The organism is Nocardiopsis alborubida (genome assembly GCF_012396365.1).
GTDB classification, from domain to species: domain Bacteria; phylum Actinomycetota; class Actinomycetes; order Streptosporangiales; family Streptosporangiaceae; genus Nocardiopsis; species Nocardiopsis alborubida.
Window position 1 is genome coordinate 1 of sequence record NZ_JAAXPG010000043.1, and the last position, 48406, is coordinate 48406.

At 70.6% G+C, this 48406-nt stretch carries 39 protein-coding genes and 1 pseudogene; 19 read left to right on the forward strand and 21 right to left on the reverse strand.

Going from position 1 to position 48406, the window contains the following annotated elements; all coding sequences use genetic code 11:
- Nucleotides 1-132: 132 nt before the first annotated feature.
- The 5 genes from HGB44_RS29390 (at nucleotide 133) to HGB44_RS29410 (ending at nucleotide 5554) form a co-directional block, all read left to right on the forward strand.
- Nucleotides 133-348, forward strand: coding sequence for a hypothetical protein (locus HGB44_RS29390; protein WP_061082268.1), 216 nt, complete (start codon nucleotides 133-135; stop codon nucleotides 346-348).
- A 55-nt stretch (nucleotides 349-403) separates the two neighbouring features.
- Nucleotides 404-1453, forward strand: a complete 1050-nt coding sequence (locus tag HGB44_RS29395; protein ID WP_082768513.1) for an OmpA family protein — start codon at nucleotides 404-406, stop codon at nucleotides 1451-1453.
- Nucleotides 1454-1462: 9 nt separating this feature from the next.
- On the forward strand, nucleotides 1463-1990 hold the full coding sequence (locus HGB44_RS32235) for a hypothetical protein (protein WP_231972553.1): 528 nt from the start codon (nucleotides 1463-1465) through the stop codon (nucleotides 1988-1990).
- Between the two features lie 36 nt (nucleotides 1991-2026).
- The gene (locus tag HGB44_RS29405) at nucleotides 2027-2698 is read left to right on the forward strand and encodes an aggregation-promoting factor C-terminal-like domain-containing protein (protein WP_061082269.1); all 672 of its coding nucleotides are present in this window, start codon (nucleotides 2027-2029) and stop codon (nucleotides 2696-2698) included.
- 426 nt (nucleotides 2699-3124) lie between these two features.
- Nucleotides 3125-5554: a glycosyltransferase family 4 protein gene (locus HGB44_RS29410; protein WP_061082270.1), complete on the forward strand. Its 2430-nt coding sequence runs from the start codon at nucleotides 3125-3127 to the stop codon at nucleotides 5552-5554.
- A gap of 11 nt (nucleotides 5555-5565) precedes the next feature.
- On the opposite strand, the gene HGB44_RS29415 is transcribed toward HGB44_RS29410, so the two are convergent.
- Nucleotides 5566-6537: a hypothetical protein gene (locus HGB44_RS29415; RefSeq protein WP_168444200.1), complete on the reverse strand. Its 972-nt coding sequence runs from the start codon at nucleotides 6535-6537 to the stop codon at nucleotides 5566-5568.
- Nucleotides 6538-6958: 421 nt separating this feature from the next.
- On the opposite strand from HGB44_RS29415, the gene HGB44_RS29420 reads away from it, so the two are divergent.
- Together HGB44_RS29420 and HGB44_RS29425 are read left to right on the forward strand one after the other, a co-directional pair.
- On the forward strand, nucleotides 6959-8059 hold the full coding sequence (locus HGB44_RS29420) for a pilus assembly protein TadG-related protein (protein ID WP_061082272.1): 1101 nt from the start codon (nucleotides 6959-6961) through the stop codon (nucleotides 8057-8059).
- An 87-nt stretch (nucleotides 8060-8146) separates the two neighbouring features.
- Complete coding sequence (locus HGB44_RS29425; protein WP_061082273.1) at nucleotides 8147-9022, forward strand: hypothetical protein; 876 nt, start codon at nucleotides 8147-8149, stop codon at nucleotides 9020-9022.
- Here the strand turns inward: HGB44_RS29425 and HGB44_RS29430 are convergent.
- On the reverse strand, nucleotides 9019-9486 hold the full coding sequence (locus tag HGB44_RS29430; RefSeq protein ID WP_061082274.1) for a hypothetical protein: 468 nt from the start codon (nucleotides 9484-9486) through the stop codon (nucleotides 9019-9021). The genes HGB44_RS29425 and HGB44_RS29430 overlap by 4 nt on opposite strands.
- A 346-nt stretch (nucleotides 9487-9832) precedes the next feature.
- Between HGB44_RS29430 and HGB44_RS29435 the strand changes: the two genes are divergently transcribed.
- Nucleotides 9833-10729 carry a hypothetical protein gene (locus HGB44_RS29435; protein ID WP_061082275.1) on the forward strand — a complete coding sequence of 299 codons (897 nt, stop codon included), beginning with the start codon at nucleotides 9833-9835 and terminating at the stop codon, nucleotides 10727-10729.
- On the opposite strand, the gene HGB44_RS29440 is transcribed toward HGB44_RS29435, so the two are convergent.
- The 5 genes from HGB44_RS29440 to HGB44_RS29460 form a co-directional block, all read right to left on the reverse strand.
- Entirely contained in the window at nucleotides 10722-11789 is a 1068-nt protein-coding gene (locus HGB44_RS29440; protein ID WP_061082276.1) for a pectate lyase family protein, read from the reverse strand. The two genes, HGB44_RS29435 and HGB44_RS29440, sit on opposite strands and share 8 nt — an antisense overlap.
- Before the next feature lie 455 nt (nucleotides 11790-12244).
- Nucleotides 12245-13945: an ABC transporter family substrate-binding protein gene (locus HGB44_RS29445; protein WP_061082277.1), complete on the reverse strand. Its 1701-nt coding sequence runs from the start codon at nucleotides 13943-13945 to the stop codon at nucleotides 12245-12247.
- Between the two features lie 85 nt (nucleotides 13946-14030).
- The gene (locus HGB44_RS29450; RefSeq protein WP_061082278.1) at nucleotides 14031-16217 is read right to left on the reverse strand and encodes an ABC transporter ATP-binding protein; all 2187 of its coding nucleotides are present in this window, start codon (nucleotides 16215-16217) and stop codon (nucleotides 14031-14033) included.
- A gap of 14 nt (nucleotides 16218-16231) precedes the next feature.
- The gene (locus HGB44_RS29455) at nucleotides 16232-17140 is read right to left on the reverse strand and encodes an ABC transporter permease (RefSeq protein WP_061082279.1); all 909 of its coding nucleotides are present in this window, start codon (nucleotides 17138-17140) and stop codon (nucleotides 16232-16234) included.
- A 70-nt stretch (nucleotides 17141-17210) separates the two neighbouring features.
- Nucleotides 17211-18191 carry an ABC transporter permease gene (locus tag HGB44_RS29460; protein ID WP_061082280.1) on the reverse strand — a complete coding sequence of 327 codons (981 nt, stop codon included), beginning with the start codon at nucleotides 18189-18191 and terminating at the stop codon, nucleotides 17211-17213.
- A gap of 1407 nt (nucleotides 18192-19598) precedes the next feature.
- Between HGB44_RS29460 and HGB44_RS29465 the strand changes: the two genes are divergently transcribed.
- Complete coding sequence (locus HGB44_RS29465; RefSeq protein WP_061082281.1) at nucleotides 19599-20081, forward strand: ATP-binding protein; 483 nt, start codon at nucleotides 19599-19601, stop codon at nucleotides 20079-20081.
- A 133-nt stretch (nucleotides 20082-20214) separates the two neighbouring features.
- Here the strand turns inward: HGB44_RS29465 and HGB44_RS29470 are convergent, their stop codons facing one another.
- From HGB44_RS29470 to cmtR, 4 genes are all read right to left on the reverse strand, one after another.
- Nucleotides 20215-20385: a hypothetical protein gene (locus HGB44_RS29470; RefSeq protein WP_168444201.1), complete on the reverse strand. Its 171-nt coding sequence runs from the start codon at nucleotides 20383-20385 to the stop codon at nucleotides 20215-20217.
- Nucleotides 20386-20561: 176 nt separating this feature from the next.
- On the reverse strand, nucleotides 20562-21344 hold the full coding sequence (locus HGB44_RS29475; RefSeq protein ID WP_394354066.1) for a SigB/SigF/SigG family RNA polymerase sigma factor: 783 nt from the start codon (nucleotides 21342-21344) through the stop codon (nucleotides 20562-20564).
- Nucleotides 21345-21914: 570 nt separating this feature from the next.
- The gene (locus HGB44_RS29480; RefSeq protein ID WP_061081664.1) at nucleotides 21915-25118 is read right to left on the reverse strand and encodes an efflux RND transporter permease subunit; all 3204 of its coding nucleotides are present in this window, start codon (nucleotides 25116-25118) and stop codon (nucleotides 21915-21917) included.
- A gap of 609 nt (nucleotides 25119-25727) precedes the next feature.
- The gene (gene cmtR / locus HGB44_RS29485; RefSeq protein ID WP_061081665.1) at nucleotides 25728-26057 is read right to left on the reverse strand and encodes a Cd(II)/Pb(II)-sensing metalloregulatory transcriptional regulator CmtR; all 330 of its coding nucleotides are present in this window, start codon (nucleotides 26055-26057) and stop codon (nucleotides 25728-25730) included.
- A gap of 117 nt (nucleotides 26058-26174) precedes the next feature.
- Between cmtR and HGB44_RS29490 the strand changes: the two genes are divergently transcribed.
- The 5 genes from HGB44_RS29490 to HGB44_RS29510 all read left to right on the forward strand — a co-directional run bounded on the left by HGB44_RS29490 (nucleotide 26175) and on the right by HGB44_RS29510 (nucleotide 31352).
- Nucleotides 26175-27095 (forward strand): cation diffusion facilitator family transporter, encoded by a 921-nt coding sequence (locus HGB44_RS29490; protein ID WP_061081666.1) that lies wholly within the window; start codon nucleotides 26175-26177, stop codon nucleotides 27093-27095.
- Between the two features lie 242 nt (nucleotides 27096-27337).
- Complete coding sequence (locus tag HGB44_RS29495; RefSeq protein ID WP_061081667.1) at nucleotides 27338-28789, forward strand: TrkH family potassium uptake protein; 1452 nt, start codon at nucleotides 27338-27340, stop codon at nucleotides 28787-28789.
- Nucleotides 28790-28818: 29 nt separating this feature from the next.
- A complete protein-coding gene (locus HGB44_RS29500; protein ID WP_061081668.1) occupies nucleotides 28819-29490 on the forward strand; it encodes a potassium channel family protein in 672 nt (223 codons plus the stop codon).
- Between the two features lie 212 nt (nucleotides 29491-29702).
- Nucleotides 29703-30731 (forward strand): metal ABC transporter substrate-binding protein, encoded by a 1029-nt coding sequence (locus tag HGB44_RS29505; protein WP_210752339.1) that lies wholly within the window; start codon nucleotides 29703-29705, stop codon nucleotides 30729-30731.
- Nucleotides 30732-31118: 387 nt separating this feature from the next.
- On the forward strand, nucleotides 31119-31352 hold the full coding sequence (locus HGB44_RS29510; RefSeq protein WP_061081670.1) for a DUF397 domain-containing protein: 234 nt from the start codon (nucleotides 31119-31121) through the stop codon (nucleotides 31350-31352).
- Nucleotides 31353-31591: 239 nt separating this feature from the next.
- Here the strand turns inward: HGB44_RS29510 and HGB44_RS29515 are convergent, their stop codons facing one another.
- Both HGB44_RS29515 and HGB44_RS29520 read right to left on the reverse strand, forming a co-directional pair.
- Nucleotides 31592-32440, reverse strand: coding sequence for a helix-turn-helix domain-containing protein (locus tag HGB44_RS29515; RefSeq protein WP_168444203.1), 849 nt, complete (start codon nucleotides 32438-32440; stop codon nucleotides 31592-31594).
- 267 nt (nucleotides 32441-32707) lie between these two features.
- Nucleotides 32708-33205 (reverse strand): ATP-binding protein, encoded by a 498-nt coding sequence (locus HGB44_RS29520; RefSeq protein WP_026114864.1) that lies wholly within the window; start codon nucleotides 33203-33205, stop codon nucleotides 32708-32710.
- A gap of 340 nt (nucleotides 33206-33545) precedes the next feature.
- Between HGB44_RS29520 and fabG the strand changes: the two genes are divergently transcribed.
- Nucleotides 33546-34286: a 3-oxoacyl-ACP reductase FabG gene (gene fabG / locus HGB44_RS29525; protein WP_231972512.1), complete on the forward strand. Its 741-nt coding sequence runs from the start codon at nucleotides 33546-33548 to the stop codon at nucleotides 34284-34286.
- Between the two features lie 83 nt (nucleotides 34287-34369).
- Here the strand turns inward: fabG and HGB44_RS29530 are convergent, their stop codons facing one another.
- From HGB44_RS29530 to HGB44_RS29550, 5 genes and pseudogenes are all read right to left on the reverse strand, one after another.
- Nucleotides 34370-35350 carry a serine hydrolase gene (locus HGB44_RS29530; RefSeq protein ID WP_061081672.1) on the reverse strand — a complete coding sequence of 327 codons (981 nt, stop codon included), beginning with the start codon at nucleotides 35348-35350 and terminating at the stop codon, nucleotides 34370-34372.
- A 133-nt stretch (nucleotides 35351-35483) separates the two neighbouring features.
- A complete protein-coding gene (locus HGB44_RS29535; RefSeq protein ID WP_061081673.1) occupies nucleotides 35484-36098 on the reverse strand; it encodes an energy-coupling factor transporter transmembrane component T family protein in 615 nt (204 codons plus the stop codon).
- A complete protein-coding gene (locus HGB44_RS29540) occupies nucleotides 36095-36775 on the reverse strand; it encodes an energy-coupling factor ABC transporter ATP-binding protein (RefSeq protein ID WP_061081674.1) in 681 nt (226 codons plus the stop codon). Before HGB44_RS29540 ends, HGB44_RS29535 begins: the two co-directional genes overlap by 4 nt.
- A complete protein-coding gene (locus HGB44_RS29545) occupies nucleotides 36775-37407 on the reverse strand; it encodes a biotin transporter BioY (RefSeq protein ID WP_061081675.1) in 633 nt (210 codons plus the stop codon). The genes HGB44_RS29540 and HGB44_RS29545 overlap by 1 nt, the downstream gene beginning before the upstream one ends.
- A gap of 231 nt (nucleotides 37408-37638) precedes the next feature.
- Nucleotides 37639-37746 (reverse strand): annotated as a pseudogene (locus HGB44_RS29550) (DUF397 domain-containing protein); the annotation flags it as partial.
- Nucleotides 37747-38167: 421 nt separating this feature from the next.
- On the opposite strand from HGB44_RS29550, the gene HGB44_RS29555 reads away from it, so the two are divergent.
- Entirely contained in the window at nucleotides 38168-38386 is a 219-nt protein-coding gene (locus HGB44_RS29555) for a hypothetical protein (protein WP_061081691.1), read from the forward strand.
- Nucleotides 38383-38712 carry a hypothetical protein gene (locus tag HGB44_RS29560; RefSeq protein WP_231972513.1) on the forward strand — a complete coding sequence of 110 codons (330 nt, stop codon included), beginning with the start codon at nucleotides 38383-38385 and terminating at the stop codon, nucleotides 38710-38712. The genes HGB44_RS29555 and HGB44_RS29560 overlap by 4 nt, the downstream gene beginning before the upstream one ends.
- A gap of 98 nt (nucleotides 38713-38810) precedes the next feature.
- On the opposite strand, the gene HGB44_RS29565 is transcribed toward HGB44_RS29560, so the two are convergent.
- Entirely contained in the window at nucleotides 38811-39884 is a 1074-nt protein-coding gene (locus tag HGB44_RS29565; RefSeq protein ID WP_061081692.1) for a lactonase family protein, read from the reverse strand.
- A gap of 325 nt (nucleotides 39885-40209) precedes the next feature.
- Between HGB44_RS29565 and HGB44_RS29570 the strand changes: the two genes are divergently transcribed.
- Together HGB44_RS29570 and HGB44_RS29575 are read left to right on the forward strand one after the other, a co-directional pair.
- Entirely contained in the window at nucleotides 40210-40482 is a 273-nt protein-coding gene (locus HGB44_RS29570) for a type II toxin-antitoxin system TacA family antitoxin (protein WP_061081676.1), read from the forward strand.
- A 7-nt stretch (nucleotides 40483-40489) separates the two neighbouring features.
- A complete protein-coding gene (locus tag HGB44_RS29575; protein WP_061081677.1) occupies nucleotides 40490-40981 on the forward strand; it encodes a GNAT family N-acetyltransferase in 492 nt (163 codons plus the stop codon).
- Nucleotides 40982-41057: 76 nt separating this feature from the next.
- Here the strand turns inward: HGB44_RS29575 and hrpA are convergent, their stop codons facing one another.
- Together hrpA and HGB44_RS29585 are read right to left on the reverse strand one after the other, a co-directional pair.
- A complete protein-coding gene (hrpA, locus tag HGB44_RS29580) occupies nucleotides 41058-45008 on the reverse strand; it encodes an ATP-dependent RNA helicase HrpA (protein ID WP_061081678.1) in 3951 nt (1316 codons plus the stop codon).
- A gap of 352 nt (nucleotides 45009-45360) precedes the next feature.
- A partial coding sequence (locus HGB44_RS29585) for a type I polyketide synthase (protein ID WP_168444204.1) occupies nucleotides 45361-48406 on the reverse strand: 3046 nt, incomplete at its 5' end.

Sequence of the window (48406 nt, forward strand, 5' to 3'; positions counted from 1 at the left end):
GCACCGCCTCGCGTCGCTGGCGTTCTGCGGCGGTCAGCCCGCCGCCGGTGGAATACCTCATACCTTCGGGATACTCCGGCGGGGCTGCTTGTCAAGAACGGTAACCCCACAAATTAAAGTTCAGTAAGCCCCGTGAACAGCCTGACCAAACTCTGGGTGACGCTGAGCACCTTCCTTGTGCCGACCTCCGAGGAGAAGGACAAGGGCGCCGGGATCGTCGAGTACGCAGCGATCCTTATTCTCGTTGCCGCCATCGCGGTTGGCATCTGGGCCTTGGGCATTCCTGACCAGATCAGGCAGGCCATAGGGTCCTCCGTTGACCAAATCCTCCAAGGACCGGCGGAATAAGGTTAACCACACCAATCAGAGACTTTTGGGTTCCCATCAGAAAATCCGGAAATAGATGCATCAGGGAAAATCCTCCCCCCAGGAAAGAGAAACTAGAAGCTTGCTCCCTTTAGGGGCTGCACTGACTTCACTGTCCTTACTCACCTCTGGCTGCGTAATTGATCCAGGAACCCCTCCTCAAAGCAACCAGAAGAACGAAAATCCAAACAACCCAAGCCCTCCACCCTCCGATGAAGAAGAAAAGGCAGGACAGGCGATTGCCAGCAGTGTCAGCAGCTCCTCTGACATAGGGTCCGACCTCCAGATTGACGTCTATGCCCTCGAAAGGATTGGAGATAGCCTACTCAGACTTCGCCTGGGAATCACAAACAAATCTAGCCAAGAGTACTATCTTTACGCCGGACTGGCTGATTCAGAGAATCCTTACACAGCCAGCCGAGTCACTCTCGTTGACGCAGAAAACCAAACTCGACACTTAAGCCACAACCAGAGCGACGGTTCATGCTTCTGCCTTCCCTTTGAAGGCTCCATTGACAGTGGGGAAACCGTGGAAACTTGGGTTGTTTACCCTGAACCCCCACCCGAAGTTGAAAGAATGACCGTAGTCACCCCCCTGACTCCACCGTTTCTGGACGTCCCCATAAGCACTTCACCAGAAACCATAGATAGCCAAGGGATTTCAGAGCCAGAAATCCGCGATCTCACCATGATTTCCGATAACACCGAGGATCAAACAGGACGCACCGAAAGCAGCGATGAAGTCAGCATCATCCTGTCTTCTGACGTACTTTTCGAGACAAACAGTGCAGACCTCAGCCCCGATGCAGAGGAAATCATACAGCAGGTCGCCAGTGAAATTGATGACGCAAGCTCCTCCACAGTGAGAATTGATGGACACGCAGACAACACCGGCAACGAATCCATCAACCTTCCACTCTCACAAAGGCGCGCAGAAACTGTCGAATCAGTTCTTACGGATTTGGTCACCAGAAGTGGGATCAATTTCGAGGTAGAGGGCCACGGGGCCAGCGAACCCATCGCCAACAACGATACCGAAGAGGGTCGCGAGCGCAACCGACGAGTCAGCGTCACCTTCGAAAAATAGGAGGCATCGATGCGAAAGGCTGCAAGAAAACTCGGCCTCATCACGACCATCTCAATAACAGCGCTCGTTTTCTCTGTAGGCACAAGCACCTCAGCAGCACCCACTCAAAATGATTTCGAAGCACTCGGCACAGCCCCTGGAAACGAAACAAGCTCCTCTTCCCTGACCGCAGAGGTGAATGTCGCAGAGGAAAACGAATCCGGAAACCTACTGGCAGTGACATGGAGTATAGAAAACTCTGGAAGTGAACCAGTAGTTCTCACATGGCTCACCGATCTGTCATATACATACAGTGGCGGAGCCTATTTCTCCGGAGTCACCGCCTTTTCTCCAGAAAACGGAACCCGCTATCATCCAATCATGGACGGCGAAGGGGAATGCCTGTGCGCGGGAAATGTTTCGAACGATTTTGAGCAGCGTGTCGACTCCGAGGAAAAAATGACATACTGGTCCATGTACTCGGTCCCGAGCGACCTTGAGACCATATCCGTGGAGATCCCCGGTTTCGACCCCATCGAGGACATCCCCATCTCCTGACGTCCCCCCACCATCCAGATCGCCTAGGAGGCGGCGTTGCCCACCCCCCACCGCCCCGAACTCGGGGACACCCGACGGCCCTCCCCCACCGGACCGCCCGGGCGTTCCGGCGAACGCAACGGGCCGCCGAGGAGGCACCGGGGCGGCCGGTTCCTGCAACGGTTCCGCCCTGCCCGGAGAGCGGGGGGCGACCGGGGCGCGGCGTTCGTCGAACTGGCGGCGGTCACCGTGCTGGCCGCGGCGATCGTGGTCGCGGTCTACCAACTCGGACTCAGCCAGACCTTCAACAGCGGGGTCCGGCAGATGGTGTGCCTGGTCGAGGGCCCCGGCTGCGGTGACGAGACCTGGGTGGACGCCGACCGGCCGGAGGAACCCGAGGAGTACGAGTGGGGCCAGGGCAACTCCAACGCCCTGGAGAACGAGACGCTCGCGATGGGCATGGCCGCGGACCGCGGCTGGACCGAGAACGAGTGGGAGTGCCTGAGCAACCTGTGGAGCGTCGTCTCCCACTGGGACCACACGTTCATCAACACCGAGACCGGTGACCACGGCATCTCGGGGTTCAACCCGGCCAGGCACGGCTCCATGCCCGAGGGCTTCCGCGAGAGCCCGTCGGCGCAGATCTCCTGGGGGATGAGCCACATCGACGACGCCTACGGGTCGCCCTGCGCCGCCTGGACGTACTGGGAGAACACCGGCACCTACTGAGGGCCTTCCCCCTTCCCCACCCGTCTGCCCTGCCGTCCTGCCGTCCTGCCGCCCGCACACCTGGCTGCTCCCCCCGCGCACTCCTGCCCGCGCTCCCCTGTGGGACGGCACGCCTCCGCACGGGGGCTCCGCTCTTCCTCACACCCGCGTCTCCCTGCACTCGCGATCCCTCGCACCCGCGTTCCCTTACACGAGCACCGCTCACGGAATCGGGTGCGGCATCTTCGCGGCATGTGAAGGTTCCGCAAAACACCCACAGAAATTGGTAAATACCAGGGTCTTATCAGACATAAAGGGCATTTCCCTCTGCGGAACGTTCGTACCCTGAACGTTCCCACGCCGCCCCGCCGGGGGCTCTGGTGTGGAAGACGGGCACCGCTGCCGTCTCGTGGGGGCACGGGTCGGCACTGACCACACGGGGGTTCGGTGAAGATCGCCTATCTGATCAACGACATGTACGGCATCGGCGGAACCGTCCGCACCGTCGCCAACCAGGCGGCGGCGCTGTCCGCACGGCACGAGGTCGAGATCGTCTCGGTGTTCCGGCACCGCGCGGAGCCCGTTCTGCCCGTACCCGCGCAGGTGAGCCTGCGCCCGCTCGTGGACGTCCGCGGGTACGACGGCGCCGACGGTACGGGGACCGACGGCCGCCCGCTGTACGAGGGATCGGAACGGGCCGGTGTACCGCCGCTGCTCTTCCCCCCGGAGGACGCGCGCGGCCCCACGCACAGCCGCCTGACCGACGACCGGCTGGAGGAGTACCTGGCCACCACCGACGCCGACGTGGTGGTGGGCACCCGGCCGGGACTGAACGTGGTGATCGCCCGGGCCGCTCCGAGCCGGGTGGTCAAGATCGGCCAGGAGCACCTGACCTACGACCAGCACTCCGAGCCGCTGCGCCGGGTGATGGAGGACGCCTATCCCCACCTGGACGCCTTCGTGACCGTGACCGAGGCCGACGCGCGCACGTACCGTGACCGGATGCCGATGCCTCGGGTGCGCGTGCTGTCCATCCCGAACTCGGTGCCCGCGCCCGCGTTCACCGCCAACGGGCACAACAGCCGCACGATCGTGTCCGCCGGGCGGCTGGCCCCCAGCAAGCGGCACGACCTCCTGGTGCAGGCCTTCTCCATGGTCAGCGAGGAATTCCCCGAGTGGACGCTGCGGATCTACGGGCGCGGCAACCGGCGTGCGGCACTGGCCCGGCTGGTGAACTCGCTCGGGCTCCAGGACCGTGTGTGGCTGATGGGCGCGCACCCCCGCGTCGAGGAGGCCTGGGCCCAGGGTTCGTTCGCGGCGGTGACCTCCAGCGAGGAGCCGTTCGGGATGACGATCGTGGAGGCCATGCGTTCGGGACTGCCGGTGGTGAGCACCGACTGCCCGCACGGTCCGGCGTCGATCATCCGCGACCGCGAGGACGGGCTGCTGGTGCCCAACCGGTCCGCCCCGGGGATCGCCGACGGGCTGGCCCAGCTGATGGCCGACGACGAGCTGCGCCGGCGGATGTCGTCCGCCGCGCTGACCGGCTCCGAGCGCTTCGACCCCGCCAACGTCATGCTGATGCACGAGGAGCTGTTCTCCGGCCTCTCCGGCCACGAACTGCCTCCGCCGCGGGTGTCGGTGCCCGCGCCGCGCCCCGAACCTGCCGCCGCCTGCCGGGTGCGCGTGGCCGGGGACGGAGTCGCGGTGCTGTCGTTCGCCGATCCGCCCGACCGGGTGGTGCTGACCCTGGAGGGGAAGCGGGTGGAGCTGGAGCCGGACGGCACCGGCGACGTGGTCGTGGACGCCGCACGCACCCGGCTGGCCGCGCGCACGTGGGAGGTGCTGCGGCTCGACGGCGACCGGGAGACCCCGGTCCACGACGTGGAGATCCGCCAGCACGGCTTCCCGTTGGATCCGGAACGGGTCGGGCGCCTGGCCCTGGTGCTGCCCTCCCGTTCGGCGAAGGGCCGTCTGGTTCTGCACGTGAGGCGCTCGGCGCACCACGCCGAGGTGGAGCACGTGGAGTCGGCCGACGGGCTGATCACCGTGCAGGGCCGGGTGCTGGGCCGCGCCACCCCGGACGCCCACGCGCGCCTGGCGGTGCGGCTGCGCACTTCGCCCGGGGCCCTGCGGGAGTTCTCCGCGCCGGTGGCCGGTGACGGCCGCTTCACGGCGGTGGTGGACCCCGAGGTCGTGGTACACGGCCGGTACGGCGAGTCGGAGAAGTGGGAGCTGCGCCTGGTGCTCTCCGACGGGACCGAGTGCACCGTGGGACGGCACCTGTCCGGTGTGGCGGGCTACCAGAAGATCATCCGGTACCCGGACCAGAAGGTGGAGCGTGGCGAGGGGGCCGGCTCGCGGGTACGCCCCTACTACACGGTCAACGACCGGCTGGGGCTCGTGACGTCGCCGCTGGCGCCCACCCTGGAGGTGGACCGCGTGCGGGCGGTCCCGGCGGGGCGCCGCGGCAGCCGTCTGCGGTTCGAGGTGCGTCTGGCCTCCCCACTCCCGGAGGGCGCGGAGTACGCAGTGGAGGTGGTGCGCGGCACCGACGTGGGCCGGCGCTTCCCGCTCCGCGCCGAGGGCGGTTCCGCCTCCGGCAGCCGTCTGGTGGGCTCCCTGCCGCTGCTGGCGCGGACGGAGTACGGCGGGCCCGGAGCGATCCGGGCCACGTGGCGGCTGCGACTGCTGGCGGGGCCGTCGGGGGCTCTGGGACGTCTGGGCGCCACAGCGGTCCCGGACAGCACCTCGCGCCGTTGGAGCCACGGCCCGTACGTGCGCTCGGCGACCGTGACGCCCCTGGGCTCCGGTGACCTCCAGGTCACCGTCGCCGACGTCCACGCGCGGGAGGCCGTCCGGCGACGGATGCCCTGACCCGGGGCGCCTCAGGCCTGCCCGGTGCGGATCATGCGCTGGGCGAGGCTGAGCCGGTCCAGCAGCCAGTCGGGCAGGTGGTCGGCGCCGCGAGGAAAGTGCTGGATGTCCTGGTGGAAGTCGCGGGGGTCGGGTTCGAAGTCGAACTCGGGCGGGGCGTCGTGGTCGAAGTGCGCCCCGATCTCCCGCGACTCCTGCACGGTGAACCGGGCCGTGAACCACGTGCCCTTGCCCGGCTGGTACATCCCGGTGCGCAACCGGTCCAGCAGCCGCCCGACCTCGGGGAGGAGCAGGTCCCACTCCGTGCCGCCGTCCGGTCTGCGCACTCTCACCCGTGACGAGGAGACCCCGAACAGGCCCCGGTAGTCGACGACGACCTCCTTCCAGGGGCCGTGGAGCGAGTCGAGGGTACGGTCCACGATCTCCTGGACGGTGTCCATCATCTCCTCGGGGGTCATGTCCCCCGGGGACATCCGCGTCCGCGGGTCGGGGCGCGAGGCGATGAGCAGGCTCCAGGGCGACCCGCCGTCCTGCGCCTCGGGCACGCGGTCGCCCTGGAGCCGGTCCCGCAGCCAGACGGGGACGTGCTCGTCGTCGCGCGGGAAGTGCTCCAGGTCGAGCAGGTAACTGGCGTCGTCCCGCGGCTCGTCGAAGTGCGGCTCGTTCTCGTAGTCGTAGCGGATCCGGTAGCTCGCGGGCCGGTCGACCTCGTAGTAGGCGGTGTACCAGGTACCCGTCCCCTCGGCGTACATCCCCGCGCGGATCTCCCGCAGCCGTTCCAGGGTGGACAACGGCGGGATCCAGCCGCTGCTGCGCCCGCCCTCGAACATCACCTCGAAGAGGGCCGTCTCGCAGGCGCCCAGTCCGGAGTACACGAGCCGGAGCTTGACCCAGTCGTCGGGGGCCGCCCGGAGCAGGTCCGTCCCGATCCTGCGGAGGAGCTCGTCCTGTTCGACGGGGGTCATCGCTTTACGGGCGCTCATGTCCTCGCCTTCGCTTCTTCTGCGGTGGAATGGGTGCGAATCCGACCACGCACCACGACTCGACACGCGCCGGACAGGGTCCATCCTCCCTGTGCGGAAGCCGCCGTGGGCCCCACACCCGACAGAAACACGCCGGACGATTCCCACGAAGTCGTATGGCCGCGTGGTCCGGCGCGGACGGCTCCCCACCCGCCACGCCACCGCTACGCGTCCGAACAGGGCGAACACCCCTCGCACCGGCCCCAGAAGGGACCGCGGTCGTCCACAGGCCCTACCGCTTCCCGACATGCCCGGATAAGCTGCGCTGGTCGGGACGTTGTCCGGGCGTGTTCGCGTGCTCACCACGCGCGACGCGGCCTGCTGCTCCCCCCTCCCCCGCTCCCCTCCTCCCGGGAGCACCCCCTCCCCTGATGGAAAAGGCATGGGACTGCGACGGATCCTCCCCCACACCGCCCCTCCGCCCGGACGGCGCGCGCCGGGAAGAGGCGACGACGGACAGGCCAACGTCCTGCTCCTGTTCGGGCTCACCCTGGCCCTGCTCTCGCTGACCCTGCTGTTCGTGCGGGTGGGCGCCGCCAACGACCAGCGCTCGCGGACCCAGACCGCGGCCGACGCCGCAGCACTGGCGGCGGTGGGCGCCCTCCAGGAACGGGCCGCGCAGGACATCGTCGACGGCGCCTACCCCATGCCCTGGTTCGACGAGGAGGCCGCCGAGGCGCGCGCCGAGGAGTACGCGCGGAGCAACGGGGCGGTCCTCACCGACATCCGCGCCAGCGACAACGTCATGGGACGCAGCGGCAACATCGTGCGGGTGGAGGTGCGCGGCGCCGTGTGCCAGCGCGAACTGGAGGAGGACGGGTCCCGGCACTGGAACGACGTGGTCTGCGACGGCAGTGAGGAGGAGACCAACACCGTCGTCGGCAACGCCTCGGCCATCGCCATCGTCCGTATCCCCCACGAGTGCGGGCGCGACGGGGGCGAACTGGTCTGCGACGGCGGCACCGTCGACGACCTCGCCTCCGCCAAGCGCCTGATCGACGTGCACCTGGTCGACCAGGAGGGCCGCTACAGGTTCAACCCCGACTTCGTCGGAGGGGGCGGACCCAGCGTGGACTGCGCCGCGCTGGGGTCGCTGCACCCCATCATGTGCGCGGCGCACCAGCGCCTTCAGCAGGAGTTCCCGGGCTTCTATCTCTCCGCGGGCGGCCGGCGCACCGAGCCGGGCAGCGACCACGACAGCGGCGAGGCGGTGGACTACATGATGGCGGAACTGGGCGCGGTGCCCACCCCGCAGATGCACGCCACCGCCATCACGGTGATCGACTGGGTGATCCAGAACTCCCACCAGCTCGGGGTCAAGGGCATCATCTACGAGCAGCGCATCTGGAACGCGACCGGTGGGAACCCGGACCCGGTGGGCCCCTGGTCGAGCGTGAGCCGTCCCATGGACAACAGGGGCAGCAACACCCAGAACCACATCGACCACATCCACCTGGCGGCGGGCGTCGGTCCCATGCGGTGACCGCGCCCCGCGCGGGGGTCCGGGGAGTTGTCCACAGGCGTCGGGAAGGGCTTGCCGGGGCGGCGTCCGCCCCCGAACCTGGAGGGTATGACAGTCCGTGAGCACACCCTTCCCGACCGTTCCCTCCTTCTGCGCACGCTCGCGCCGGTCGTCGGCCCGCTCTCCCCCGACGCGGTGGTCTGCGACATCACCGCCTCCTACGTCTGGGGCGTGGACCTGCACGCGGCGGGCGTCCGCGCCACACGCACCCGCCCGCACGTGGCGGTCCCCCGGGGCGTGCGCACCAGCGGCATGCCGGTGGTCGCCCACCGGGAGCACGTGCCCGCCGCGGACCGCGACGTGGTGGAGGGCGTGCGCGTCACCACCCCGGTGCGCGCGGCCGTCGACGTCGCCGCCCGCGCGCCCTCGGTCTTCGTGGCCACGGCCCGCCTCGACGCCTTCCTCTCCCGGGGGCTGGTCACCAAGGGGGACCTGGTCCCCGCCACCCGCCGGGCCCGCTCCCAGCGGCAGCTGAGGCAGCTGCGCACCGCCCTGCGCTACTCCTCGGAGCTGAGCCGGTCGCCCGCCGAGTCGTGGACGCGTGTGCTGGTCCTGGAGGCGCTCCTGCCCCCTCCCGTCCCGCGGTGCCCGGTCCCCACCGACGAGGGCGTGTTCCACGCCGACCTCGGCTGGCCCGGCCAACGGGTGGCGCTGGAGTACGACGGCCCGGAGTTCCACTCCCCGACTGTGGCCGGGGCGAGCGACCGGGTCCGGTACGCGGCGATGCGGGCGCAGGGCTGGGAGGTGGTCTCGGCGCGCGTGCACGACCTCCAGTCGCGGCCGGGACGGCTGCTGCGCCGCATCCTGCACGCGCTCACCCGCCAGGGCTGGTCGTGCCCTCCCGAGCACCTCCGGCTCGTCCGGAGCCGCGTGCGCGCCTACGAGAGGGAGCCGCCCCAGCTGTTCGGCCCCCGGCCGCGCTAGACGGTACAGGACCCAACAGCCCGGCCGCGGCCCGGGCCGCGGCCGGGCACGACGCGACAGGAGGTGGACACGTGGACCGGGGCAACACCCTGCTGGAGTACGCCGCCCTGCTGCTGGCGGTGCTGTCCCTGCTCGTGGTGGCCGCCGCGCACGGAGCGCTGGAACGCTTCCCCGCGGAGCTGCGCGGAGCCGTGCACCGGGCGCTGGGCGGCGGGTCCGGTTCCCGTCCAGCGGACGGCACGGACACCGGTGACGGCACGGCCACAACCGGCCACGGACCCGTGCCGGACGAGGACTGGAGGCTGGACCCGGCTGCCGCCGCGGAGGCGGTCCTGCGCTGCGCCCGGGCGGGCGCCCTCCCCGATCCGGTGGCCCGGACGGACTGCGCGCTGTCCCTCCTGGGCCTGCTGGAGGCCCGGCTGCTGGAGGCCACCGTCCTGCGGTTGCAGGGCGAGGATCTGCACGAACTCTTCCGCAGCCCGTCCTTCGGCGCCTCCGCCGCGGCCCGGACCGCGGTCAGGCTGCTGTGGGAGCACGCCGCCGAGGAGACCCTGCGGCGGCTGTCGCGGACCCGCACCTTCGGATTCCTCGAACCGTTCCTGGAGTCGCCCCACCGCGACTGGGTGCTCACCTTCGTGGATGTCGGAAGTGATCACGTGCGTGGGACCATCGAACGGAACACTGCGTCACCGCGTCGTACCACCCGTCACCCTCCGATGCCAGACGAAGACGATCCGCAAACCCCCCGCGTCCCCCGGCGGTCGCGCGAAGATCCGCAGAAACGAGGCCCAGGCCGTGTCGGTTCCGTCGATGCCGCACCCCTCCGACCCCGACGAGCAGCCCTCCCCGGGAGGGCGGCCCAACTGGCTCGTATCCCTCCTCATGGTGCTGGTCAGCGTGGCCGTGGTCGCCAGCGGATGGGCTGCGGCCCGGCTCGTCGTGGGCGATCCCCTCCCCCCGCTGGACGTCGCGGAGGGCCCCGAGTCCCGACCGCCGCGAAGCGGAACCGCCCGTACCGCGGCCGACCCCGAGGACGCCGAGGCCTACCTGGAGGCCGCCGCCGAACTCGTGGAGGACTCCTCGGCCTTCCACCTCACCTTCACCGTGTACGACGGGGAGACCGACCCGCGGGACGCGCCGGAGCCCGACGCCGGAGCCGCCGACGCACTCCCCGAGCCGCCCGCGACCCACCCCACGGCCTCGGCCGGACCGGCGACGTCGGGCCGCGGGCAGGCCATGTACGACTCCGGGACCGAACCGGAGTTCGACCACTACTTCTCCACCGCGGACGGGTTGGGCGTGTACCGCTACGACGTGGGCGACGGCCAGCTCATGATGACCGCCGACCGGGGCCTGGAGCTGCTGGACCCGCCCAGCCCCGCCGACCGCTACCTGTGCTCGCGCGCGTACGGGTCGGCCAAGCTGCGCGAGGTACTCGACACCTCCGCCGACCTCGCGCTGGAGGGGCTGGAGGAGGTGAGCCTGGAGTGGCCGGAGCTGCGCAGCACGCACAGCGCCTACCACTACACGGGCACGTTCACGGCCATGCTGGGCGGCTACGACCCCGAGACCGGGCGCAACACCCTCACCACCGTCCGGGACGCCGAGTTCGAGCTGTGGATCGACGAACAGGGGTACCCGCGCAGGTTCGACTACCGCACCGAGACCGGTGTCGGGGAGAGCTACGAGTACCACTCGTTCAACTGACCCCGGCCTCCGCCGAGACCACGTCGGGGACGCGGGCGGTGTCGTCCATCTCGTAGGCGTAGGGCGGGTCGGCGACCTCGCCGAGCAGGTCGGGCTGCGCGGAGTCCACGAGCAGGTTGTCGCGGGTGACCACGTTGCCGGGCTCCTCCTCCGCGGTGGACACCGAGAGCCGGGTGCCCTCGAAGTAGTTGCCCTCCACCAGGACGTTGGAGTCGTCGGCCGACTCCACCCCGTACTCCTCGTTGGCCCGGAAGTAGTTGTTGAACACGTGCACGTGCTCGGCGAACCGCGCCCTGGGGTGGTGGCCCGCCGTCCCGTCGAAGTAGTTGTGGTGCACGGTGACCCGCAGGGCGCCCGGCCCCTCCTCCCCGCCGCCGACGGCGAGCGCCGACTCGGCGTCGGTGAAGTGGTTCCAGGACAGGGTGACGTGGTCGGCGCCTTCGGTCACCGAGACGAGGGGGTCCTCCCCGCCGCCGGAGAACGTGGAGCCGTCCACCCACACGTGGTGGGCCCCGCCGCGCACGGCCACCGCGGTCCCGTCGGCCTCCACCCGCAGGTTGGACAGGACGACGTTGCTGGCCCCGTCGACCACCAGCCGACCGCCGGTGAGCTCTGCGCCGCCCTCGACGCCCACGAGGGTCTTGTCCGAGCCGACCTCCATCGCACCGTCCAGGTCGATCGGTCCGGTGACCTCGACGGTGAGCGGTTCCTCGGCGGCCAGGTGGTCGGCCAGCTCCCCGGCGTCGGAGGCGGTGACGGTCTCCCCCTCCGCACCGCCGACCGCGCCCGGGTACTCCTCGCCGTCGCGCTCCAGCGGCTCACCCGCCCAGCCGACCGGCCCGCCATGCTCCCCCTCCGGCGTCTCCTCCGGTGTTTCGCCCGGGGTCTCTCCCGGGGCCTGCTCCGCCGGGGATCCGGACTCGTCGGCCTCCGTGTCCGGTTCGGCGGCGGCACCGGTCTGCGGCTGCGTCGCGGCCTCCTCCTCTTCCTGTGAACACGAGGTGAGGGCAGCGCACAACAGCGCCGCCGCGGCCGCGGCGGCGATCGGGTGAGGTCTCATCAAGGGCTTTCCAACGCAGCGGGACAGGGGGTGTGGGGGCTGGGGCGCTGCCGGGCGGCGCCGTGAGCCCGTGGCGGCGTCGCACGGCCACGGGGGGAGCACGGGCCTCCCGACGGACGGCCCCGGCGTTCCCGGTCGTCCACCTGCCCGGGCAGACGGGCGGGGCGGGCCGGAAACGATGCCTAGACCTTGCCACAGCCGGGTCCGCGGCCCCAACCCCAGCCCCCGCCCCGGGTCGGCACACGCGCGGCTTGTGGGGGACGACACACCGCACGGGGACCACGCGGCTGGAGCGGCGCCGCCCCGCCCGGGACGAGGCGCACGGCCGGGGCCGTCGCCGAGCCGCGGGGGAGGCGCGGCAGCCCCGGGCGGCACACGGCGAAGGGCGCCGGTCCCCGTGCGGGGGCCGGCGCCCTGGCACACCCGCTCAGGCGGCGGGCGTTGACGTCACGGGGCTACTCGGCGGCCCAGCCGATGTCCTCGTAGACGTAGTCGGAGGCCAGACCGAACTCCCCCCAGTTGTGCAGGTCCTCGTTCATGACGTAGAGGCCGGGACGCTCGAAGAAGGGGATGGTCGCGACCTCCTCCCACAGGAGGCGGTCGATCTCGTTGGCGAGTTCGGCGTAGCGTTCCGGGTCGGTCTCGGCACGCATCTCGCCGAACTTCTGGTCGATCTCCTCGGTCGAGGTACGGGCGAGGTTGTTGCCCCACTCCCCGTTCTCGTCCGGCATGCCGTAGTTCTCCTGGGCGTCGCCCGCGTAGGGGTTGGAACCGGTGAGAACGTACGTGGCGACCTCGTAGTTGCCGGGGATGACGTACTCGGAGAACAGGGCGTTGTTCGGCACCTGTTGGACCTTGACCTCGATGCCGATCTCAGCGAGCATGTCGCGGCCGATCTCAGCCTCGTCCTGGGCGATGGCCATGTCGTCCGAGGCCACCCAGTCCAAGGACAGCGTCTCGCCCTTCTCGTTGGTGCGGAACTCGGCGCCCTCCTCCAGGGTCCACCCCGCCTCGTCGAGCAGCTCCGCCGCACGCTCGGGGTCGTACTCCCCGTACCCCTCGCTGTTGTCCTGGTAGCCGTTCTGGCTGGACCGGAGCAGGCGGTTGGTCTCACCGGTGATCGGCCAGTCGACCGCGCCCAGGGCGATCTCCGCGAGGGCGCTGGTGTCCAGGCCCAGGGAGATCGCGTGGCGGACGCGAACGTCCTCAAGGTTCGGGCTCGCGCCGTTGAGCGAGGCGAACCGGTAGGCGTGGTTGACGGCCCGGGTGAAGTAGGTGCCCTCCCTGTCTCTGAGCAACTCGTAGCCGGCCGCGTCGTAACCGAGGTAGAAGCCGTCGATCTCACCGTTGTTGAAGGCGCCGGCCATGGCGTCGGTGCCCATGGCGTCGAAGACGATCTCGTCCAGCAGGGGCTCGGTGCCCCACCAGTCCTCGTTCTTCGTGATCGTGATGCGCTCGGTGACGTCGTCGAACTCCACGTCCCCGAAGGGCCCCGCGGTGACGGGGTAGTCCTTGACGTAGCCCTCCTTGAAGAGCTCCTCGTCCTCCATGTACTCCTTGGGGTACAGCGGGGAGAACAGGGACGGCCACTCGGCGAAGGGCTCGTCGAACCTCAGGGTGAAGGAGTACTCGTCGTCTCCGGGGACGAACTCGGTGATCTGGTCGTACCCGTCGGTGCCTCCGAGCTCCCAGTCGCCCTCACGCGAGCCGCTGACGGTCTCGACCTGGGCCTCGTAGTCCTCGGAGGTGATGGGTTCACCGTCGGACCACACCGCGTCGGGGTTGAGCTCGTAGAAGACTTCGAGACCGTCATCGCTGACCCCGTAGTCGAGGACGAAGTCCTCGTTGGGAGAGGGCAGCCCCTCTGCGTCGTACCGGGTCGGGTTGGGCAGCACCGCGGCGGTCACCCGGCGTACGTTGGCCATGTTGCCCTGGGTGTGCCACATGTTGTGCTGCTGGTCGTAGGCGCTGATGGCCCACACGAAGCTGCCACCCTCCCGCAGGTCCTCGCGGGGCGCGGGGTTCAGGTCCTCGGCAGCGAGGGAGGCCACCTGCTCCTGGGCGTCTCCCTGGTCGTCACCGCCTCCGCCACAGGCGCTGGCCACGAGGACCAGTGCCGCGGCCGGGGCGAGGTAGCGCACCTTCCCGATTCGCATGGGGATTTCCTCTCTGGGGTGATGCAGCCAGCGCGCGGGGTGGCGCTGGCCGTGACGAGCCGGTCGTCGGGGGTCGGACGACCTCCTAGCGCTCCGCGAAGTGGCAGGCTGCCGCCTGGTCACCGTCGTTCACGGCGAGGATCTGGGGCTCGACGCTCCGGCACTGCTCCCGGTCGGCCTCGGGGAGCAGGGCGAACTTCTGGCACCTGGTCCGGAACCGGCATCCCGAGGGCGGGTCGGCGGGACTGGGCAGGTCTCCGTCCAGGACGATGTGGGTGCGCGCGCGTTCCTTCTCCGGGTCGGGGATCGGGATGGCGGACAGCAGCGCCTGGGTGTAGGGGTGGGAGGGCCGGGAGTAGACCGAGCGGGTGTCGCCGATCTCCACGATCCGGCCCAGGTACATGACCGCGACGCGGTCGGCGATGTGCCGGACCACGGACAGGTCGTGCGCCACGAACAGGTAGGACAGGCCCAACCGGGCCTGGAGCTCCTGGAGGAGGTTGACCACGCCGGCCTGGATGGACACGTCCAGGGCCGAGACCGGCTCGTCCAGCACCAGCAGCCTGGGCTCCAGGGCCAGGGCCCGGGCGATGCCGATGCGCTGGCGCTGGCCGCCGGAGAACTCGGCGGGGAAACGGGTGACGTGCTCGGTGTTGAGGCCCACCAGGTCGATCAGCTCGTACACCCGGCGGGTGACCTCTTCCGCGCGCCTGCCGTGGGTGCGCAGGGGCTCGGCGATGATGTCGAACACCGTCATACGCGGGTCGAGCGAGCTCATCGGGTCCTGGAAGACGATCTGCATGTCCCGGCGCAGCGCGAACCGGTCGGCCCGGCCCAGGGTGGCGACGTCCCTGCCCATGACGGAGATGGTGCCGCGCTGGGGCCTGGCCAGGTCCATGATCTCCATGAGGGTGGAGGACTTGCCGCAGCCGGACTCGCCGACCAGGGCGAGGGTCTCCCCCTCGCGGATGTCGAAGTCGATGCCGTCGACCGCGTACACCGAGCCCACCCGGCGCTTGAACACCGCGCCCTTGGTGAGCGCGTGGTGCTTGACCAGGTCCTGCACCCGCAGCATCTCGGCGCGGTCCGCACGGTCTCCCGCGGCGGCCGGGGAGTCGGGGATCTCCGGCACCGGGTAGATGTCCCGGGCGGTCCACCCCTGAGCGGTGATCTCCCCGGAGCGGACGCACGCCACCCGCTGTGCGTCGGCGTCGGCCTCCCGCCCTGCACCGGGCCCCGCCGCGGCCGCGCCCTCACGGATCTCCCCGCCCGAGGGCTGGGCGCCGATCGTGAGGAGTTCGGGCTCGGCCAGGTCGCACTCGGGCCGGGCGAGGGGGCAGCGCGGCGCGAAGGGGCATCCGGGCGGCAGGTCCGACAGCGACGGCGGGGTGCCCTTGATGGGGACGAGGGCGCCCTGGTGCTCCAGGTCCATGCGCGGGACGGCGCCGAGCAGACCCATGGTGTAGGGCATCCTGCTGCGGTAGTAAATGTCGTCGACGCGGCCGGTCTCCACCGGGCGGCCCGCGTACATGACCAGGACCCGGTCGACGAACCCGGCGACGACGCCGAGGTCGTGGGTGATCATCACGATGGCCGCGCCGGTCTCCCTGCGGGCGGTGCGCAGCAGGTCGAGGATCTGCGCCTGGATGGTGACGTCCAGGGCCGTGGTGGGCTCGTCGCAGATGATGACGTCGGGGTTGTTGGCCATCGCCATGGCGATCATGACGCGCTGGCGCATGCCGCCGGAGAACTCGTGCGGGAAGGAGCGGTAGCGCTGGGCCGCGTTGGGGATGCCGACCAGTTCGAGCAGCTCCACCGCGCGGGCGCGGGCCCTGGCCTTGGGAGCGGAGGGATCGTGGATCAAGACGGCCTCGGCGAGCTGGTCGCCGACCGTGTACACGGGGGTGAGCCCGGACAGCGGGTCCTGGAAGACCATGGAGATGACCCTGCCGCGCTTGCGGGCCATGGTGCGGTCGTCCAGGCCCAGGATCTCCTCGCCGTGCAGGCGCACGGAGCCGGTGATCCGGGCGTGTTCGGGCAGCAGCCCCATGGCGGCCATCGAGGAGACGGACTTGCCGGAGCCGGACTCGCCCACGATGCCCAGCACCTCGCCGCGGCGGACGGAGTAGCTCACCCCGCGCACGGCGCGCACGTCGGGGTTGCCGTTGAGCCCGCCGAAGGTGACGGTGAGGTCGGTGACCTCCAGGACCGGGGTGTCGCCGGCGGGAGTCCCGCTGACGGTCTCGGTGTTCGCGACGGTGTCAGTGCTCATGTGTGTGCCTCCCCCTAGGACCGGCGCGACTTGGACTGCGGGTCGAGGGCGTCGCGCAGCCCGTCCCCGATCATGTTGACGGCGAGCACCATCAGCACCAGCAGAACCGTGGGGAACGCGAACATCCACGGGGCGGTGGTGGCGAACGACGACCCTTCGGCGATGACCATGCCGAGGCTGATGTCGGGTGACTGCACGCCCAGCCCGAAGTAGCTCAGGGCGGTCTCTCCGATGATGGCGGTGCTGACCGTGATCGTGGCGTCCGCGATGAGCAGGGACGACATGTTGGGCAGGATGTGGCGCAGGATGATCCTGTGCGAGGGCACGCCCATGAACCGGGCCGCGTGGATGTACTCGCGTTCGCGCAGGGAGATGCTCAGACCACGGATCATCTTGGAGGTGACCATCCAGCTGAACGCCGCCAGCAGGATGACCAGGACGAACCAGCCTCCCTGGCCGACGAAGTGCTTGGACAGGATGGCCAGGATGACGAAGTTGGGCAGGACCAGGGCCAGGTCGGCGATCCACATCAGGGCCCGGTCCGTCACACCGCCGAAGTAGCCGGCGAACGCACCGACGAGGGCGGCCACGCCCGTCGAGACCACCGCGACCAGCAGGCCGATGAGCAGTGACTTCTGCAGACCGGCGGTGGCCTGGGTGAAGATGTCCTGCCCCGTGCGGTTGGTACCCATCCAATGTTCGACGGAGGGCGCTTCGAGTGTGGCTCCGAAGTCGCGCTGGCCCACCTCCCAACCGCTGACGTAGGGGCCGACGAAGGCGAAGGCCGCCAGTAGCGCGAGCATGGCGAGACCGACGATGACCCGCCGGGTACCCATGAGCTGGCGTACGACGTCCTTGAGCCGGTTGGGTGCCGGAGGCACGGTCGCCTTACCGGGCCCCGTGCTTTTCTCGATCGTGCTCATGGCGTGGTCTCCAGCCGAACTGGCGCGGTCGTGCGCGGTGGAACGTTACGGGCGGTGGCGGGGGGCACGGTCAGACCCGCACTCTCGGGTCCAGCCAGGCGTAGAGGATGTCCGAGAGGAAGGACGCCGCCATGATCGTGATCGCCATGAACCAGGAGACAGCCGCGACCACGTGGACGTCCTGGCGGAAGATGGAGTCGATCAGCCACGCGCCCATGCCGTGCCAGCCGTAGATCTTCTCGGTGAAGGTGGCTCCCGACACCAGGGCGCCGAAGGTGAAGGTGAAGTAGGTGATGGTGGGGATCAGCGCGGTGCGCAGGGCGTGTTTGAACAGGGCCTTCCTGCGGGTGAGGCCCTTGGCCATGGCGGTGCGCACGAAGTCGGCGTTGAGCACGTCCAGCATCATGTTGCGCTGGTAGCGGGCGAAGGAGGCGAAGAGCGCGACGGCCAGCACGATCGTGGGCAGGATCGCGTGGTGGATGCGGTTGAGCAGCAGCTCCCACCAGGTTCCGTCGAAGCCCGCCGCGTACTCGCCGGAGTAGCGCAGCAGCTGGAAACCGAGCCCGTCGTTGATCGTGACGGCGAGCACCTGGACGACGATCGCGATGACGACCGTGGGCACCGACAGGACGAAGAAGGAGGCCGCCGTGGCAGCCTTGTCGAAGCGCCGGTACTGGCGCACGGCGGCGTAGGCGCCCACCGCGATGCCGATCACGCTGCCGAGGACGGTGGCGACGGTGATCAGGCGCAGGGTCACGCCCGCCTTCATCCACATCTGGTCGGTGACGTCGCCGCCCTGGATGGTCTTGCCGAAGTCGCCCCGGACCACTCCGCCGAGCCAGGTGGCGTACCGCTCGGCGAGCGGGGCCTGGTCGTTGAGGTTGAGCGCGTCCAGTTGGGCGTTGACCGCCTCCGGCGTCGGCGGCGGCTGCATCTGCTCGAAGTAGCCGCGCGGATAGAGGTTCGTCGCAGCGAGCAGGTAGGCGAAACTCGTCGCGAGAAAGATCAGCACGACGTAGTTCAGCAGCCGTCTGGCCAGGAACTTGCCCAAAACTATCTCCGAACCTCACAGCCGAGCCCGGCACTCGTCCCGTTGTGCGCGGTCGTTACTGGGGGCGCCCGGGGCCGGGGTCCGAAGCACCAGGGGGACGACGCCAACGGTGGATGGCATCGTTAAGCCTTCGCGATCCCGCGACCACCGGCGGGGGTTACTCCCGGTGACTGCCGAAACACACTTGCACCCGGTTCACGTTCCGTGACCGGAATGTCAAGAGTCTGCGCTGGACTAGACACTCGACGGTAAACACTGCGTCAAGAAAAGACAACAGTGCCTGATTAAGCACCCGATTGCAGTCGATTTGTCAAGTTTTACACAGTCTGCAATGAAATGACTCTGCACAGTGATCGACAACTCGCGCGAGCTGGGGAAACGCGTTCCGCGAACGAAGCGGGACCGCCTCCGACGACTCCGCATTCGGACATACGACCACAGAAATGTCGCTCAACGGTAATCTAACGCAGCATGGTCGAAACCCCCCTCCCCGCCCGGAGGCCGCCCCCAGGACGGTTTCACGAACGACGCGGAAGTTCCCGGAGAACACCCGTGGTTTCCCCGGAAGGACGCCCCGCCCGGTCGCCGGAGGGGCTGAGTCCGGCTCACGGCCGTCGTTGAGGCCTCCTTGGGCCCCGCCGACGAGGACGCCTCCCTCCCCGCCCGGGTGCGCCGCGCGGTCGGTCTCGACGCCGGGTCCGGGGCAGGCACGCGCGGAGGGGCGTGCCCGCGCCCCGAGCGGTCGAACACAAGGACGCAGGGCCGTGGGAAGCGCCAGAATTTCGGAGAGCTTCACCTAATCGTTATCCATGCTCACAGGCCCCACCAGTTCCGAAAGACGGCCCATATCCGCCCCCGGCCGTCCCCGCGATCCGACCGAACACCCCCTTTTTCCAGCTCAGCCGGGGTTATCCTGGCCAAGCCAGGTCAGCTGGGTTTCCGGGGAGGCACGGAGCGTATGCTAAGCGCGAATACGCCCTTCAGTGTCGTAGGGCACATCCGCCACCCGACATGACCCACCATCCCGGCCCGTCCCCAGGCCCCACCACCGCCTCGGAGGAAGTCTCGCGGCTTCCCTCCTCCCTCCTGTCGCCGCCCTTGCGCGTGACGTGTGGCACACCGACGCACCCCTCCCTGTCCCAGGGGGCCCGGGCCCGTGTGACCACCCCGCGCCGTGACCCGTCCCACGGGCACGGACGCCTTCGAGGGCCCGGCACTCTCGTCGCCATGCCCGCCGCGAACACACGTCCCCGGGGAGTGAACCCAATGTGTGACACCGCAGCACCCCACAGTCCTCCCGTCGCGCTCCACACGCACGACCCCACCCCCGGGGCCGTTTCCTCGCAGCCGGACGCACTCCAGGTCCCGGTGTCTTCGTCCCGTCCCTTTCAACGTCCGGCGAGTTCCATGGAAGAGCGCACCCCGTACAGCACAGAGACCGCCTCCAGACCGGCGCGGAGGCGCTTCCCCGGCCTGCCGAGCCAGATCGCCTACGCGAGGAGGTTCGTCGCCCGGCAGCTGTCCGCCTCACCGGAGCTGACCACGGCGACCCTGCTCACCAGCGAGCTGGCCACCAACGCCATCACGCACAGCGCCTCGGGCCGGGCCACCGGCAAGTTCGAGGTCTGTGTCCGCCTGGCCCCCGGGTGGGCGCGGGTGGAGGTGCGGGACCTGGGCAGCGTGACCGAGGCGCCCGAACCCCAGCACCGGGACCCCTACGACACCGCCGAGCACGGCCGGGGGCTGGATCTGGTCGAGGCGCTCTCCAGCAAGTGGGGCACCGAGCCCCGCGGTGACGGGATGGGCCGCAAGGTCTGGTTCGAACTGGTGTGGGACTGCGACGGCGGCACCTCGGCGGAGGACGCCGACGAGGCCGTCCTCTCCGACTGACCCGGCCTCGGCCGCCGACCGCTTCCGCGGGCGCGCCCGAGCCCTCCCGGACACGGAGCGAAGCGGAGCGGAGCCCCCGAGCACGAGATGCCCGGGACCGCGCCGGTACGCCGCCGCGTCCGGGAGAGCCCGCCTACTCCTCCGCGCCGGTCCTCGGGGACGCCGCCGCACCGCCGTCCTGGCCGGGTGCGGGCAGCCGGTAGCGCTCGTAGAGTTCGCGCGCGTAGTCCTTGGCCTCCTGTGACGGTTCCTCGCCCAGCTCGTCGCGGACCAGGTCGTCGAGGCTCTTGTTCGTTTCGTCCATGTCACGCAGCCTGCCTGGAGTGCGCGGATAGCACAAATCGCCGCTCCGGTGACGCAGTGCCAAGGACCTCAACGCCCCGGCCGCGGGGGCTCGCGGAGGGGCTCGACCGCGCCCGTGCGGGGCGGGAGCCCCGTCCGCGTCCGGAGGAAGGCCCCCGCTGCCTCCTCCGGAAGATCTCAGCGGCGTTCCTCCGACGCCGCGCCGACGTCCTGGCGCAGCTGTTCCAGCACCCCCGACAGCAACCGCGACACGTGCATCTGCGAGTACCCCAACCGGTCCGCGATCTCGGACTGGGTGTGGTCCCCGAAGAACCGCAACCGCAGGATCTCCCGCTCACGCGCGGGCAACCGCGCCAGCGCGGGCTTGAGAGACTCGCGCTGGACCACCCGCTCCAGGCCCTCGTCCTCACTGCCCAGGTGGTCCTCCAGACGCGTCCCCTCCTGACCGTCGGCGTCGGAGGAGTCCGGCGCGTCCAACGACAGGGAGCGGTAGGACTCCGAGACCTGCGCCAGCTCACTGACCTCGGCCTCGGGCAGCCCCATCTCGTGCGCCAGCTCCGCGATCGTGGGCGTACGCGCGTGCTCCTGCTGGAACTCCCCCGTCACCCGGCGCAGCTTCACCCGGTTCTCCTGGTGGCGGCGCGGCACCCGCACCGCCCAGGTGTGGTCGCGAAAGTGCCGCTTGATCTCCCCCGTCACCGTGGGCAGCAGATAGGAGATGAAGGGCTTGCCGCGGGCCGGATCGTAACCGCGCACGGCCTTGGCCAACCCCACCATCGCGGTCTGCTTCAGATCCTCCAACGGCTCGCCGCGGCCCCCGTAGCGGCGCGCGATCTTGTTGATCAACGGCTGGTAGAGGACCATGACCCGCTCACGCAACCCGTTGGCCCGCGGGTCCTCCTCCCCCAGCCCTCCGAGTACGGACAGCAGTTCCTCCGCCGTGGCGTCCTCGCCGGGCATCGGTTTGCGTGGTCTGGGGATGACGGTTGTGTGGTCTGCGACGGTTTGGGACTTTCGCGCGGCGTTCGCGGACAAGAGGAGACCCCCCGGTGCTCTGCCCTGTGTGCTCGTGTCACCTGTCGGCACCTGCGGCGCGGCCCCCGGTCCCGACACTCTGTCGGGAACTCCGGACGGGCGGGAGACGACCGCCGTGCGGGAAGTACGTTCCCCCAGAAACGCCCTCAAAAGCGATGGAGCGAAAAAAGTTGTCGTTCGACAAATAACTTTCGACGCTCCCGCAATTACTAGGCGTAGGCAAGAGCGGGCGAAGCACTCCGCACTTCTGCCCCCACAAGCCCACGGGGCACGGCGACCGCACCCTTCCCGCCCTGGGAGCCGGGCGCGGATACCAGCCCCCTACCGCCAAGTCATCCCATAAAACACCTTTACCGAATTTTTCATGATCGAACTCATGTTCGCCTCGACGTGGCCGATCACCGCCCTGCGGCATGCGGAGCCGTCCTCCCGGGCGACGCCGAGGGGGCGCCCCGCGCCGTGCGCGAAACGCCCCCGACCGGGAACGGCCTGGGATCAGCCGACCGGCTCCTTGGCGCGCTCGGACCCGGCGGCCGCGCTCTTGCGCTCCCTGCGCAGCTCACGGCGCGCCTGCCTGCGGGCCGCTCCGCGCTGCCTGCCCCACTCCACCAGCTGGTAGAGGACGGGGACCAGGATCAGCGTGAGCACGGTGGAGGTCACCAGACCGCCGATCACCACGATCGCCAGCGGCGCGGAGATGAACGCCCCGCCGCCGGTGATGCCCAGGGCCATCGGGGTCAGCGCCGCGACGGTCGCGAGCGCCGTCATGAGGATGGGCCGCAGACGGTGCCGGGCACCCTCCACGATCGCCTCCCTGAGCGGCATCCCGTTGTTCTGGTTCTGGTTGATCAGGTCCATCAGGACGATGGCGTTGGTGATCACCACACCGATGAGCATCAGCATGCCGACCATGCCCGCCACGCCCAGCGGGGTACCGGTGACCAGCAGCAGCCCCAGCGAACCGGTGATCGCGAACGGCACCGAGATCAGGAGCATGAGCGGCTGGAGCAGGCTCTTGAAGGTCGCCACCATGATCAGGTAGCAGATGACGATCGCGGCGACCATCGCCAGCATCAGCTGCGCGAAGCCCTCGCTCTGGTCCTGGCTGACGCCGCCCAGGGTCGCGGTCGCGCCCTCTGGCAGGTCCATCGAGTCCAGGGCCTGCGTGATCTCGGCGCTCACCGCGCCCAGGTCGGAACCGGTGGCGCTCGCCGACACGGTGGCGCTGGTGATGCCGTCGATCCGCGTGAGCTCCGGCGGCTGCTGCACCTCCACCACCTCGGCGACGTCGGACAGCGGGACCGCCTGCCCGGTCGGACCCGTGATGGGCAGGTCCTCCAGTTCGGCCACGGTCTGGGGCGCCTCGTCGACGCGGACCACCATGTCGCGGCGCGTGTCGTCGAGGGTGACGGTTCCGACGCTCTGCCCGTTGAAGGCGGCGGTGACCTGCTGGCCGATCATGGCCTCGGTCATGCCCCGCTCGGCGGCCTCCTCGCCGTCGACGCGGACCTCCAGCGCGGGCTGGGACTCGGCGATGCTGTTGGCGATGTCGTCGGCGCCGTCGATGCCGCGCAGTTCGTCCTCGACCATTCCGGCGGCCTCGACCAGTGCCTCCTGGCCGTCGGCGCTGACCCGCACCTCGATACCCGAACCGCCCATGGCGGCCATGGCGCTCAGGCGCGGCTCGTACTCGGTGTCCAGGTCCTCCATGGCCGTACGCAGCACCTCGCGGTTGCGGGCCTGGTCGGTGTCGGGGTCAGCGGTGATGCTGTAGTCCACCTGGGCCGCACCGCCGCCGCCCATCATCGCGGCCATACCGCCGCCGCCGACGTTGGTCTGGTAGGAGTCCACCCAGGCGTAGCCGTCGAGGACCTCCTCGACCTTGGCCGCCTCCTCGTCGGCGGCCTCCAGGGACGTGCCCGGGGGCAGCTCCTGGACGATCTGGTAGGTGTTCTCCTCGGACTGGCCCATCCAGTCGGTCTCGATGCCGCCGGCCATGAGGACCGTGCCGCCGAAGATCGCGGCGCTGGCGATGAGCGTGGTGATCGTGGCGGTCCTGCGCTTGGTGGTGATCCAGCGGATGACCGGCAGGTAGGCGCGCTGGAGCGGGCTGCGCACCTCCCGCTCGTACTCCTCGCGCTCGATCTCCTCCTGGGTGGCGTCCCCGATCTCCCTGGGGCGCATGAACCAGTAGCACAGCACCGGGATGAGGGTGATGGAGACGATCAGGGAGGCGACCAGGGCCAGGCTGGCGGTGACCGCGAACGGCAGGAAGATCTCGCCGACCTGGCCGCCGACGAAGGCCAGCGGCAGGAACACGGCGACGGTCGCGAGCGTGGAGGAGACCACGGCGGCGGCGACCTCGCGCACGCCCTGCTTGACCGCTGCCATCCGCTCCTTGCCGTAGTCCAGGTGCCTGCGGATGTTCTCCAGGACCACGATGGAGTCGTCCACCACTCGTCCGATGGAGATGGTGATGGCGGCGAGGGTGAGCATGTTCAGCGAGAAGTCGAACGCCTGCATGCCCAGGAACCCGATCAGCACCGACACCGGGATCGACACCGCGATCACCAGGGTGGAGCGGATCGAGAACAGGAAGACCAGGATGACGATCACGGCGGCCAGCAGGCCCATGCCGCCCTCTTCGAGCATCGCGACGATGGACTCGTTGATGTAGGGGGCCTGGTCGAAGACCACGCTGATGTCGATGCCCTCGCCCAGGACGTCGGCCTGCTCGTCCAGGACCGCCTGGACGCCCTCGGAGACCTCGACGGTGTTGCCGTCGGGGGTCTTCATGACCATGACGCCGATGCTCGGGTCGCCGTTGACGCGCGCCAGGCTGGCGGCCTCGTCCTGGACGAGCTCGACCTCGGCGACCTCGGAGAGCCGGACCGGCTCGGCCGGGGCCGCCGGGGGCGCGCCGGGCGCCGCGGCGGACATGTCCGCTCCCGCGGCGGCGGGCTGGAGCCAGACCTCCTCGACCTGCTCGATCGAGGTGAACTGGTCACCGGTGGTCACGCTCAGGCTGCGGCCGTCGGACTCGACGTCCCCGCCCGGCTGGAGCAGGCCGCTGGACTGGAGGGCGTCCACGAGGCTCTGCGGGGACAGGCCGTTGGAGGCGAGTTCGTCCTCGTCCGGCGTGACGACCACGTCGGACTCCACCGCGCCGGTGAGCGTCGCCGAGCGCACGCCCTCGACGGACTCCAACTCGGGGATGAGGTGGGTCTCCAGCGGGTCGACCATGGCCTGGTCGTCGCCGTCCTCGGCGCCCGCCGCGAGCATCACGACCGGCATCATGTCCGTGCTGAAGGACATGACGCTGGTGTCGACGCCCTCGGGGAGCATGCCCGCGACCTGGTCGACGGCGATCTGGGTCTGGCGGACGAGGTCGTCCTGGTCCTGGCCGTAGTCGAACTCGACCGTGACCTGGGAGGAGCCGGTGCTGGAGGTCGAGGTGACCGTGGTGACGCCCGGGACGCTCTGGACGGCCTGTTCCAGCGGCTCGGTGACCTGGCTCTCCACCACCTGGGGGGCGGCCCCCTGGTAGGTGCCGGAGACCATCACCATCGGCAGGGACATGTCGGGGAAGAGCTCGCGTTTGGCCGACGCCGCTGCGAGGACTCCGAAGAAGAGGACTGCCAGGGTGATGAGCAGGACCAGTGCCCGGTTGCCGAGCGACATGACCGCGGCGCGGTTCATACCTGGGTCCCTTCCACGCTGGTGGCAGCGGTCCCCGTCCGGGGGAGACCCGCGGCGCGGGCCCTTGCGGCCGATCTGGACATGAGAGGTTCTCGCTCCTAGTTCACTGCGGACACGGGGCGGGCCGTGATGTGTGGGTCGTCGAGCGCGTGTACGCGCCGGGGCAGCACACAGTCGTCCGCCGGTACTGGGACCGGGCTCGAACGTGTGGTGACGGGGGCCGGTGACTGGTCGCCCGGATGCGGGGCGGCCGTGTCAGCCGTCTCTCCCGGGGCTCGTGCACCTGCCGGGCGCACTACTCACCATACGTCGCGTTATATCGGGACTTGAGGATCCCCCACACGATTCAGGGAAGTCTCAGGGACGCGTCAGCCTTCTGTCAGGGTCGGTTTCTGACCAAAGTAGGTGTCCTCATCCGTAAGTCGGAGCCGGTCGGGATGAAATGCGGCTTTCCGCGGCGGCGCAAGAGGATCGCCCTGTAACGGACATCACGGTGGCAACTTCCGGCCAACCGGAAAACGGCCCCGGACACGTGGAGCGCAGGGGCACCGGGGGTGACGGAGCGGGCACGTCGGGGAGCCGCGCGCCACGGCTCCCTGGAGGCGGCGCTCAGGCGGGCCGCCGCTCCCCGGGGGCCTCGTGCGGCTGCGCGGTCCCCCACACCACGCGCAGGAGATCCTCCAGCGCGTGGACCAGGGAGTCGTCCACGAGCGCGTAGCTGACCTGGCGCCCGCGCGCGGAGGTGCTCACCAGGCCGCAGTCGCGCAGGCAGGCGAGGTGGTTGGAGACGTTCTGCCGGGTGAGCCCCAGTTGCTCGGCCAGTCCGGCGGGGTAGTGGGGACCGTCGAGGAGCGCCAGCAGGAGGCGGCAGCGGGTGGGGTCGGACAGGGCGCGGCCGAGCCGGTGGATGGCGGACAGGCGCTGCTCGGAGGTCAACATGAAAACCATTGTACATGGCTTGCTGTATAGACAGCGTAGGCTGTATAAACAGTGAAAGCTGAACCATGTGTGCCGCGCACCGCGGCTCCGGGAGAGGACGTCGGAACGGGGGAGTTGATGGGCCTGGGACACGACCACGGACACGGGCACGGTGTCACCGCCGGGGCCGCCAACAGCAGGCGGCTGGCGGTGGTCCTCGGGATGATGCTCGTCGTCGCCGTGGTCCAGGTGATCGGTGCCGCGCTCAGCGACAGCCTGGCCCTGCTCGCCGACGCCGGGCACACCGTCACCGACTCCTTCGGAGTGGCCCTGGCCCTGGTCGCCGTGTGGATCGCCGCACGCCCCGCCACCAGCAGGCGCACCTTCGGCTACCAGCGCGCGGAGATCCTCGCCGCCGCCGTCAACGCGCTGGTGCTGTTCGTCCTGTGCGGGTTCATCGTGGTGGAGGCGGTCGAGCGGCTCCGCACGCCCGCCGACGTGTCCGGGCCGGGCATGATCGCCGTGGCCGCCTTCGGCCTGGTCATGAACATCGGAGCGCTGTTCGTCCTGCGCTCGGGCGCCCGCGCGAGCCTCAACGTCAAGGGCGCCTACCTGGAGGTCATGGGCGACGCCCTGGCCTCGGCCGGGGTGATCGCGGGCGGTGTCGTCGTCTGGCTGACCGGTTGGGACCGGGTGGACACCCTCGTCTCCCTGGGCATCGCGGCGATCATCGTGCCCCGCGCGTGGGCACTGCTGCGCGAGGCCGTGCACATCCTGCTGGAGGCCACCCCGCAGGGCATGGACCTGAGCGAGGTCCGCGACCACCTGCTCGGGCACCCCGCCGTCCTGGACGTCCACGACCTGCACGCCTGGACCATCACCTCCGGGGTTCCCGTGATGTCGGCGCACGTGGTGGTCGCCGAGGAGCACCTGTGCGACAGCGGCCGCATGCTGGACGAACTCCACGAGTGCCTGACCGGCCACTTCGACGTCGAGCACTCCACGCTGCAACTGGAGCCGCCCGGCCACGCCGACCACGAGGGCGCCCGCCACGCCTGATCCGGGCCAGGGCGCGATCGGGGCCCCGCGACCGGTCCCCGGCGGAACGGCGCCACGGGATCCTCGCGGGCTCCGCGTCCCCGCTGGTGGAGACCGCCTCGGGCGCCACCGGCACACCCCCCGCACCGTTACGATGCTGGACGGGCCGTCGACGTGCCACCATCGGAACCCTCTGGCACGACTCCCCGCGCCCAGGAACGCTAAGGAGACACCGTGGCACCCTTCCCGACCCGCGGTCAGCGGTGAGCGAGAACCGGCTGAGAACGGGGATGCGCGCCCTGCGCAGGCTGCGCGGCTCGATCCTGCCCCTCAGGGCGGCCAGGCTGTCGTACAAGCTGCGCCGCGAACTGAGCTCCACCCGTGAGTCCAGCACGTGGCGCCAGCCCGCACGCGTGTTCCTCATGGCCTACGTGGTCGTGGACCTGCTGGGCACGGCGCTGCTGATGACCCCGCTGACCACGCCCGACCACCGGGGGCTGGGCTTCGTCGAGGCCTTCTTCACCGCGACCTCGGCGCTCTCGGTGTGCGGGCTGAGCGTGGTCAGCATCGGCAACGACCTCAACACCTTCGGCCAGGGGGTGGTCCTGGCGCTCATGCAGGTCGGCGGGATGGGCATCATGACCCTGGCCTCGCTGCTGGGCACCGCGATGATCCGCCGGTTCGGGCTGCGCATGCAGCTGACCGTGCAGGCCGAGACCCGGAGCATGTGGGTGGGCGACGTGCGCGGCCTGGTCAGCCGGGTGGCCCTCATCTTCCTCATCTGCCAGGGCCTGACGTTCCTGCTGATCACGCCGAGGATGTGGCTGGGCTACGACATGTCCCTCGGGGAGGCCGTCTACTCGGGCTTCTTCCACTCCATCTCGGCCTTCAACAACGCCGGGCTCTCCCTGTACGGGGACAGCATGATGCGGTTCTCCGGCGACGCGTTCGTCCTGGTGCCGATCGCCCTGGCGGTGATCCTCGGCGGCATCGGCTTCCCCGTCCTCCTGGAGCTGCGGCGCGAGCTGCGCACCCCGCGCCTGTGGAGCCTGCACACCAAGCTCACCGTCACGACCACCTCGATCCTCTTCGTGGGCGGGGCCCTGCTGGTCACCCTGATGGAGTGGAACAACCCCCAGACCCTCGGGCAGATGCACTGGTGGCCCCGGCTCGTCGACGGCTTCTTCCACGGCGTGATGCCGCGCAGCGGCGGTCTCAACTCCGTCGACACCGGGAAGATGGAGGACGCCACGCTGCTGGTGACGATCATGCTGATGTTCGTCGGCAACGGCAGCGCCGGAACGGCCGGGGGCATCAAGGTGGCCACCCTGGCGGTGATCTTCCTGGTCGTGGCGGCCGAGGTCCGCGGCAACGACAAGGTGCACGTCTACGGGCGCCAGCTGTCGCCCGGAGTGATCCGGCAGTCGCTGAGCCTGGTGTTCCTGTCCGCGACGGTCGTGGCCTTCACCACCGTCCTGCTGGTGCGCACCACCCCGTTCGACCTGCTGCCGGTGATGTTCGAGGTGGTGTCGGCGGTCGGCGTGGTCGGCCTGTCCATGGGCATCACCGCGGAGCTGGAGCCGTGGGTCCAGTTCCTGCTGGCCCTGCTGATGGTGGCGGGCCGGGTCGGCCCCATCACCTTCGTCACGGCGTTGGCCTTCCGCGACCACCATCGGCGCTACGATCTCGCCGAGGCGCGGCCGATCATCGGCTGAGAGCACTCCGAGGGAAGGAAGGGACACCCGTGCAGCAGCACAGGAGACTCACCGACAAGCGGGTCCTGGTCATCGGCCTGGGCCGGTTCGGCAGTTCACTCGGCCTGGAGCTGGTCAGCCGGGGGTGGGAGGTCCTGGGTGTGGACTCCAACCCGCGGCTGGTGCAGTCCTTCGCCGACGCGCTCACGCACACGGTGATCGCCGACGCCACCGACGAGGAGGCGCTGCGCCAGGTGGGAGCCGGCCAGTTCCACAGCGCGGTGGTGGCCATCGGCACCCACCTGGAGGAGAGCATCCTGACCACCTCGCTGCTGGTGGACATGGGGGTCTCCAACATCTGGGCGAAGGCGACGAGCCGCCGCCACGGCCGCATCCTGGAGCAGGTCGGCGCCACCCACGTGGTGCTGCCCGAGCACGACATGGGCGAGCGGGTGGCGCACCTGCTGTCGGGCAGGATGCTCGACTACGTGGAGCTGGAGGAGGGCTTCTCGCTGGGCAAGACCAAGGCGCCCAAGGAGCTCATCGGCAAGACCCTGCGCGAGACGCGGGTCCGCCAGCACTACGGGATCACGGTGGTGTCGGTGAAGCGGATGGGTGAGGAGTTCACCTACGCCACCCAGGAGACGGTGCTGAACAAGGGCGACGTGATCGTGGTCGCAGGGCGCACCGACGACGTGGAGCGCTTCTCCGAGTCCACCTGAGCCGGGCCGCACGGCGGCGGAAGAGGACCGGAACCGCTGCGGTGCCGTGGAAACCGGGGACGGGGAGGCCAGGGGGGAGGCGCCCGGCGCCGTCGGTTCCGCGCCCGGCCGCCCGCTCCGCGCGCCCGCGGACAGCGGTTCCGGCGGCGTGCGCGCGTCGCATTCCGAACAGACAAATTGACAACCGTTTTCATTATCCCGACAATTGACCCATGCGAACTGGGACAACCGTGCGGGCCGCCGCCCTCGGCGCCGCGACACTTCTGACGATCACCGCCTGCGGAAGCGGCGGCGAGGGGGCGGACGACTCGGGTGTCTCCCCCGCCGACGCGGACCTGACCGTGGTCACCGGCGTCTACCCCCTGGAGTGGCTGGCCGAGCGGATCGGCGGCGACCGGGTGGCGGTCGTCCAGCTCACCGAGCCGGGCACCGAGCCCCACGACCTGGAGCTCACGGGCCGACAGGTGGCCGAGGTCAGCGAGTCCGACATCGCCTTCTACGTGGAGGGCCTGCAGCCCGCCGTGGACGAGGCGATCGCGCAGGAGGCCTCCGAGAGCGCGTTCAACGTCGCCGACATCGTGGAACTGCACCCCGTGGGGGAGGACGGCCACGACCACGCGGAGGACGGGGCGCACGCCGAGGAGGAGGGCCACGACCACGCGGAGGACGAGGCGCACTCCGAGGAGGAGGCCGCCGCCGAGGAAGAGCACGACCACGGCGAGTACGACCCCCACTTCTGGCTGGACGTGGACCTGATGGCCCAGACCGCCCAGGCGCTCGGCGACCGGATGGCCGAGGTCAACCCCGAGGGCGCCGACGGCTACGCGCAGGGCGTGGAGGCCGTGACCGCCGAACTGGAGGCGATCGGCCAGGAGTACGAGGAGGGGCTGTCCTCCTGCGAGCACGACGAGGTGGTCGTGGGGCACACCGCCTTCACCTACCTGACCGAGGCCTACGGCCTGGAGCAGATCGGGGTCAGCGGGGTGGACCCCGAGACCGAGCCCTCCCCCTCGCAGATCGCGGCCATCACCGACATCGTCGACGAGCGCGGCATCGGGACGGTCTTCACCGAGCCGCTGATGCCCGCGGCGACCGCCGAGACCATCGCCGCCGAGACCGGCGCCCAGGTGGAGGTGCTCGACCCGCTGGAGGGCGTCACCGAGGACTCCCCCGGCGACGACTACCCGTCCATCATGCGGGGCAACCTGGAGGCGCTGACCACCGCGCTGTCCTGCTCCTGAGCCCTCGGCCCGTCCCACCGCACCGGCCCCGTCGGCCCCGGGCACCCGCCCCGGCCGACGGGGCCGACGCGCTTTCGCTCCCCCCGCCCTCCCGGGAGACGGCTTTCCCGGCAGGCGGGGTCTCCGTGCTTTCGCACCCCACGCCCCCGTCGCCGCGCAGGGGGTATGCGCGCGCTCGCTTCCCCTCTTCCCGCCCGACCGAAACCGCCCCGGGCCACGCGGGCACGGTACACGGGCACGCCACGGGTTACATGGCGCTTACATACCACCAAACCCCCGGACAAGTGGCGGGGGTCACGCTATGCTTGTGAACGTGTCGGTGCCAATGCACGTGCATCTGGCAGTGCATAAGCACGGACGTTCCCCTCGTCGAAACAAAGGAGCAGCATGACCGCACACAACGGCATCCCCGCGACCCAGCTCACCGAGGCGGCCTGGCAGAAGGCCCGGCGCAGCAACTCCCAGGGCGCCTGCGTCGAGATGGCCCGTCTCGGCGACGGCTCCATCGCCGTACGCAATTCGCGGTTCCCGACCGGACCGGCGCTGGTCTACACCCAGGAGGAGATCGACTGCCTCATCCTGGGCGCCAAGGACGGGGACTTCGACAACCTGCTCAGCTAGGGTCCTTCGTCCCCTCTGGCGCGTTCGGCCCCATGGCACACAGGAGGGGTTACCGCTCGGCGGTGACCCCTTCTTCGGACACCGGCCCGGCGTCCGCGCCCCGGCCCATCCACGACCGCACGCTCGCGGCGGCCCGCCCGGGCGCACCTGCCCCGAAACCCGGAAAGGCCCGCCTCGGCGAGCCTCTCGTATCCCTGAGCGCGTGCTCCGGGTCCCCTCCACCCGTCCCACGCCGCTGCTCAGTCGACTGCTTTGTCCAGGTCCTCCAACATCTGTTCCAGCAGCTCCAACGTCTCGTCCGGCGTGGCCGCGGCGACGCTGAGCCGGGTCATGGCCTTGGTGTAGGCCTCCACCACCGGCCTGCGGTCGATGATCTCGCCGTCGGTGAGCTGCTCCAGGTAGACCATGTCCGCGAGCTCGAACTCCGAGTAGCGCAGGAGCGTGAACGAACCCGCCTCGGCCGCGTGCGCGCCCACCGCGAAGGGGACGATCTGGAGGGTGATGTTGTCGTACTCCTTGCTGAGCTGGATGAGCCACTCCAGCTGACCGCGCATGATCTCGCGCCCGGCCTCCGGTCCGCCGATGGGTCTGCGGACCGCGGCCTCGTCCAGGATCACCCACATGCGCATACTCGTGTCGGTGCGCAGACGCCTCTGTCTCCTGAGTCTGGCGTCGACGCGCTGCTCGGTGACCTCGTCGGTCTCCACGCCGCCGGAGATGACCGCCCGCGCGTACTCCTCGGTCTGGAGCAGCCCCGGAACGAACTGGGACTCGTAGATGCGGATGTGGTCGGCGGCCTCCTCGAAGCCGACGTAGCGGATGAACCACTTGTGCAGTGACTCCCCGTACTCCTTCCACCAACCGGGCTTGTTGGATTCGCGCGCGACTTCGAGGATTTCCTTGATCCTCCTGCGGTCGGAGACCCCGTACATCTTGAGGAGGTCCTCGATATCGCGCAGCTTGAAACCGACCCGGCCGAGTTCCATACGGCTGATCTTCGACGCCGATGCCCGAATCTTGTTCCCGGCATCCTCCCGGCTGATAGCACGCGCTTCGCGAAGCTGGCGCAGCTCGTGCCCGATCAGCATGCGGCGCACAGTGGGGCCGCTCCCCTGGCGCAATCGAGCGATATCCACGTTCGCCGCCTCTCCCTCATTCCTCGCACAAGGGTATCCATGCGACGGGACACCTTTGCCGTGCGGACAAGACACTACAGGTACACGATAGAACGATAGAGCAGTGGCGCCTTCGGGTCCCGGTCCGGTACCCCTCCAGCACCTCCATGGGGGGCCGCGCCGCCGGAGGGCAGCGCCGCCGGAAGCACCGGGCGGAGCGCCCGGCGGGAACCCCGGGACTCACACGAATTGCGCCCAAACGAACTTTCCGCCGGGCGGCGTGGGAATCACACCCCACTCTCGCGCGAAAGCACTCACCAGGGCAAGCCCCCGACCGCCCTCCAGGTCGAGATCGGTTTCCCTTCTCTCCGGCAGCCGGTCTCCACCGTCACGAACCGCGCAGATGAATTCGCTGCCGCTGCGCATGAGCGAGAGCTGAATACCGCCGTCGCTCTGCCCTGTCAAGGGCAGAGGGCCACCGTGCCGGAGCGCATTGGTGACCAATTCCGAAACAACCACCGCGACATCGCTGGACAAGTAGTGCATCTCCCATTCGTGGAGAAGCGCCTCGGAAATCTCGCGCGCGGCCCCCACCGAGTGGGGGCGCGGCTCGAAGCTCCACGTGACGGCGTCGTGCCGGTCCCCGCATACGGGGGTGTTCCAGCGGCGGGAACCGTGCGTCAGGACCTTGAGCCACCAGCCACCGGCCGGATCGGCCACCGCCTCAGCGCACTCCATGCCTTCCACTCCTCCCTGACGCACCGCTGCGTGGGCGTCGGTGACACGGCCGGGGTGGACCGTGTCCGCGTGCAGGTCTGGCTCGTGCCCCTGCACGACTCGAATGCACGTGCATCTTCGTCTTGCAGGCAATCGTAGGCCAAGCCCCGACGATGTGCAGGCAAACGGGGAGACGACTTCGGCCGACCCGTAAAGCGGGTCGGCGCGGACCGCCCTATTCGCGGGCGGGGCCGTCCCGGACGCACCCCGTCCACCTACCGACCGGTTGGCATGTGGATAGGATCTTCTCGCGCCCACCACGCGAATTCTTGGAGGTAATCCCATGTCACCAACGCCCCGTGTGGCCATTGTGACCGGCGCGGCCCGTGGGATCGGTGCCGCCGCTGCTGAGCGCCTGGCGCGCGAGGGCCGGTCCGTCGCCGTGCTGGACCTGAGGGAGTCCGACGCCCAGGAGGTCGTCGACCGCGTCACGGCCGCGGGCGGCACCGCCCTGGCCGTGGGCTGCGACGTGTCCGACCCCGACCAGGTGACCGCCGCCGTCGACACCGTGGCCGAGCGCCTGGGCCCGCCCGCGATCCTGGTGAACAACGCCGGTGTCCTGCGCGACAACCTGCTGTTCAAGATGTCCGTGGAGGACTGGGACACCGTGATGAACGTGCACCTGCGGGGCTCGTTCCTCATGAGCAGGGCCGCCCAGGCCCACATGACCGCGGGCGGCTGGGGACGGATCGTCAACCTGTCCAGCTCCTCCGCGCTGGGCAACAGGGGCCAGGCCAACTACTCCGCGGCCAAGGCGGGGCTCCAGGGGTTCACCAAGACCCTGGCGATCGAGCTGGGCAAGTTCGGCGTGACCTGCAACGCGGTCGCGCCCGGGTTCATCGAGACCGCCATGACCAGGGCGACCGCGGAGCGCATCGGCGTCAAGTACGAGGACATGAAGGCCTTCAAGGAGGCCGAGATCCCGGTGCGCCGGGTGGGTGTGCCCGAGGACATCGCCAACGCCGTCGCCTTCCTCACCGGTGAGGAGGCCGGGTTCGTGTCGGGCCAGGTCCTCTACGTCGCCGGCGGACCGCTGGACTAGCCGACCGGGAAGCCACCGTGTGCCCCGTCCGGAGCCCTCCGGACGGGGCACACGTGCGGAGGGGCCGGGGACGGCGCCGGGGGTCATCCGCCCGGCTCCTCGGCGGCACGGGCCTCCTCCATCGCCGCCGTGACCGCGGCCGCCACCTCCTCCACCAGGGCGACACCGGTGGTGTAGTCGGGGCTGCCGTCGGTCAGGACCGCGATCAGGTACTCGCGTCCGGGCCCGGCCACGTAGCCGACGCTGTTGACGTTCCACAGGCCGCCGTTGGCCTCGCGCGGGGTCCAGCCGTTCTTGAGCCCGACGGTGTCGCCCGGGCCTGCGCTGGCAGAGACCCCCCAGGACTGCTCGGCGGCGACGGACTCCATCAGCCCGCGTGCGTAGGCCCGGTCCTCCTCCGTCAACGGACTCCCGTCGCAGTAGAGGGCGCGCAGCAGCCGCACCTGGTCGGCGGCGGTGGTCATGGTGGCGCCCCACCGGCCGCGCGGGTGGGGGTCGGTGTTGGTGAAGCCCAGCGTCTCCGCGCCCTGGACGAAGCCGTCGGTGAACCCGATCCGCGAGTACAGGCCGTCGGTGACCTCGTTGTCGCTGTAGCGGATCATGCGGGAGACCTGGGAGCGCTCGGCCCCGGTGAGGTCGCGGCCCTCCTCCTCGGCGCGCAGCAGCAGCATGGTGAGGATGGTCAGCTTGGCCAGGCTCGCCGTGGGGAACTGCCGGTTGGCGTCGTGGCTGAAGGTGGCGCCGGTGCGCAGGTCCTGCACGGCGACCGCGAAGTCGGCCGGGTGCTCCTCCCCGATCGCCCCGATCCGCGCGGTGAGCTCCTCGCGCTGGGCGGGGGTGAGGCCCTGTCCTCCGGCTTCGGGCGCGTCGACGGGCGCGAGGGGCACCGCGGGGAACGCGCTCTGGGAGACCAGCGAGCGGAACAGGGCGGGGTCCGGGCGGGGCGGTGCCGCCCCGGAGGCCGGGGTGGCGCCGGGCAGGGCGAGGGCCATGAGCACCGCGAGGACGACCGCCACGACGGCGACGGCCCGGGCTCGGTTGTCGGCGGGGGGATGCCGGGGCACGCTATCACCGGTTCGCTGACACGCGGATGGGCTGGAGTACCGCCATTATTCAGCGAAATGTCGCGAATACGAACATCTCGATACCGAATCGGTACCGGGTCCCCTCTTTTCGTCCGCTCCCGTGTGCGAATCCTCAGCGCTGGGTGTCCTCGTCGATACCGCGGGCCACCAGGGCCTCCCCCGTCGCGTCGGCCATCCGCAGCAGCTGGACGATGACCGGCACCACGAGCAGGTGGGGACGGCCGGACAGGCCCCGCGCCCGGTAGGCCTCGCGGGCGGCCTGCCAGGCGGAGGCGGCCATCGGGATGGAGCGGACGGTGAGCGCCAGAACGAGGGCGGTCCGGTCGGGGTTGGCGCCGACGTGCCTGAGCGGGCGGGCCATCCGCTCGAAGAGGTCGAGCATCGCGCGCACGCGGGTGGTGAGCGTGACGAGGTTGGCGAACAGGACGAGCGCGGCCAGTTGGGCGCACAGGCGCAGGGCCGTCTGCCAGTCCGCGAACAGGACCTGGAACAGGCCGATGGCCAGTAGGAACGGCCACAGCACGCGCAGCGCGGACCAGGCCCGCCCCAGCGGGAGACCGGCCAGCGGGTACAGCGCGAGCGCGGCGGCCAGGGCGCCGACGGCGACCCGGTGGTCGGCCCAGACCACGAGGCCGACACCGGCCAGCAGCAGCGCGAGGAGCTTGGCCCCGGCCGGGATCCGGTACAGGAACCCGGTGCCGGGGACGTAGAGGCCGACCGTGCTCACCGTTCGTCCATGAGCTTGGTGTAGTGGGGCACGGCGTCGCCGGGAACGCCGTCGAAGACCACCCGGCCCGCGTCCATGACCAGGACCCGGTCGAAGCCGTCGAGCAGGTCGAGGTCGTGGGTGAACAGGACGACCTGCTGTTCCAGGCCGTCCAGGGTCCGGTGCACCATGCGGGTGTTGCGCAGGTCGAGCAGGGTGGTGGGCTCGTCGCAGACCAGCACCTCGGGCTCGGTGACCAGTACCGAGGCCAGGGCCAGGAGCTGTTTCTGCCCGCCCGAGAGCAGGTGCCCGGGGTGGTCGCGGTGGCCGTCGAGCCCGTAGCGGACCAGGGCCGCGTCCACCCGGCGGGCGGTCTCCTCCCGGCCCAGACGCAGGGAGCGCAGGCCGATCTCCACGTCCTCGGCGACGGTGGGCATGATGATCTGGTTGGCTGCGTCGGAGAAGACGAAGCCGACCCTGCGCCGGATCCTCCTGGCGTGGCGCCGGGTGTCCCACTCCCCCAGCGTCACACGGCCCTCGTCGGGGACGACGAGGCCGTTGAGGGTGCGGGCGAGCGTGGACTTGCCCGATCCGTTCGCCCCGATCACGCCGATGCGGTGCTCGGCGAGGTCGAGGGTGACGTCGCGCAGCACGGCGCGGTCGTCGTAGGAGTGGGAGACGCCCTCCAGGCGCAGCATCAGGATTCCCCGCGGTCGGTACCGGCCTCCACGACGGGGCGGCCCGCGGGCGGGATCGGGTAGGCGCGGTAGACGGCGCTGGCGATGAGCGCGGTGACCACGGCCTTGGCCAGGTCTCCGGGCAGGAAGGCCACCATGGAGTAGGCGGCGGCCAGGACGCCGTCGCCCATGACGACGGCCATCCAGGGGACGCCGATCGCGTAGATGACGAGGATGCCGCCGACGATGTTGACCGCCAGGCCCGCCCAGAACCGGTAGCGCCCCCGGTCGCCGCGGACCAGGAGATCGGTGAGCAGGCCGATGACCAGGGCGGCGAAGACCCAGCTGACGATGAACCCGGCCGAGGGCCGGGCCAGGACGCCGACGCCGCCCATGCCGCCCGCGAAGAGCGGGAGTCCGGCCAGGCCGAGCGCCAGGAAGGCGGCGACCGCGAGGGTGCCGCGCTTCCAGCCCAGGAGGGCGGGGGCGAGCATGATGCCCAGGGTCTGGAGGGTGATGGGCACCGGCGAGAACGGCAGCGGGACGGCGACGGTGACGCTGAGGGCGGCGATGAGCCCGGCGAACACGGCGACGAGCGCGAGGTCGCGGGCGGTCAGGCCCCTGTGGCGGACGTTGGTCTTGGTCGTGGGCATGGGCGGTTCCCCTGGGAGGTCGTGGAGGCGGGTCTCTGCCCATTGTCCGTGATGGCGGTGACCAGGACGAAGGGCGGGGCGCACAGTTCTGCGGGCCCCGGGGTTGTAGGAGGTCGCCTGAGACGGGGGTCACGCGGAGGTGTCCGGCGGATCCGGATGGTGAGGGAGGGTCTGGCATGAGCCCGCCCCATCCGGCACTCGTGTCACACCGGCAACGTATCCGGCGGCCTGTTAGGCAGGCGTGCCGTCCTCGTGCAGGGTGGAGAGGAGGGCGCCCCAGCCGGAGGAGGGGAAGGCGAGGTGCCCGAGGGCGCGGTTCTGGGTGTCGCGGACGTGAAGGTGGGAGGCGGTCTCAGCGACCTCGACACAGTGGCCTCCCTGGTTGCCGCCGCAGCTGGACTCGTGCCGTACCTGGCGATGGACGCTCCACGACTCTGGCGACCAACAACGTCAGGCACGCCCCGGTCGGCAGCGCGGGACGCGGCGGCTTCTACGTCCGGGCGCTCCTCTTCCACGGCTGGCTGCGCGTGGAGGTTCTCGACGCCTACGGACGGGCCCCGTCCCTCCGGGTCGTCACCCCCGGCACCCGCGCCGGGGGCGGGCGCGGACTGGTTCTGGTCAACGCCCTCTCTTCTCGGTGGGGGAGCTTCCAATCCCTGCGCGGACCTGGGATGTTCTTCGAGTTGCGGTGGCGGGTGCCCGAGCCGCTGGCTCCGGTCGCCCCTGCGGTCCCCCTCCCCCGGAAGGACTGGTGAGCACCATGGAGGGCTACCACATGAGGCCGAGCGCGGCCGTGCTGACGCTGCGCGAGGAGTTCCCCGACCTCCTCGTCTGCGAACTGCACGGAGGACGGGGGCGACCCCGCCTCGTGGCGACCAGTGCCCGGACCATCCCCACCGGCCAGCCCGGGCTGGTCGTGTGCGGAGGCTCCGAGGAACCGCGGAAGGCGCTGCGGGCTCTGGAAGGCGGTGCGGTATGAGCGCGGTCATGACCCTGGAGACCGTGGAGGCCTCCGTTCCCCAGGAGGTGGGGCGCCTCCGTGCCACCTACCGCAAGCGGGGGTGGACGGTCTGGCACGGCAGCGCGACCGGCCAGTACTGGGCGGCGCACACCGGCCGCATGGTGATGCTGAGCGGTGACACCGCCCGGGATCTGGCTGCGGAGATCGAGAAGACGCAACCGAGCAGGCCGCTGGCGGCGGTTCCCGCCCCAGGCGCGGCGGTGGCACACGGAGCTGAGGCCGCCGCCGAGTCCCGGGCCGTGTGCCTCCTGGACCGGTCGGGAGCGGTGGCCAGCGGTAGGTGACAGGCGGTGACGGCCGCGGCCCGGGAGCCGGTGTCCCCGGGCCGCGGCCAGCGCGCACAATCAGGCGAATGCATCCGCGCCCGTCACGCGGGGCGCCGTCAGGCGGTCGCGGCCCCGGAGCGGCGGATGCGGGTGATCGGGACCGGAAGCACGCACACGGGGACGGGCAGGCGCAGCCGGTGGCCGGTGTCGGCCGGGACGCCCGTGTCGGGGTCCAAGAGGAGCGAGGCCAGCGAGTCGCCGTTCTGGGCGGCCACGACCAGGTGGTCGGGTTCCTCGCGGTGGCCGCGCACGACGGTGAAGTTGCGCGGCCACGGCCCTCCGGCAGGGGTGTTGGCGACGTGCTCCAGGCGGGCGCCGCCGTCGCGGACGGCGAAGGTGGCGATCGTGTCCGCGCCCCGGTTGGACACGTAGACGTGGTCGCCGTTCGTGAGGATCTCGGCGGGGAAGTTCGCGCCCGCGGCCTCCTCGCCGGTGGCCTCGACGGAGCCCAGGTGCTCGGCGGTGCCGGTGCCCGAATCCCAGCGCAGGACGTGCACGCGCGAGTCCAGCTCGCCCGCCACGTAGAGGTACTCGCCGAGGACGGCGGTGTGCCGGGGCCCGGTGCCCGGTGGCAGGGCGACGGCGCCGACCTCCTCATCGCCGCGCAGAACGCGCAGCTCGTCGGTGCCCAGGTCGGCCACCAGCAGGTGGTGCTCGTCGGGGGCGACGGTGCTGTGCGCGTGCGGACCCTCCTGGCGGTCGGTGACCGGGCCGCTTCCGGAGTGCGCGAACTCCGCCACGATTCCGTCGAGGGAACCGTCCTCGGCCAGGGCGTACAGCGTGGCCACTCCGTTGGCGTAGTTGGTCACCGCCAGTTCGGAACCGCGCGTGAGCACATGGCAGGGCGACCCGCCGCCGGTCGGGGACTGGCCCAGCTCGGTGAGCCCGGCGCCACCGTCGATCCGGAAGGCGGTGACGGTGCCCTTCTCGCGCTCGTTGACCGCGTACACCGTGGGCGGGTCCTCGCGGAAGGCCAGGAAGGACGGACCCGGGGTGTGGGCGGCCGCGCCGCCGTCGGTCATCTCGCCGGTCATGGGGTCGAACCAGACGCGGTAGATCCCCTCGCCCTCCCCGGGAGGGTCGGAGTCGGGGGTGTAGGTGCCCACCAGCAGGAGCCGCTTGCCGTCCATCGAGTTGTCCGCCGATTCGCCCACCGGGGGCCTCGCTTCCCTCGCGCCTGTGATGTCCGCCGACAGTGGTCTACACCACTGAGGACCACGGCGCATGCTACAGGTCTTGGTCCCCGACTATCAGAGCGGACCCGGCGGGTCCGGCGCCTCGAAGGGCCTTCCCGTGAAGCGGGAGGACTGCCCGGCGTAGCGGAAACTTCGGCTCCTCGGTACATCACATCCCCATGAATACCCCCGTACAAGTGCCGTACAATTGATTGCACTCTCGCCCGTGCTTCCGACACGGCCGGTCGAGGGGCCCGCCCAGCACGAAGGAAAACGCCCCATGAGTACCGCCACAGAACGCATCGAAGTCCGTCTCACGCCCGAGGACAAGGACCTGCTCCTCGAGGCGGCCCGCATCAGCCACGAGTCCACTTCCAAGTTCGTCGTCCGGGTGGCCCGGGAGGCGGCCGAGGAGGTCGTGGAACGCGAGCAGACCACCAAGGTCCCCGCAGCGTTCTTCGACGCCATGGTCGAGTCCCTGGAGGAACCCGCGCAGCCAATCGAGGAGCTGGCCTCCGCGGTGCGCAAGCACCGCTCCATAGTGAAGAGGTAAACCAACCGTGTTCGTCTGCCAGCCCCTCATCCGAGAGCACCAGACCGACTCCTTCTCCTGCGGGAAGGAGGAGCTGGACTCCTGGCTGCGCAGAAGCGCGCTGCACGCCCGGGCCAACAACACCGCAGCCACCTTCGTCTGGTGCGAGGAGGGCAGCACGGAGGTGGCGGCCTACTACTCCTTCACCTCCATGACCCTGGAGAGGGAGGAGCTGCCCGAGTCCCTGGCCCGGGGCAGCATGCACAGGATTCCCGCGGTGCTGCTGGCGCGGCTGGCGCTGCACACCCGCTACCAGGGGCAGGGACTCGGCCCGGTTCTGCTGGTGGACGCCTTCGAACGGGCCCTGGCGGGCAACCAGGTCTTCGCGGTCCGGTTCCTCGCGGTCGACGCCTTGGACGAGGACGCGTACACCTTCTACGAGAAACACGGATTCCGCGGAATCCCCGGGAGCATGCGCCTGTACCGCAAGATGAGCGACATCGCCAAGACGCTCGAATGACGACGAGCCCTGCCCGATCAACCGGGCAGGGCTCCTTCGCGGTAGGCCGGGGGGAGCGCCCCGACGGCCGCGGCCCCTACCTGCGCTCGGCGGCCTTGACGGCCTCGACCGCCTTGAGGATGCGCTTGTCCGAGACCGGGTAGGCCGTGCGCAATTCCTGCGCGAACAGGCTCACCCGGTACTCCTCCAGCATCCAGCGCAGCTCCGCCACGTCCGGGTCGGCCGCCCGGCCGGGCGGCAGGCTCCCGCGCAGCTTGGCCACGGCCTGGCGCATCTGCTCGACCTTGGACATGTTCACCTGGTCGCGGCGCGGGTTCTCCGGCAGCTTGCCCAGCCGGTACTCCACCCCGCGCAGGTAGCGGTGCAGGTCGTCCAGGCGGGCCAGGCCGGTGCGGGTCACGAACCCCTCGCCCACCAGGTCGCCGAGCTGGCCCTGCACGTCGTTGAGCGAGGGCAGCACGGCCAGGGACGTGGTCCCCTTGACCTTCTTGGACACCTTGCGCCACAGCACCAGGACGCGCGCGGACTTGTCCAGGATCTCGGCCAGGGTGTCGCCGAGGTCGGCGCTCACCCGGTCGGCGAGCTTGGCGAAGTCGTCGCCGTTCCACACCGGGCCGCCCTCGCGGGCGAGCAGGTGGTCCACGGCGGCCGTCTCGGCGTCGTCGAGCATCCTGCGGATCGAACCGTGCGGGTTGTCGGCCAGGGCCAGCTTGTCGGGGTTGTTGAGCCCCTTGCTCACCACGTTCGCCACGGACGGCACGGTGAGCAGCAGCAGTCGGCGGGTGCCCGCCCACATCGCGGCGCGCTGCTCGGGACGGGTGTCGAAGATGCGGATCGCGACGCTGTCGCCCTCGTCCACCAGCGCCGGGTAGCCCTTGACCTTGGGCCCCAGCGCCTTGCGCTCCAGGGTCTGCTCCAGCGGACCGAAGTCCCAGGAGGTCAGGCCCTTCTTCTCCACGCCCTTGGCCTCGGCCGAGATCGCCTCGCGCAGGCGCGGTTTGAGCTTGGCGCGCAGCTTCTCCAGGTCCTTGGACTCGGCCAGGGTCCGGCCCCGGTCGTCCACGGCCCGGAAGGTGATGCGCAGGTGGTCGGGCACCCTGTCGAGCTGGAAGTCGCCGGGTGCGATCCGCTCCCCCGCCGTCCGGGTGAGCTCGTCCGCCAGCGCCGCGGTGAGCGGCCCCTCGTAGGGGGTCAGCCCGGCCAGCGCGCGGGCGGCGTTGTCCGGGACCGGGACGAAGTTGCGGCGCAGCGGTTTGGGCAGCGAGCGGATGAGCGCGGTCACCAGCTCGGCGCGCAGGCCCGGGATCTGCCAGTCGAACCCGGTGTCCTCCACCTGGTTGAGGAACTTCACCGGGACGCGCGCGGTGACCCCGTCGGAGTCGCTGCCCGGCTCGAACTGGTAGCTGAGCGGGAAGGTGAACTCGCCCTGGCGCCACACGTCCGGGTAGTCGTCCTCGCTGATCGACCCCGCGCCCTCGTTGATGAGCTCGTCGCGGGTGAAGTCCAGCAGCTCGGGCTCGGTGCGGCGTGCCTTCTTCCACCAGGAGTCGAAGTGCGCGGCCGAGACCACCGAGTCCGGCAGGCGGGCGTCGTAGAACCGGAACAGCGTCTCGTCGTCCACGACGATGTCGCGGCGCCGGGCGCGGTGTTCGAGGTCCTCCACCTCGTCCAGGAGCTTGCGGTTGTCGTGGAAGAAGTGGTGGCGGGTCTCCCAGTCGCCCTCGACCAGGGCGCGGCGGATGAACAGCTCCCGGGACAGCTCGGGGTCGATCCGCCCGTAGGAGACCTTGCGCTGCACGACGATGGGCACGCCGTAGAGGGTGACGCGCTCGAAGGCCATGACGGCGCCGCGCTTGCGCTCCCAGTGCGGCTCGCTGTAGCTGCGCTTGACGATGTCCCCGGCCAGCTCCTCGGCCCACTCCGGCTCGATCCGGGCCACCATGCGGCCCCAGAGCTTGGAGGTCTCCACCAGCTCGGCGACCATCACGTAGCGGGGCTGCTTCTTGAACAGCGCCGAACCGGGGAAGACGGCGAAGCGGGCGCCCCGGCCCCCCAGGTACTCGTGTTTCTCGGGGTCCTTGAGACCCACGTGGGACAGGAGCCCGGCCAGCAGCGACATATGCACGCCGCGGGGGTCGGCGGCCTCCTCGCGCGGGCGCGGCACCTCCACGCCCATGGAGCGCAGGACCTGCCTGAGCTGGCCGTGGATGTCCTGCCACTCGCGTACGCGCAGGTAGTTGAGGTACTCCTCGCGGCACATCCTGCGGAACTGGTTGCCCGACAGCTCCTGCTGCTTCTCGCGCAGGTAGTTCCACAGGTTGAGGTAGGCCAGGAAGTCCGACTCCTTGTCGGTGAACCTGGCGTGCGCCTGCTGGGCCTGCTGCTGCTTGTCGGTGGGCCGCTCGCGCGGGTCCTGGATGGACAGGGCCGCGGTGATGACCAGGACCTCGCCCAGGACGTCGCGCTCCTCGGCCTCCAGGACCATCCGGCCCAGTCGGGGGTCGATGGGCAGCTGGGCCAGGCGGCGGCCGGTCGGGGTGAGCCTGCGTTTGCCCCCGGACTCGTCGGGGTGCAGGGCGCCCAGCTCGTTGAGGAGGTTGACGCCGTCCTTGATCTGGCGGTGGTCGGGGCCGTCCACGAACGGGAAGGCGGCGACGTCGCCCAGCCCCAGGGCGGCCATCTGGAGGATGACCGAGGCCAGGTTGGTGCGCAGGATCTCGGGGTCGGTGTACTCGGGGCGGGAGAGGAAGTCCTCCTCCGAGTACAGCCGGATGCAGATGCCCTCCGAGACACGGCCGCAGCGGCCCTTGCGCTGGTTGGCGGAGGCCTGGGAGACCGCCTCGATGGGCAGGCGCTGCACCTTGGTGCGGTGGGAGTAGCGGGAGATGCGCGCGGTGCCGGGATCGATGACGTACTTGATGCCGGGGACGGTCAGGGAGGTCTCGGCGACGTTGGTGGCCAGGACGATGCGCCGTCCGCTGTGCGAGGACCACACGCGTCTCTGCTCGCTCGTGGACAGGCGCGCGTAGAGCGGCAGGACCTCGGTGCCCGGGAGCTTCTTCTTCTCCAGCGCCTCGGCGGTGTCGCGGATCTCGCGCTCGCCGCTGAGGAAGACCAGCACGTCGCCGGGGGCCTCGCGGCCGAGTTCGTCGACGGCGTCCAGGATGGCCTGGGTCTGGTCGCGGTCGGTGCCGCCGCCCGGGTTCTTCTCCTCGGGGTCGAGGATCTCCTCGGAGATGGGCCGGTAGCGGACCTCGACCGGGTAGGTGCGCCCGGAGACCTCGACGATGGGGGCGTCGTCGAAGTGGCGGGAGAAGCGCTCGGGGTCGATGGTGGCCGAGGTGATGACGACCTTGAGGTCGGGGCGCCGGGGCAGCAGCTGCTTGAGGTAGCCCAGCAGGAAGTCGACGTTGAGGCTGCGCTCGTGGGCCTCGTCGATGATGAGCGTGTCGTACTGGCGCAGCATGCGGTCGTGCTGGATCTCGGCGAGCAGGATGCCGTCGGTCATCAGCTTGACCAGGGTGCTGTCGCTGGAGGAGTCGGTGAAGCGGACCTTGTAGCCGACCGTCTCGCCCAGCGGGGTGCCGATCTCCTCGGCGATGCGCTCGGCGACGGTGCGGGCGGCCAGCCGCCGGGGCTGGGTGTGGCCGATGGTGCCCATGACGCCGCGCCCCAGCTCCAGGCAGATCTTGGGCAGCTGGGTGGTCTTGCCCGAACCGGTCTCACCGGCGACGATGACGACCTGGTGGTCGCGGATGGCCTCGGCGATGTCCTCACGCCGGGAACTGACCGGCAGGGACTCGGGGTAGCTCAGCTCGGGCACGGACTCGCGGCGCAGGTTCACGCGCAGGAGCGCCTCGTCGACGTCCCCGGAGATCTGGGCGGCGACGGAGGCGCGGCGGCGCTCGTCGCCGATCTTGGCCAGGCCGTCGATACGCCGACGGAGCCGGTGGCGGTCCGAGGGCATGAGGTCGCGCAGCCGGGAACGCAGCGTGTCCGCGGCGGGCGCGGGCGTGGTGGTGCTCATCAGTAGTCAAGGGTAGGAGGGACGGCAACCGGTTTTCGCCGCCGGGCGCGCGCGGCGGGCGCGCGGCCACGGGCGGGCGAAGGAGCGCCGCGGGCACGTACCGGCCAACGCCCGGAGGGCCCGTTCTGTTCCGGGGGTCCGGCCGGACGTGGCGCGGACCCGCGGCAGACGCCCGGTCCCGGCGGTGCCGCGCCGCCGGGACCCGTTCGGGCGCCGCCACCCGGAGGATCGGTGTCGCCGGTGTGAAGCTCGGGTTCTGACCTGCGATGATCTTGTACTTATAGCCGATGTCGGCGCTCGAACCTCGCTATAAGCACAAGATCACGGCGAAAGGGAAGGGCCTGTCCGCGCGTCAACCGACATGCTCCTCCAGCCAGCGGTGAACGGCCAGCGCCGTGTCCGGACCGTGCTCCTCCAGCATGGTGATGTGGTCGCCACCCACGTCGACGGCCTCGTGCGGCAACGGCCAGTCGAACCGCCAGTCCTCCCCGCCGATGGGCGTGCCCGAGGCGTTGAGCATCTGCTGTCCGGGGCGCACGGCCAGGGTCGGCACGTCGGTGGGCGCGGGCACCCAGTCCCGGTACAGCTCGATGTAGCGGCCCATCGCGGTGACCCGGGTGGCGTCCATCAGCCCGAACTGCGTCTCGCGCTCCAGCACCCCGGTCTGGATGATCGGCAGCGCCGTGGGGTCGCCGGGCATGGGCGTGTCCATGAGCACCACCGCCGCGGGAGCGCGTCCCCCGGCCTCCAGCAGCGTGGCGACGCTGTGCGTGACCCAGCCTCCGGAGGACCGGCTGACCAGTACGTAGGGCTCGTCTCCGGCGACCTCGCGCACGGCCCGCGCCTGGACGGCCGCGGCGGCCTCCAGGGTCGTGGGCAGCGGGTCCCCTGCGGTGAAGCCGGGCTGGGGCAGGACCACGACCTCGCGCAGCTCCTGGAAGGCCGAGCCGAAACGCGCGTACTCCTGCGTGCCCGACACCATGACCAGCGACGGCAGGCACACCAGCCGGGGCCGCACCGGCCCCCGGGCGATCGTGACCGGACTCGGCACGGGGCCGAAGTCCTCCGGTCCGGTGAAGGCCGGGCGCAGGTGGGAGGCCGTCTGGACCATGCGGATGCCGTCGGTGATCCGGCCCCGGCGGCACGACTCGCGGAACAGCGCCACGGCCCCCTCCAGGGGGTCGGCCCCTGCCGGGTCCGCGACGGCGGTCGGCGCTGCGCTCCCCGCCTCGGGGAGCGCAGCGGCCAGGTGGCGGGCCAGTCCGGCGGGCGTGGCATGCGTCAGCACCACTGACGCGGCCAGCTTCAGCCCCGTGGCCGCGCGCAGCTCGTTGCGCAGCTCCACGGCCGTCAGCGAGTCCATGCCCAGCTCCAGGAAGTTCTGGTCGGGCTCGATCCGGTCGCCCGAGGTCCTGCCCAGCACCTCGGCGGTGCGCGCGCCCACCAGCTCCAGCAGCAGGCGTTCGCGCTCCTCACCGGTGCTGGCTGCCAGCGCTGCGGACACGCCCTGGCCCTCGGAGGCCGCGCCCCCGGCGGCGCGGCGGCGGGGACGTCGGACCAGTTCGCGCATCAGCGGCGGCAGCTGGCCGGTGCGGGCGGCGCGGGCGCGCACGCCCTCCAGGTCCAGCGGCAGCGGCACCAGGTGCGGGTCACCGGCGGCCAGGGCCGCGTCCAGTAGGTCCAGCCCCTCCTCGGGGGAGAGCGCTCGGGCCATGCCCAGGCGGCGCAGCCGCGAGACGTCGGTGTCGCGCAGGTGGGCGGCGATGTCCCCGAGCTGCTCCCACAGGCCCCAGGACAGCGACTGGGCAGCCATGCCCCGGGACCGGCGGTGGTGGGCCAGGGCGTCGAGGAACGCGTTGGCCGCGGCGTAGTTGGCCTGGCCTGGACTGCCCAGGACGCCCGCGGCCGAAGAGAAGAGCACAAACGCCGACAGGTCCAGGTGTTCGGTCAGCCGGTGCAGGTGGTGGGCGGCGTCGGCCTTGGGGCGCGTCACCGCGTCGACGCGGTCGGGGGTGAGCGCGGTGAGCACGCCGTCGTCCAGTCCCCCGGCGATGTGCACCACGGCCGTCAGCGAACGCTCGGCGGGAACCGCGTCGATGACGGCGGCCAGGGCGTCGGCGTCGGTCACGTCGCACGCGGCGAAGTCGGCGCGTGCGCCCAGTGACGCCAGCTCCTCGGCGAGGGCGGTCGCGCCGGGGGCGTTCGCGCCCCGGCGGCTGAGCAGCAGGAGTTCGCGCGCGCCGTGGCGTTCGGCCAGGCGGCGGGCGACCGCCGAGCCGAGCACGCCGGTGGCGCCGGTGACCAGGACGGTTCCGCCGCCGAGGTCGGGGCCGACGGACTCCTCCGGGACGCGCGCCCTGGTGAAGCGGGGGGCGTGCGCGGTGGAGCCGCGCAGCGCCAGCTGCGGTTCGCCGCTGGCCAGGGCCCTCGTGAGCGTGGCGGCGGCGGTGTCGGAGCCGTCCAGGTCCACGACGGCGAACCGGTCGGGCTGCTCGGTCTGGGCCGAGCGCAGCAGGCCCCACAGCGGGGCGTGGACGAGGTCGGCGACGTCCTCCTCGGGGGCCGCCGCGACGGCGCCCCGGGTGACGACGACCAGTCGGCGGTCAGCTGAGGCCTCGTCCTCGATCCACTCCTGGAGCAGGGCCAGTGCCCGGTGCAGCCCGGCCGCCGAGGCCTCGGGCAGGTCGGCGCCCGAGGAGGCGGGCGTCTCCTCCGCGGCCCCGGCCCCGGCGACACCCGCCTCGGGGACCGCCGCGGCGAAGGGCGCCAGGACGGCGGTCCCCTCGGGCAGGTCCCGCAGTCCTCCCAGGTCGGTGAGGACGTGCACAACGGTTCCGGTGCGGGCGAGCGCCTCGGTGAGGCCGGTGTCGTCGGGCCCCAGGACGGCGATCACGGGGAGCGACCCGGTCGCGCTCAGGTCCACGGAGGGCCACTCCAGGGCGTACAGCTCCCGTTGGCGGGCCCGCTGGGCGTCCCCCTCCACCTGTGAGACGTCGACGGCGCGCACGGTCAGGGACTCGGCGGTCAGCACGGGGCCGCCGTCCGGGTCGGTCATACTCAGCGCGTACGCGTCGGGGCCGACGGGTCTGGCGTGCACGTTCAGGTGATCGGCCCCGGACGCGTGCAGGCGCACCCCCGTCCAGGAGAAGGGCAGCCGGACTCGGCCGCTCTCCCCCGGCGCGGTCAGGGCGATGACGTGCTGGGCGGCGTCCAGCAGGGCGGGGTGCACGCCGAAGGCGGCGGCGTCCTGGCGGTGGCCGTCGGGCAGGCGCACCTCGGCCCACACGTCGCCGCCCTCGCGCCAGGCCGCGCGCAGGCCCTGGAAGGCGGGTCCGTAGCGGTAACCGTCGCGGGCCAGGTCGGTGTAGAGGTCGTCGACGCGCACCGATTCCGCGCCG

What these genes read in the sequence shown, in the direction of transcription:
- HGB44_RS29560 (WP_231972513.1), top strand. Translation starts at nt 38,383, where the DNA reads ATGAGCGCGGTCATGACCCTGGAGACCGTGGAGGCCTCCGTTCCCCAG.
- HGB44_RS29540 (WP_061081674.1), bottom strand. Translation starts at nt 36,775, where the DNA reads ATGCTGCGCCTGGAGGGCGTCTCCCACTCCTACGACGACCGCGCCGTG.
- HGB44_RS29415 (WP_168444200.1), bottom strand. Translation starts at nt 6,537, where the DNA reads ATGAGCGCCCGTAAAGCGATGACCCCCGTCGAACAGGACGAGCTCCTC.
- HGB44_RS29545 (WP_061081675.1), bottom strand. Translation starts at nt 37,407, where the DNA reads ATGCCCACGACCAAGACCAACGTCCGCCACAGGGGCCTGACCGCCCGC.
- cmtR (WP_061081665.1), bottom strand. Translation starts at nt 26,057, where the DNA reads ATGTTGACCTCCGAGCAGCGCCTGTCCGCCATCCACCGGCTCGGCCGC.
- HGB44_RS29555 (WP_061081691.1), top strand. Translation starts at nt 38,168, where the DNA reads ATGGAGGGCTACCACATGAGGCCGAGCGCGGCCGTGCTGACGCTGCGC.
- HGB44_RS29515 (WP_168444203.1), bottom strand. Translation starts at nt 32,440, where the DNA reads ATGCTGATCGGGCACGAGCTGCGCCAGCTTCGCGAAGCGCGTGCTATC.
- HGB44_RS29440 (WP_061082276.1), bottom strand. Translation starts at nt 11,789, where the DNA reads ATGAGACCTCACCCGATCGCCGCCGCGGCCGCGGCGGCGCTGTTGTGC.
- HGB44_RS29570 (WP_061081676.1), top strand. Translation starts at nt 40,210, where the DNA reads ATGAGTACCGCCACAGAACGCATCGAAGTCCGTCTCACGCCCGAGGAC.
- HGB44_RS29505 (WP_210752339.1), top strand. Translation starts at nt 29,703, where the DNA reads ATGCGAACTGGGACAACCGTGCGGGCCGCCGCCCTCGGCGCCGCGACA.
- HGB44_RS29395 (WP_082768513.1), top strand. Translation starts at nt 404, where the DNA reads ATGCATCAGGGAAAATCCTCCCCCCAGGAAAGAGAAACTAGAAGCTTG.
- HGB44_RS29455 (WP_061082279.1), bottom strand. Translation starts at nt 17,140, where the DNA reads ATGAGCACGATCGAGAAAAGCACGGGGCCCGGTAAGGCGACCGTGCCT.
- HGB44_RS29420 (WP_061082272.1), top strand. Translation starts at nt 6,959, where the DNA reads ATGGGACTGCGACGGATCCTCCCCCACACCGCCCCTCCGCCCGGACGG.
- HGB44_RS29510 (WP_061081670.1), top strand. Translation starts at nt 31,119, where the DNA reads ATGACCGCACACAACGGCATCCCCGCGACCCAGCTCACCGAGGCGGCC.
- HGB44_RS29450 (WP_061082278.1), bottom strand. Translation starts at nt 16,217, where the DNA reads ATGAGCACTGACACCGTCGCGAACACCGAGACCGTCAGCGGGACTCCC.
- HGB44_RS29480 (WP_061081664.1), bottom strand. Translation starts at nt 25,118, where the DNA reads ATGAACCGCGCCGCGGTCATGTCGCTCGGCAACCGGGCACTGGTCCTG.
- HGB44_RS29520 (WP_026114864.1), bottom strand. Translation starts at nt 33,205, where the DNA reads ATGGAGTGCGCTGAGGCGGTGGCCGATCCGGCCGGTGGCTGGTGGCTC.
- HGB44_RS29425 (WP_061082273.1), top strand. Translation starts at nt 8,147, where the DNA reads ATGACAGTCCGTGAGCACACCCTTCCCGACCGTTCCCTCCTTCTGCGC.
- HGB44_RS29445 (WP_061082277.1), bottom strand. Translation starts at nt 13,945, where the DNA reads ATGCGAATCGGGAAGGTGCGCTACCTCGCCCCGGCCGCGGCACTGGTC.
- HGB44_RS29465 (WP_061082281.1), top strand. Translation starts at nt 19,599, where the DNA reads ATGGAAGAGCGCACCCCGTACAGCACAGAGACCGCCTCCAGACCGGCG.
- HGB44_RS29490 (WP_061081666.1), top strand. Translation starts at nt 26,175, where the DNA reads ATGGGCCTGGGACACGACCACGGACACGGGCACGGTGTCACCGCCGGG.
- HGB44_RS29565 (WP_061081692.1), bottom strand. Translation starts at nt 39,884, where the DNA reads ATGGACGGCAAGCGGCTCCTGCTGGTGGGCACCTACACCCCCGACTCC.
- HGB44_RS29470 (WP_168444201.1), bottom strand. Translation starts at nt 20,385, where the DNA reads ATGGACGAAACGAACAAGAGCCTCGACGACCTGGTCCGCGACGAGCTG.
- HGB44_RS29435 (WP_061082275.1), top strand. Translation starts at nt 9,833, where the DNA reads ATGCCGCACCCCTCCGACCCCGACGAGCAGCCCTCCCCGGGAGGGCGG.
- HGB44_RS32235 (WP_231972553.1), top strand. Translation starts at nt 1,463, where the DNA reads ATGCGAAAGGCTGCAAGAAAACTCGGCCTCATCACGACCATCTCAATA.
- HGB44_RS29475 (WP_394354066.1), bottom strand. Translation starts at nt 21,344, where the DNA reads ATGCCCGGCGAGGACGCCACGGCGGAGGAACTGCTGTCCGTACTCGGA.
- hrpA (WP_061081678.1), bottom strand. Translation starts at nt 45,008, where the DNA reads ATGAGCACCACCACGCCCGCGCCCGCCGCGGACACGCTGCGTTCCCGG.